The sequence below is a fragment of the Cohnella zeiphila genome (assembly GCF_014212055.1).
Lineage (GTDB): Bacteria > Bacillota > Bacilli > Paenibacillales > Paenibacillaceae > Cohnella > Cohnella zeiphila.
In genome coordinates this window covers 57,672-113,855 of the sequence record NZ_JACJVO010000046.1, presented here as the reverse complement: position 1 = coordinate 113,855, position 56,184 = coordinate 57,672, and the positions used below count along the sequence as shown (strand labels likewise).

The following is a 56,184-nucleotide window of genomic DNA, read 5'->3' as shown; positions in this document are numbered from 1 at the left end:
ACAAACATTAGCTGGTTTTTGTATGACTGCTTTTAAAAAATGGTTCGATGCATGGCATGGTTTGTCCAATCGAAATTCCATAACCGTAAATACAATATACCATTCCATAGAGAAAGGGGGGAACCAATATGGCAATCGTCACTTACAACGCAACGTCCGTAACCCCGATCACGGGCGGCGTGCAAATCCCGATACCCCAGACGCCTCAAGGCGTGGGGCTGGTGACGGTCATCGCGTCCGTTCCGTCGATCCCGAACACGGTCGAGCTGAAGGCATCGGTAGGCATCCAAGGCAATACGGGGACCGGCAGCGTACTATTCCGTTTGTTCCGAGATGGACAAGAAATCTACTATTCCCGGCAAGGTATCGAATCGGGCGAAGAGCAATTTGCTCTGGTCGGCATACAGGCGTTGGACAACGCCGCGCCCGGCCAACATGCGTACACGCTTTCCGTCGAGAAAGTGGATGCCGGCTTAACCGTTTCGGTAATCGGACCCGTCAACCTAAGCGCGACAGTATTCAGCTAAATCTAATCTTTTTTTAGCGGCTCTCGGACGAGCTGCTTTTTTTTATGCAACTTCCCATCGTGCTTAAAAATGAAATTAGTACAAAATGAATATAAAATCATTCCATTTTATTCAAAAAGGGCAGGACTATAATTAAGTACACGAGACACCTTCAGATGATGTTAAATCTTATGGCTAAAGGAATGATAGAAGTGAAAGCGGTTTTAAAAAGAGACTTTTTCTTATATTTTCTCCTGCTGCTGCCCATGGCGTATATCTTCATCTTTAAGTATGCGCCTATCTACGGCGTGCTGATGGCTTTTCAGGACTATAACATTTTTGAGGGGATCGGCGGAAGCGAGTGGGTCGGGTTTGACGTTTTCAACTTCATTTTTCACCAGGACAGTTTTTATCGCGCACTTCAAAATACGCTTGTCTTAAACCTTCTGGATCTGGCAGCGGGATTTCCGGCACCGATCATCCTGGCCATCTTATTGAACGAACTCCGGTATGCGAGATTCAAGAAAGTAACCCAAACCATTCTTTACTTACCTCACTTCTTATCATGGGTCATTATCGGAGGCATGGTCTACCTGATGTTCTCCTCGGGCGGCATGGCGAATAGCGTCTTGTCCAGATTTGGTCTGGGGAATATCGACTTCCTCTCTCAAAAAACAAACTGGCTGATCATGTATACGGCGGTCGGGGTATGGCAAAGCGTCGGATGGGGGACCATCATCTATTTGGCGTCCATTATCGGAATCAATAAGGATTTATATGAGGCTTCGGATATGGACGGCTGCAGCCGGCTTCGGAAAATCTGGCATATTACGTTGCCCGGTATTAAACCGACGATTATGATGCTGCTTATTTTGCAGATTGGCAGAATGGTCTCGATCGGATTCGATCGTCCGTTCGTAATGGGCAATTCCTTGGTAAGCGATTATTCCGATGTCATCAGTACCTATGTGTACAGGATCGGTATCGGATCCGGCGATTTCTCGCAGGCGACAGCAGTCGGACTGTTTCAATCTGTCGTAGGGTTGATCTTTTTGGCGGCGGCAAATTATGGCGCTAAAAAAATCGGCGAGCAGGGAATTTGGTAAGGAGCGTGACTTGGATGAGCGGCAGGAAACTGAATTGGACGGATCTGATTATTATCATCTTCATTAGCGCGGTGGCGATTTCTTGTCTTGTTCCTTTCTTATATATGATTGCGCTTTCTCTCAGTTCAAACAACGCCATTACTTCGCAGAAAGTTTCTCTTTGGCCGGTTGGCTTCACCATCGAAACCTATAAAACGATCTTAAGCGATGTTGAAATGATTTATACGCTCGGATATACGATCGTGCTTACGGCGATATACACCATTTTCTGTATGTTTCTAACCGTATGCGCAGCCTATCCGCTTACGAAGAAAAGATTAAAGGGAAGAAACTTTCTGCTGACCGTCCTGGTGATCACCATGTACTTTAGCGGAGGCTTGATCCCCAGCTATCTCCTGGTCAAAAACCTGGATATGATGAACACGGTGTGGAGCCTTATTTTACCGGGCGCGATGAGCGTTTTCAATGTGATCATCCTCAAAACGTTTTTTGGCTCGCTTCCGGAAAGCTTGGAAGAATCGGCATCCATTGACGGCTGTAACGATCTTGGAATTCTCGTGCGAATCGTACTGCCGTTATCTTTGCCCTCGATCGCAACGTTAAGCCTCTTCTACGCGGTCGACAGGTGGAACGGGTTTCAGGACGCCCTCTTTTATATCACGAACAAGAATTTGTATCCGATGCAATTAAAGCTGTATCAAATCATAACGGCGAATCAGCAGTTGGATACCCAGCAAGGCGAAGGCAGCGTCGGCGCCTATATTGTTCCGGAGTCGCTCAAAGCGGCGAGCGTTATGTTTACGACCGTTCCGATTTTGGTTGTCTATCCCAAGCTTCAAAAATATTTTGTCGAAGGTGTATTGACGGGAGCCATTAAGGGGTGACAAGTATGATCCATGGAGAGGGGGTGATGATTTCGCCGGTCGGGAAGAGGAAAGCGGGTTAAGGCTATATGGCTTTGAAATGACTAACGAAAAAGGCGAGGGGAACCATGAACAAGAAACGAATGACGGTTTTATTGCCGGTTTTGACGCTGCTCGCAGGCGCCTTGGCAGGATGCGGCGGCAACGACTCCGCGAATGAAGCCCAGTCCACATCACCCGCGGCGTCAACTTCCAATGCGGGAGCAGCGCCCTCGGGGGCGCCGGTTACGCTAACGGTTGAAGTATTCGACAGAGGCATTCAGGGGCAGCCGGACCTGAACAATAATACTTGGACAAGATATATCAACGATAATTTTGGGAAGCAGAATAATGCCATTGTCAAATTCGTTCCGGTGCCCCGGTCGCAGGAGATCGATAAGCTTAACGTTTTGATGGCGGCGAACGAAGCCCCCGATATCTCCTTTACTTATGATAGCGCAACCGTATCCCGATACGCTAAAATGAATGGCATAATGCCGCTGGATGATTTGTTGGACAAGTATGGAAAGGATCTAACGAATTATCTGGGGGAAAAGGTTCTGTCATATGGCGTTTTTGACGGGAAACAGGTGGCGATCCCGGCCAAACGAACTTCGCTGGCCTGGATCGGCATGTTTATTCGCAAGGATTGGCTGGATGAATTGGGAATGCCGATTCCGACGACAAGAGATGAACTCTATAACACTTTGGTGGCCTTCCGGGATAAAAATCCGGGTCACGTAGACGGCGTGATCCCTTGGGGGTTGGCGGCAACCGGCATGAATTACGGTACCGGAAATTTGGCGGAGTCCTTCTGGGGAGAACAGTCGGAGGAAGATTTCGTTACAACTCCAAACTGGTTGAAGCCCGGAAACAAGGATGCGCTCAAGTTCCTCAACAAGCTGTATAATGAAAAATTAATCAGCCCCGATTTCGCCTTGGACAAGACGGCCAAGCAAGCGGATGCCGACGTGACCAACGGAAAGGTCGGATTCTTCAGCGCCAACTGGGATTATCCGCTGCGCCAAAATATCAGCGAGCCCTTAAAGGAAAATGTGCCTGATGCAAACTTTGTTCCCATTGACACCTTTAAGAATTACGAAGGAAAATACAAGAAAATCGCGTACAATGAAAATGGCGTGAATGTCTTTATTCCGAAAAGCAGTAAAAATGCTGAGCTGGCCATCAAATACCTGAACTGGATGTCCAACCCCGACGTTTTGTTTTTCCTGCAATATGGTAAAGAAGGGGTTAATCACAAGATGGTGGACGGGATTCCGCAGGTGATCAATCAAACGGGGGATAACATGCAAACCAGTTATCTCAATCTCGATTATACCCTGGTCGTAAACGGCGTGGAGCTCGGCGACCCCGAGAAGAACATTAAGGCATTGGCCGCTACGGCTCCCGGACTCAAAGCTGTGGCTGAACAATCTTACAAAATCAATACGACGGATACGTACACAGGCTTCTTCTATGATACCCCGAATGAGTCCAATATCAAGTTCGGTAAAACGCTTGGGGATATGAGCAATCAAATGACGGATAAGCTTATCGTCTGCAAGCCTTCGGAGTTCGACAGCTTATACGATAAGCTGGTTGCAGAATATATGGCGGCAGGCGGGAAAGCGGTTATGGATGAGAATGTGAAAATCTACGAAGCGATGCAAGCAAACAAGTAACCATAAACTTCAATACAAAAGCCTATGGATCGTTCAGTCCATAGGCTTTTCAGGGGGTACCCATGTATAGTGTGATCATTATAGATGATGAACCTTGGGCGATTAAAGGCATACGGAACGCGTTTAACTGGCAAAAATACGGCTTCGAAATCACAGGCCAGTTTACAAGCGTTTATAAGGCAATCGAGTTTATGGACAAGGAACGTCCGGATCTTGTGTTTACGGATATCAGAATGCCGGAAATTTCAGGCCTTGACCTGATGAGGCTCACCAAAGAAAGGGGAATCGATTCTGAGTTCGTTATTGTAAGCGGTTTCTCCGAATTTGCCTATGCACAGGAGGCCTTAAGATACGGTGCCCTGGATTATTGCTTAAAGCCCATGGATATCGAGACGGCGGATCCGCTAATCGAGAAGCTGATCTTGCACTTTTCCAAAAAGAGAAGCATTCGGAACAACCTGATCCTGGAGGCGCTGACCTCGGCCGATAAAAGCGAATTAAATCGGTTAACGCCCTTTTTCGACCCCTCATCGGACGATTTCTTTCGGGTGCTTGTCATTTATTCATGCAGCGAGAACCAGAATTATAGAGACTTATCGTTTTTCGATCGCAACCGTATGTTGGAAGTAGAACTGGGATCGACCAAGACGCTATATATTCTCAAGAGCGTTAAAAGTTCGGATTTGTACGATCGGTTGGACGGCGCCGTCTTCGCGGGGGCGGATATCAAATCGGCAGGGATCAGCAGCGTTTCGGCGAGCTGCAGCCATATAGCCAAGCTGATCAAGGAAGCCGATCTCGCGGCATCCCAAATCTTTTTAAGCGATGATCAGGGAGTATTTGAATACGAGCCAAAGCTTCCGGCGGTAAAGCCCTTGATGGATGAGGTTTCATCGATCATTCGGGAGAACAAGTTCGAGGAAATGGACGACATCATGGAAAGGATCGTGAATTTCTTCAAGCACCGTCAATTAGGCATGGGAGAGGTGGTTTACTTATGGAATCAAGTGGTTAGCTTGCTGGTGGGTACCTATTACGAAGAGCTGAAAGATATGGAGCTTGATTTTCTTAATTATTCCGAATTGAAAGATCGCTTTGAAAATTTCGAGTCCTTATGCAGTTTCCTGCATGACATTTTTATATACATCAAGCAATTAAGCGACCCGTCCGTCCATGAAGGCGATATCAACTCTTATTTTACCCAGATGGTGAAGTACATTGACCATCATTACGAGCAAAAGCTTTACCTTAAAGATTTATCGGCCCGATTTTTTTTGAACCAAGTGTACTGCTGCCAGCTTTTCAAAAAAAATTTGGGCAAAACCTTTTCGGAATACGTTACGGAATTGAGGATTAAAAAAGCCTGCGAGCTGCTGAAGCATACGGAGTTGTCCATTGAAGAAGTGGCCTCGAAAGCAGGGTATGCGGATTACTACTATTTCAATAAAGTATTCAAGAAACAGTGCGGAATCACGCCCACGAAATTCAGAAAAAGTTGAGGGTCCGGGATCGGAGTGGGGAGTTTGCGGATTAGTAGACTGAAGCTCAAACATCAGATACTGCTTATTTTTTTATTCTCGATCATCATATTCACAGCGATGGAGCTTTACTTCTACTACAGCTTCTATAATTTGACCCAGAAAAGGGCCGTAAATTTCGGAAATAAAATCATGGAGCAAACACGCCAGAAAATAGATTCCGTTTTTAACGATATCGAGATCAGCACGAACATAGCCGTAAATAATCGGAAGGTCCAGGAGTTTACCATTGCGGACGACGATTATAAAAGGGCGTTCGATTTCGGCAACTATGTCACGGATCTCATGGAATATATGAGATCTTTTAATTCTTACGTGAATGGAATCATGGTAAATGACAATCAAGGCAGACGAATTTACAGCTTGGCTACCGAAAAGGGCGACATTATTTTTTCCAAACAATATGACGAATTTATCAAGTCCTATAAAAACGCTAGCCAATCCGGCAAAGGGACGTTTACAACGATTTTGAAAGACGAGAAGACGGGAAACGAATATTTCTTTTATACGGCCCCGATCATTGAATCGATCGGCGGGGTTCATTTTTCTCAGCAAACCGGCTATTGCTCCGTGATGGTGAATACGGAGAAGCTGCAGGAGCTTGTGGAAAATACGGATTTGACGCCCCACTCTACTTTGTATCTGTTAAACAGCCGCAATGAGATTATTTTATCCAATCAGGCAGATTCCCGCGGCGCTTTATTCAAGGAGATCCTCGCCATCGATCGGGATCGTTTGACCAACGGCGTCAAAACCAAAATCAACGGGGAAGACGTCATCGTTCAGGAAAAAGGTCTGGAGCAGGCGGCAGGCTGGCGGATCGTAAGCGTCATTCCGGTGCACGAATTGACAACCGACATGAACGACATTAAAAACGTGAGCATTATCGCCGGAATTGGCATCATCGTGAGCATGATGATTTTGGGCTCCTTCTTCTTGAATAATTTGACCCGGCCTGTCATGGGTCTGGTAGCCGACATGAAAAAAATCGGCAAAAGAAATAGAGGGTTTCGGATCAAAGTGCGCTCGACCAATGAAGTCGGCGTCTTGGCCTATAATATCAATAGCATGATCGACCAAATGGAAGAGATGTCAAGCAACATCTTACATACGCAGGCAAGATTGTATGAGTCGGAACTCAGCAAGAAGCAGGCTGAATTTTCGGCTCTGCAAAGTCAGATCAACCCGCACTTCCTGTATAATACTTTAAATTGCATAAGCAGTATCGGGCTTGAATACGGCAGCAAGGAGATCGCGCAGATCACGTCCTGCATGTCCAAGATCTTTCGATACAGCATTAAAAAGGACGACCTTGTGTTGATCAATGAGGAAATTCAATGTATTCAGGCCTATATGAAGATTATCTCCATTCGGTACGAAAACAAGTTTCTGATGGAAGTTGACGTGGAGGACAGGCTGCTCGGAATGAAAACGCCGAAAATGATTCTGCAGCCCATTGTTGAAAATTCCGTCTATCATGGACTTGAAAGCATGGACGCAGGAGGCCAGCTTCGCGTGAGCGGCCATATCGATGCGAATGGAGATGTATGTTTTCAAGTAACCGATACCGGGAAGGGGATCGGCAAAGACGAGCTGGAGAGCATGAAGACGAAGCTGAGCGCGGAGGATTCGGAGAGCGCGACCCATCTTCCGGAAGGGAGAAGTATCGGTCTTTCCAATATCCATAACCGAATCAAGCTGCTGTTCGGCGAGGGCTACGGGGTGGAGATCGAAAGCTGGATCGGTTGGGGGACGACCGTGACCGTAAAGATTCCTACCTTATCAGCCGGACGATCTCCATGCATCCCTTCAGTGCCATCAAGACGGTTATCGCCTTCAGCCAAAGGATGACGTCCGGCTGATAGACGGTCGCAATATGCCATATCGGCACCACTTGAGTCGTGCTCAAGATCAGAATAATAATCAGACCTGCAAAATTCAGAATCATTCTGGACACCGCTTTGACGGATATTTCGGAACGGCCGGAATGTCCGGGACGCAGCGGCCCAAGGCAGCGCATTGCCGTTCGAACGGCCGCATAGAGGAACCAGGCGCTGAGCAGCAGGATGAGCCCGTTGACCAGCAAGTATTTCTGCGAAATGCTTAAGGAAGAATCCCCTGCCGGTTTTCCATTCATCAAGTTGACGACTCCGGAAGCGATGTGGGTCGTCGTGATGATGTGCGATTTGAATAAAGTGGAGTCGATCGCGTCAAGCACGTTGGAGAACACGATCACTCCCAGCTGCCGATCCGGAACGAGATAAGCCTGGGCCTGGAAGCCGATCGAGCCGCCCGGCTGACCGATAACCGGCATACCGTTGATGCGGCCTGTCATCCAACCCATGGCGTACGTTCCCGGAGCGGGTTCGGTCTGCATCAGCCGAATCCCTTCCGAAGAGAGGACGGAACGATCTTCATATCGGCCGCCGCTAAGCTGGGCTATCAAATAATGGCTCATATCCTCCGCGCTTGTATACATGTACCCCGCCGGCACATCCCCCGGAATGTAAACATAAGGACCGTCGTAGGCAGCGTTGTATCCGAATAGCCGCCGGTAAGGCGCAGCCAGTCCGTGAGCAGCGGCGTCATCGAGGGTCATGAAGCTGTTGTTCATCGACAAGGGGCGGAAAATATGTTCCTTCACATAGTCGCTATAGGACTGGCCGGATACTTGCTGCACTATATAGCCGAGCAGTACATAATTCGCGTTCGAATATCTGTAAGGATGTTCGGCCGGTCTGGTTTGCTTCAAAAACCTTTCCGCATAGGACCATGCGTTTTTCTCCAGCGCATCCTCATTCTGATCTTGATCGATCGCGCTGGACACCGTATTGCGAAAAGTCGAGATTTGGGTAAACCCGCTGGTTTGGTTAAGCAATTGACGTGCCGTGATGAACTCCGCTCCGCTAATCTTGGCGGGGAGATAGCGCCGGATCGGCGCATCCAGGTCGATTTTTCCCGCCTCGGCAAGCTGCAGAACGGCCATGGCGGTAATCGACTTGCCGATCGAGCCTAATCCGAATGGAGTTTCCGGCGTGACGGGACGGCCCGATGAATCGGCTCGGCCATATCCCTTAAGGTACAAAATGCGATCTCCCTGAACAATCGCGAGCGAGAGCCCGGGAAGATGCTGCCGCTTCATTTCGTGAGCAATATATGCATCCACTTCGGAGAAGACGGAAGCTCCGGGTTGCGCCGCCTGCAGGCTTCCATTGCTTTGCGCCGATCCGAACAGAGGGAAAATGGCTAGACCGCACAAGAGGATCGCTATCGCTCCGAGTCTAAATTTCATTTCATCCCGCCCCATCGCCTCATTTTGGAGATTTGGTTAGACCCTGCATAATAAATTCCGCTAAATATTGGATCATCTGCGGAAAATAATGAAGGCCGATTTCCTCTTTATGCGTATCGAGGTAGACCAACGAATCCAGGAAACCTGGCAGAAGCTCCTCGTCGATATCTTCTCTGATTTTCCCCTCGGCCCTCCACTTTCTAAATAAATCCAGGTAAAAACCGCGAAAGGAATCGATGTTTGTGCCGTCTTCATTCCGATAGTACTGTTCGAGCTCTTTATAGAAATCCTTACGATACCACTCGCCCAGAATGGGGTTGGTATGAATCGCCTCGAGATTCCCCTCGATCAATTCGCGAATGACCTTCGCCGGCTCCCGATCCAGATCGATCGATTCCATAAGCCGTTTCTTGAGGTTCTCGTTCTCTTGGATATAGATCTCCAAGAACAGCCGCTCTTTCGAGGCATAGTAGTTGTAGAAAGTACCGACTCCGATGCCGGCCGATTGGGCGATTTCTTTAATATTCGTTTTCTTGAATCCCTTTGTGCCGAACAGATTCTTTCCGATTCTGAAAATTTCCTCTCGGATATCCATGGGTCCTCAACCTTATGAATGAATATTTTTAAATTCATTCACATTAAATCATGTGCTTGCCGTGCTGTCAAACAGACAAATGTGGCGTATGATTCAAGTAAAAGGTTGGAAAAGAAAAGAGAAGGGGACTCGGAGATGGAAAAAATCCGCGGATTCATCGAACAGTGGCTGAAAGCCGAATCCTTTCCCGGATGCGTGCTGGACATTGAAATAGACGGCGTGAAAGTTTTTCAGGAAGCTTTCGGACACTTCGGCCGGCCGGAAGATTCCAAGCCGATGAACGTGCGGACGGTGTTCGACGTCGCTTCGCTGACCAAAGTGGTCGTGACTCTGCCTTCGATTCTGCTGTTGGCGCAAGACCGCATGCTGTCGCTGACGGATCCCGTCAGGAAGTTCGTCCCCGAATTTCGGCACCCGGAGGTAACGATTCGGGATTGTCTGATGCACCTTTCGGGTCTGCCCTCCGGCGTTCCGGGATTCCGGGAACGAGATTCGGCAAAGGATATCTGGCCGGAGATTCTGGCGCTGGATTTGGTTCATCGCCCCGGGGAGCGGGTGCTTTACAGCGACTTGGGCATGATTCTGCTCGGCGTCGTCGTCTCCCGCGTGTCGGGCCGGACGCTGGATCAGTTCGCGAAGCGGCGAATCTTCGAACCGCTGGGCATGAAGGATTCCCTCTTCAATCCTCCCGCTTCGGAAAGGATCGCGCCCACGGAATGGGACGGGAGCCGCTGGCTGACGGGAATCGTTCACGACGAGACGGCCTACCGTCTTGGCGGCGTCTCGGGGAACGCGGGATTGTTCTCTACGGCGGACGATCTGTCCCGTTACGCAAGGCTTTGGTTGGATCCGGAACGAAGCCGACTGCTGGAGCGCAAATGGGTGGAGGCTTGCTTCCAAGCGCCGGTTCAGGGACGGGGATTAGGATGGCAAATGTGGCTGGGCCAAGAGGAAGCGCCTAGTTGCGGTGAAGGGTGGTCGATCGGTTCTTACGGACATACGGGTTACACGGGAACCAGTCTGTGGATGGATCCCGCCCGGAGGCTGTCGGTCGTCTGGCTGACCAATGCGGTCCATTACGGTAGAGACAATCCGATGCGGCAGCTGCGCCCTATTCTCCATAGCGCCGTGCTGCAAGATTTACATGGCCTATGTTGACCTCAAAGTCGGCGGTATGTTACCATTTTGAGCAATAAGGAAGGGTGCTGAACGTGCTGTATATCAAGTATGGGAAGCTCGTGCGAAAAGTCAGCTCCGTGCAATCGTACGCGATGAAGCGTTGTACGGAGCTTAATCGGGAGGCGTAACGCTTCCTCCATTCATCGGCCGAACCGTCTTTCAATAAAGCGTGGATCCCTACGCTTGTTTGAGCATGACGATTGGGCCGGTGAACCGGGATTAAGGGCCGCCGACAGCGTTTTGTCGGTGGCCCTTTGTGCGTGCGGCAGCGATTTCGACGGGTGATCGTCTATTCGAAATCGGATGATTGGCGCCAGGCAGAGGGCAGGTATCGCGATGCGATGCCGGACCTCTGCCTTTTTATTTTCAAGGAAATGGGGAATCGAGATGAGTTTGCTTAAAGTCGAGAACTTGTCCCACGCATTCGCGGACAAGAAGCTGTATGATAACGCCTCCTTCGAGCTGTACAAAGGCGAGCACATGGGAATTGTCGGACAGAACGGCTCCGGCAAGAGCACGCTGATCCGAATCTTGCTCGGAGCAACCGTGCCGGATCAAGGCGCGGTCAAATGGCAATCCGACGCGAAGATCGGCCACTTGGACCAATATGCCGAAGTAGACGGCGGGCTGACCGTTTCGGAATACCTCCATACGGCGTTTGCGCATTTGTACGCGATCGAGGAGAAGATGAACCGCCTGTACGAGGAGAGCGCCGCTTCCGGGGATGAAGCTTCCTTGCTGCGCGCGGCGGCGTATCAAGATCGGCTCGAAGCCGAAGATTTCTACACGGTCGACAGCCGAATCGGCAGGATTGCGGCCGGGCTGGGCCTCGACGCCATCGGAATGGATCGTCCCGTTCGCGAACTGAGCGGCGGGCAGCGGGCCAAGGCGATACTGGCCAAGCTGCTGGCCGAAAAACCGAACGTTTTGCTGCTCGACGAACCGACCAACTTTCTGGATCAAGATCATGCGGAGTGGCTGGCGGGCTTTCTGACCGCTTTCGACGGCGCCTACATTGTCGTGTCGCACGACTTTGACTTTCTGGAGAAGATCTCTTCCTGCATCTGCGATATCGAGTTCGGAACGATCCGCAAATATTACGGCAAATATTCGGATTTCCTCCGGCAAAAGGAGCACTTGAGGCAGGATTACGTTCGGCGTTATGAAGCGCAGCAAAAACAGATCGAGAAGACGGAGGAATACATCCGGAGAAATATCGCGGGCGTCAATACCAGAATCGCCCAAGGACGCCGAAAGCAGCTCGACAGGATGGAGAGGCTGACGCCGCCGGCTTTCGTCCATCCGCCATCGATCCGTTTCCGGGAAATGCCGATCTCGGCTACGGCCGTTCTAACCGTTCAGAAGCTGGAGGTCGGTTACCGCTCGTCGCTGCTGCCGGAACTGAATTTTAAGATCGCGGGCGGAGAGAAGCTTGTCATTGCCGGCTTCAACGGAATCGGCAAGTCCACGCTGCTGAATACGTTGGTCGGACGTCTTCCGGCCATGGCCGGTTCTTGCCGCTTCTCGGAACAAGCCGCGGTCGGGTACTACGAGCAGGAATTGACATGGGAAAACGATACGTTGACGCCGATGCAAGTCATCTCGGAGCGATATCCCGGCTTGAACGCGAAAGAAATCAGGCGCCAGTTGGCGCTGTGCGGAGTGAGGGGAGACCATGCCGCGCAGCCGGTCGGGACGCTAAGCGGCGGGGAGCAATCGAAGGTGAAGCTGTGCAGGCTGCTGCTGGCTCCCTGCAATTTTCTGATCCTGGACGAACCGACGAACCACCTGGACGCGGAGACGAAAAAAGCGCTGCAGAGCGCTTTGGCGCGGTTCTCGGGGAGCGTGCTGCTCGTCTCTCACGAAGAGGGCTTCTACAAGGGTTGGGTCGATCGCATTCTCCGATTGGAACGCGCCTAAAAAAAAGGACGGCGACAGGCTGCCCCGCGGCAGCCTGTCGCCGTCCCCTCAAGAAAGCTCAATCCCGATCGACATAGAAGTTTCGATCGCCGATCTGGATGTCCTCCACGTTGTCCTTGCCGGACGAGTCCGGATGGAGGAAGATCAGGTAGCGAGCCTTCGTTCCGTCGTCGAAACTCAGGACGATAGTGTTGCCGGAGATGGCATAGGTACCTTTCTTGCTGTCGCCAGCGCCCGAGTTCGTCTCGGACGAGCCGGTATCCAGCGTTCCGAGAGTCAGATTTTCGCTTTGGAACGTGCCGTCCCGGTTGAAGGTAATCCATTCCTCCCATGAGGACGAAGCGGAATTGACTCCGACCATCCCGGAGTAGCCCCGGTAAACGTATTCGCCGTCCAGCTTCAACGACCCGCTTATCGGCTTCACCTTGGTCAGCAGGATGTCGTCGATGATCAAATTCCCCTTTGGCGATACCTGTACGTCGTGCTTCTCCGAGCCGCCGACCGTCAGGACGCCGTCCCGGATCGTATAGGAGCTGCAGGCCGTTTTCCCGCAATCGATCGTCTCCGGACCTCCCGAAGCCGGCTCGCCGACGACGATTCGGTTGTTCGGGAGAAAGGTGTAGTAGTCCCAGCAGGCTCCGCCGCATTCGTATCCGGAGATATCCGCCCGGTATCCGTAGTACATGCCGCTCAGCTTTTGAAGATCGGCCTTGACGGCAGGGGTCGGTTCTTCGTCCTGTCCGTCGGAGCCCTGCTCCAAGGAAGCCAGATACTTGTCGATATATTCGGCAGCTTGCTCCTTCGTGATTCCCAATCGGGCGAGCATCTCCTCGGTGAAGACCGTAATCTCGCGGTGGACCGCATCCCACACGACGAGCGCTCCCGTCGCCTCCCCGACGAAACGCAGCGGAACGAGCGTGTTGCCGTCGATTGCCTTCGCCTCGACGTTTAACGAGACGGGCTGTCCGTCGACGACCGCCTTCTTGCTTCCGAGCGTCAGCGTGAAGGCTCGATCTCCCTTCTTCCCATTGATCTCGTTGCCGCCCGGCTTCCAATCCAGCGCGACGCCCATCGCTTCGAACAATGGCCGGATCTGCACGAGGGTCGTGCCATTTTCGGTATAAGGCTGTACTTGAAATGGAACGAGACTCATGTCGACGGCTACTTTGATCGGGGCCGACTCAGCCGCGTGGGCCCGCGATGCGCCGAGGACCGCGAAAGCGAACAAGAAGAAGGCGGCGACCGTCAGCATTCCCGTTCCCTTTCGGATGATGGTGCTCCGCATGGAACCTAATCCCTCCTGAACCAGGCGATTTTTCCAGACTGACCCATTATATTCAGGAAGAAGCGGAAAATGTAGCGTCTCCGGTCCCGACTTTGCCTTCGTGCCTGCGATGAGGGCTTGGGAGCTTTGGGACTGCCGGGTCTTTGGTCTCGCTTGATTGCAGTCGGCCTTTCTATCGCTTTGATCCTATTGGGCATCCGTTCGAAGAAAAAATCGGCCCGGAGGCCGGCAGCTGCTGCAAGAGTGTGTTCGATTGGAATTTTTCTCTGTGCAACCGGCCTTCCGTGCGATAAATTAAGATCGCAGGAGGTGCGTGCGGATGCCGCCGAAACGGCTGGACTGGATGGACGGCCCGTGGGAGATCAGGGTGCACAGCGCGAACAGCTCGTCCTACGATTCTCTCCACATGGAGCAGCGATTGTATCCGGACTGGATTATCAGCTATGTCAAAGAAGGCGACGTCACGACGGTGATGGGCGGCGAGAAGTATCGGGTCCGCGCCGGCGAAGTGATGCTGCATCCGCCGGATCTGCCGTTCGGCGAGTTCAACGACGGCGGCGGGGTCCACTTATGGATGCATGCGCGCATTCTGTGCGCCCATCAGCTGGATCTGCTTCAATTGGCGCGCGTGGCGCCTGTGGTCGCCGTGGGCGATCCGGCCCGCTTCGAAGCGGGCTTCTACAAGCTGATGTCCATCTGGGAGAGCCGCGAGACTCCCTTGCGCAAATTGAAGCTGTTCAGCGCGGCCATGCAGCTGATGGAGCAAGTGCTGTCGGGATGGGAACGCGCCGGATTCCCGGAGCGCTCCCCGGCGCTGGACGGCCAAAGCGACCGCTTCGCGCGGCTGATCGGCCAGATGGCGCTTCGGCTGTCGGAGAAGCTGAGCCGCGAGGAGCTGGCCGAGCTGGTCCGGCTGAACGCCAATTATATGGACCGGGCGTTCCTGAAGCAATACGGCCTGACGCCGATGCAGATGCTTCGGGGCATGCGGCTGAGCCGGTCGAAGCAGCTGCTGGAGCAGGGCGAGGATTCGCTCGAGGCGATCGCGCTTCAATGCGGGCTGACCGACGCCTCCTATTTATGCAAGCAGTTTCGCAAGCAGTTCGGGCTGCTGCCGGGCGAATATCGCGAGAAGATCGGACGCGCGAAGAACGAGGACGTCTACAAGGATGCGAAGGGAAGCGGACGGGAGAACGATCGCGGAAGCCCGTCGGCGGACCGGGTGTAAATAATACAATAAGATGTGGAATCGCTTTCGTGCAGGCCGGTTCCCGTCGGCGGATAATGAAGACAGTTTCCAAGCGAAACCGAAAACCGCCGAAGGAGTGGAAGAACCATGAACGCCGTGCACGAAGGCAGGAACGTCCGAATCACGGACGAACAGATGAAGCATTACGAGGAACAAGGCTATATCATCTTCGAGAATCTGTTCGGTCCGGAAGAGATTGACGAGGTACGAGGCCCGATCGACGAGATGGACGCCGAATCGGAACGCGCTCTGCAGGCGAAAGGCAAAGACGGGATCAGCCAAGCCGGTCAGATCAACTTTACGGCGGGACTAAACTTTCGCGATCCGAAGGTTCAGCGATTTATCGCCGATCGGCGCCTCGTCGACATCACGACCCGGATTCTCGGCCCGGACATCCGGCTGTACTGGGACCAATCGGTGTACAAACGGCCGGAGGCGCCGCGGGATTTCCCTTGGCATCAGGACAACAGCTACGTGCCGACCGAACCGATTCATTATGTAACCTGCTGGCTCGCGCTGGAAGACGCCACGCTGGAGAACGGCTGCATCTGGGTACAGCCGGGCACCCATCGCAAAGGATTTGTGCCTCATATCAAGACAGATATCGGTTTGGTATGTTACTATGGCGATATCGAAGGGACGCCGGTCGAATTGAAGAAAGGCAGCATGGTCGCGTTCCATTCGCTTCTGTTCCATCGCAGCACGCCGAATCGCAGCAAGACGGACACGCGCAAAGGCTACGTCATGCAGTATTCGGTCGAAGGCTCGTTCAATCCGAACACGGGAGCCATTTTCCGCAACGGACCGCTCATCGCCAAGAACGGACAGTCCTGCTACGGCGGATTCCTGTCGAAGGACCAGATCTGAGCGAAGAGGCCCGTGCGGAGCGTTGCCGGAACGGCGAGCCGGAGCCGGAATCCATCTCAAACAGGAAAGCCATTTCGGAAGGAGACGGAAGATGAGTATCGCTGCGGAAAGCATCGTCGGCAACGCCAAGCATCGTTATCAGGTAACGGAGAACTGGGCAAAGCTGCCGGAAGGCATTGAGCTCGGGTATACGCACGGGATCGTGACGGATAAGCGGAATTATGTATACGTTTTCCACACGGGCAGTCCGTCCGTGCTCAAATTCGACGCGGACGGCAATTGGCTCGCATCTTGGGGCGAGGAATTCGCGGGCGGCGCGCACGGATTCTATCTGCACGAGGAGAAGGACGGCAGCGAGCGGTTGTATATGACCGATACCGCGAGAGGACTGACCGTCAAGTCGAACCTGCATGGCGAGGCGCTGCTGACGATCGGCGCGCCGGAACGTCCCGATCTGTACGGCGAGGGGCGGCGGTTCATTCCGACGGATGTGGCCGTCGATCCGGAAGGCTTCATCTATATCGCGGACGGCTACGGCGAGTCCTGGATCCATAAATATACAGCCGAAGGCGAGTATTTATTCTCGTGGGGCGGCAAGGGATCGGAGCCCGGGCAGCTGAATTGCCCGCACGGGGTCTCCATCGACCTTCGCCGCGGCGAGCCGGAAGTCTATGTAGCGGACAGGGGCAATCATCGCATTCAAGTGTTTACGACGGAAGGCCGTTTGAAGCGGATGTTCGACGACGATCTGGATATGCCGTGCAGCTTCTTCTTCGCCGGAGATGAGGTGTACATCCCGGATCTGCACAGCCGCGTGACGATTCTGGACCGGAACGATCTCCTGATCACCCATCTGGGGGAGGACCAGCAGGCCTACAAGCAGGAAGGCTGGCCGAACTTGCCCAAGAGTTATTTCCGGGCCCGGAAGTTCAGCTCCCCGCACGGCGTCTGCGTCGATCGGGAGGGCAGCGTCTACGTGGCCGAGTGGACCGTGGACGGCCGGCTGACGAAGCTCGTTCGCATGCGGGACGAATAGAATCCGAATCGAAAAATCACGGCGAAAAAACGGCAGAGATGCCGTTTTTTTTGCTGCGAGTCAACTTCTTGCGGATATAGGGGTTCAATCGGGGGCTCCAAGCTGCGAAGCATCGCTTCACTTTTGGGGGATTCTTCTTGCACCATAATTTTCTCCACTCCGTCTGGCTAACATCGTCCAATTACATCCGTTTCCGGAATTCTTATAATAAACCCATAACAGCGCTTACAATAAGAGCTGAAAACTTTAGAGGGGGGAACGAGTTGAAAAAAAGAATGGCAGTTATGTCTTCCTTGGTTCTGGCAGCGGGACTGGTCTCGGCCTGCGGTGGAGGGACCTCAAACAACGATTCGTCGAATGCGGGCGGCAGCGCAAGCGCTTCCGGCGGAAGCGAGGCGGCCAAGCCTCAGAAAGTCGAGTTAAGTCTCATGTTGACGGGCCTCGGGCGGTTTAAGGAACAATTCGATCAATACCTGACCCAGTTCGCGGCAAAGGAGAAGGCGGAGAAAGGCATCGACGTCACCTACAATCTGGAGCTGCCTTCGGACGGCAACCTGCTGAAGACGCGTCTGGCCAGCGGGGACGCGCCGGACATCTTCTCCTTCCATGCCGCTTTCGACGGTCCGACATTCGAGAAGGGCGGGTACTTGCCGGATCTCTCGAACGAACCGTTCGTCGGCAAGCTGATCGATACGATCCGCAACGTAGTGACGATCAACGGCAAGGTTGTCGGGGTTCCCATGGAGAGCTTCTCCTGGAGCTACCTGTACAACAAAGACATTTTCGACAAATACGGATTGAAGGTGCCGACCACCCTTTCGGAAATGAAGCAGGTCGTCGAAACGTTGAAGAGCAACAAGGTAACGCCGTTCATGCTCGCCTACAAGGATGCCAATTTCCCGGGGTGGCTTACGCAATTGAGCTTTGAAGCCGTCGCGGCCAAGCAGGTTCCGGATTGGTGGGACCGCATGAACAAAGGCGAAGCGTCGTTCTCCGAGCTGAAGGATAAAGGCATGTTCGACATCATCGACCTGGTCAACGCCAACGGAACGAAGCGTCCTCTGGAAGTCGGGGCGGACGACGGTTTGGCGAAATTCGCCAACGGAGAAGCGGCGATGCTTGTGACCGGCACCTGGTACGCCGACAGTATTCTGAAGGCGAATCCGAATTTCAAGCTGGGTCTCGGGGCGCTTCCGGTCAACGACGATCCGAATTCCACGATGGTGAACCTGGCCGTCTCCACGACGCTGACCGTCTATCCGGAAAGCCCGAATAAGGCGGTGGCCACCGACTTCCTGAATTATCTTCTGGACGACCAGGACTCTTCCGCCTTCTTCGAAAGCCTGAAGTTTAACAAGGTCGCGAAGAACCAGCAGATCGAAGCGTTCCCTTGGACGGATGAAGGCAACAAGTACGTAGAAGCCGGCCACTCCTATCTGGACCAATCGATTCCGCAATCGGCCAACGAGGCGCTCGGCAAGATGTCGCAGTCCTACTTCGCCGGCGATACCACGCAGGATCAATTGGTCGCCGAGCTGGATAAGCAGTGGAAGAAGTCTATCGAGATTCAAAAATAATCGGTTGAGAAGGCGGCAGCCTCGGCGCTGCCGCTCTTCTTTTCCCAGGTGGTGAATCGCTTGTATCGAACGCTAAGGGCCAAACCGTGGCTATCCCTGCTGGCGTTTACGGCGCCGGCGCTGCTGTTCTATGCGGTCTTTCTGCTCATTCCGACGATCGGCGGCATCTTCTACAGCTTTACCGATTGGAACGGCCTGTTCCGAAATTATCACTTCGTCGGCTTCGGCAACTACGTCGAAGCTTTCACGTCGGATTCGCGATTTGTGTATTCCTTGTTCTATACCTTGAAATACGTGGTTGCGATCGTCATCCTGCAGAACGTGATCGGGCTGCTGCTGGCCGTGCTCGTCGAGAGCCGGATGCGGACCAAGTCCCTGTTCCGGACGTTGTTCTTCCTGCCGAACATGTTCAGCGTCTATATCAGCACGCTGATGTGGACCTTCATCTTCTCCACGGTATTGCCGCAGCTCGCCGAGAAGACGTTCCTGCATTTCCTGGATCAGCCTTGGCTCGGCTCCTCTTCCATGGCATTCGTCTCGATCCTTCTCGTCTCGGTATGGCAGGGAGCCGGTTACTTGATGGTCATTTATATCGCGGCCTTGCAGGGAGTGCCCCAGGATTTGCAGGAAGCCGCCACGATTGACGGAGCGACGCCCTTCCGCAGATTTATCCATATCGTATTGCCGATGATCATGCCGGCCATTACGGTGTGCTTGTTCCTGACCTTGAACGGCTCCTTCAAAATCTTCGAAGTGGTGTATGCGCTCACCGGAGGAGGTCCGGGCTACAGCACGGAGGTTATCGCCTTCAATATTTATCAGGAAGGCTTCGCGCGGGATTTGCGCTACGGATACGCGACCGCGAAGGCGATGATTCTGTTCGTCATCATTCTGATCATTACGGTGACCCAAGTCTCGGTCCTGAAGAAGCGCGAGGTAGAAGCATGAGAAAATCCCGTTTGTTTTTCTCGCTTGTCATCTTGCTGCTGCTGATCGCTATCACCGTCTTCTTCCTGTTTCCCATCCTGCTGGCGATTATGAACTCGTTCAAGACGCAGGGCGAAATGTTCAAGTCGGTCATCGAATGGCCGAAGACGCTGCACTGGGACAATTATAAGTACGTTCTGACCGAGGCTCATCTTCCGCGCAGCCTGTACAACACGTTCGTGATTACGTTCCTGTCCATCGTCGGGATCGTCGTATGCAGCGCCCTGGCGGGTTATAAATTATCGCGTACTCCGGGGAAACTAAGCTCCGCCATCTTCTTTTTGTTTCTGGCGTCCATGCTGATTCCGTTCTATTCGATCATGTTCTCGCTGATCCAAATCTCGACGAAACTGCATATCGATGGGTCGATCTATCGCCTCCCGCTCGTTTATATCGGGCTTGGCGTCAACTTCGCGGTGTTCTTGTATCACGGATTCGTCAAATCCGTTCCGAGAGAGCTCGAGGAATCCGCGCAGATGGACGGCTGCGGGCAGCTGCAGACGTTTGTCCGAATTATTTTCCCGTTATTAATTCCCATTACCATGACCATCGTGATTCTTGATATTCTATGGGTATGGAACGATTTCATGCTGCCGCTGATCATGATCACCAATTACAAGAGCTATACGCTTGTTCTGCTGGCCAGCACCTTCTTTAGCCAATATTCGAACGAATGGTCCTACATCTTAAGCATTCTGATTCTTGCGTCGCTTCCGGTTATTTTGATCTACCTGATCTTCCAGAGATATATTGTAAAAGGAATCGCCGATGGCGCCGTCAAAGGCTGAGAAAAGCCATTCGGCCAAAGGAGGGCCTTTCGTGTCCAATCTTTATCCGCCTGTCCCCGAGGATCGGCGGGTCCGTCGCTTGCAGCCGCCGGACGGCCCGATCCGCATGGTGCTCGATACCGACACGTTCAACGAGATCGACGATCAGTTCGCGCTGGCCTATACGTTGCTGTCGAAGGAAAGGATCCGCCTGGAGGCGATCTACGCCGCGCCTTTTCATAACGAGCTGTCGGACGGTCCGAAGGACGGCATGGAGAAAAGCTATGACGAGATCGTCCGCATCCTGGAGCGAATGGGAGAGTCCGCGGAAGGCTTCGTCTTCCGCGGCTCCGAACGTTACTTGCCGGGACCGCAGGAGCCCGTGGACAGCGAAGCGGCTCGCGACCTGGTCGCCAAGGCGATGGCGGCGCCCGATGACGAGCCTCTGTATGTCGTCGCGATCGGAGCGATCACCAATATCGCTTCGGCGATTCTGCTCGAACCGCGCATCATCGAGAAGATCGTCGTCGTCTGGCTCGGCGGCCATGCGCTCTGGTGGAACGATGCCACGGAATTCAATCTGAAGCAGGATGCGGCGGGCGCACAGGTGCTTTTGGACTGCGGCGTGCCGCTTGTCCTGATTCCCGTCCTCGGCGTCTCTTCGCACCTGGCGACGACGCTGCCGGAGATCGAGGCGCACGTCCGGGGGAAGGGAGCCATCGGCGACTTCCTGGCCGAGCGCTACGCAAGCGTTGTCAAGGACCACTTCGGCCGCTCCAGGGTGATCTGGGACATCTCGACGATCGCCTGGCTGCTGAATCCGGATGCGGTCCCGACAGAACTGGTTCACAGCCCCGTGCTGACCGAACGTTTGACCTGGAGCAGGGATACGAGCAGGCACTTGATCCGCTGCGCCACGTACGTTCATCGCGACGCCGTATTCCAGGACTTGTTCCGCAAGCTGGAGCGATCGGCCCCACAACCTAATTCCCGATAGGAGTGTCGGATATGGAACGCAGGATTTTAAACGTAGGCTTGATCGGTCTTGGGGAAGTCGCCCAGATCATTCACTTGCCGGTACTGCAATCGCTTCCCGAATATTATCGCATCACGGCCCTCTGCGACATCTCTTCCCGGCTGGTCGAACACCTCGGGCAGCAATACGGAGTCGAAGAGCGTTATACGAATGCGGCCGACCTGGTAAGGCAAGAGGATATCGACATCGTATTCGTCTTGAACAGCGACGAATATCACGCCGAATGCGCGATCGAGGCCATTCGCCGGCGCAAGCATGTGTTCATGGAAAAGCCGATGTGTCTCACCTTTGAGGAGGCGGATGCCATTATCGCGGAGCGGGACCGGTACGGCGTCACCGTGATGGTCGGCTATATGCGGCGCTATGCCGCCTCGTTCGTGGAAGCGGTCAAGGAGATCGGAGGCTTGGACCGGATCGCTTACGCCCGGGTCCGGGACATTATCGGGCCGAACCACTTCTTCATCCGTCCGACCAGCCGGACGGTATCGTTCGACGATATTCCGGAGGCGGCCAAAGCCGACCGGAAGGAGCGGGCGGAACGGTTGGGCTTCGCGGCGACGGGGCTTGCGCCGGATTCGCCGTTGTTCGGCGTCTACCGGTTCCTGACCGGCTTGGGCAGCCACGACCTGTCGGCGATGCGGGAAGCGCTCGGCATGCCTGCCGGAGTCTTGGGAGCGAAATTCTCGCAGCAGCAAGGAAGCGTATTCTTGACCGTTCTATTCGACTACGGGACGTTCACGGTTACGTACGAGACCGGGATGGATCAGCAGGGAAGATTCGATGCGCATATCGAGGTGTATGCCAGCCATAAATCCGTGAAAGTTCAGTACGATACGCCTTATATCCGCCATTTGCCGACCAAATGGTACGTAAACGAGACGTCCGGCGAGAATTACAAGGAATCCGTCATGAGGCCGACGCTGACGGACCCTTACACGCTGGAGCTCAAGACGCTGCATGAGATCATCGCGGAGAAGCGGACGCCGAAGACGACGCCGGAGGATTACAAGAACGATCTGATCGTGTTCAAGATGATTATGGATAAGCTGCAGTAAGCGATGCCGAACCGTCTGCGCCTGAAGCTGCTCTCCGCCTGCCAATCGCTCATCGAGTCGTTCTCGGGAAGCATCAAGAAGAAGATGTTCCTGATGATGGTGCTGCTGACCTGCTTGCCGCTGATCGTGCTCACCTTGGTCGCCATTCATAACGCCCAGAACCAGCTGGAGGCCGAGATTACCGAATCGAATCTGTCCAAGATCGAGTGGTCCGGGGAATATCTCGACGATCAGCTCCGGGTCGTGGACCAGATTCTGTTCGCTCTGATGAACGATCAAGTCGTCTCGCAATATATGGAATCGGAGCAGCGATCCGACGATCCCGTCGACTTCCCGACGCAGAACGCTCTGTTCGAGAAGTTGTCCGCGCAATACGTCGCCAATCTGAACAGCTTCGACGAACTGATGCTGTTCAAGAAGGATGCGGACAGGGTGTTCTCGGTTCGAAACGGCGAGGAGCGCATTCTTCAGGGGCAGGATACGAACGTTCCCTGGCCGTCGCTTGGCGGCCGCAAGGCCGCTTATGCCTTTAACGCGGATCCGGAGCACTTTACGATGTACCGCCCGATCTACCGGTTCATCGACCGCAAGCTGATGGGGGGGATCGCCGTTCAAGTCAAGTGGAGCTTGTTCGATCCGATCTTCGAATCGCTGGAAAGCGGCGACAACAATGCGATGCTGGTCATCGACAAGACCGGACAGCTCCGGTACGAACCGTTCGGAACGGAGGCCGAGACCGCGGCGATCCCTTCCGTATGGGAACACGTCAAAGCTCATCCGGACCGCCATTTTTACAAGAGCGATCATTATTACGTCTTCTATCAGTCTATCGCGGACGGCGCCATGACGCTGGTGAAGCTCATCCCGACCAGCGTCGTCTCGGACAGCAGCCGAAGTACGGTATCGTTCAGTATCGTTATCGTGTCCTGCTTGATCGGCGCCTCCGTCGCCGTGTCCATCCTGCTGGCGAATAAAGCGGCGGCTCCCATTCTGAAGCTGGTCCGGGCCATCTCCTGGACGGAAGAGACGAACAGCGACGTGTATATCGATCACAACCGGAGTGACGAGATCGGCTTGCTGGAGAAGAAGTACGCCCAGATCATTCAGTCGCGCTACCAGATCTACATCGAGAAAAGAACGGCTCAGTTGAAGGCGCTTCAGGCGCAGATCAATCCTCATTTCCTGCACAATACGCTCCAGTCGATCGGCGCGATGGCGGTCGTGAAGGATGTTCCGGATATCTATCACATCATTCAGGCGATCAGCGGCAACATTCGGTACACGATGCACCTCAGCAACAATCTGGTCGCGCTGCGGCAGGAGATCGACCATGTGCGCAACTACCTGCTGATCCAGAACTTCCGGTTCAAGGATAAAATCGCCATCGAGTGGGACCTGGACGCTTCCGCCGGCGAATGCCTGATTCCGCCGCTCACGCTGCAGCCGATCGTGGAAAATGCGTTCGAGCACGGCTTCCGGCGCAAAAAAGGCGATTGGATCGTCCGTATCCGGACGCGGCGCGATCTGGACGGACTGCGCATCGAGATCGAAGATAACGGCGTCGGGTTCTCGCAGCAAACGGAGCTGGAGCTGAAGCTGAGCTTGTCTCGCAACATCGAGGAGATCATCGAGAATCAGGAAAGCATGGCGCTCAGCAACATTCAGGCACGCATCAAGACGCAATTCGGACAGGAGTACGGCTTGGACATTCAGGGCGCGCCGGATGCCGGCGCTCTCGTGATCGTGACATTGCCCAATCTTTCGGCGCAAGGAGGCGAGTCTCATCGCGAATCTGATGATCGTGGAGGATGAGCCGTGGACGAGGGAATTGATCAAGCAATTGGTCCGCCAAACCGGCCTTGGCATCGAAGTGGAAGGGGAAGCGGACAACGGCGAAGACGGCTGCCGGATTCTTCAGGACCTGAAGCCGGACATCCTCATCCTGGATATGCAGATGCCGCTGCTGGACGGCGTGGAATTGCTTCGCTTCCTGAAGGAGGCGCAGCCGAATATTCAAGTGATCGTCCTGAGCGGTCATGACGATTTCAAGTACATGCATCAAGCGGTGCGGTCCGGCGTCGTCGAATATTTGCTGAAGCCGGTCGATCCCGAACAGCTGAAGCAGGCGCTGCAGCTGTGCCTGGCCGGTCTCGAGCATCATCGCCGCCAAATCTCGGCCGCCCTGGTGACGCTGCCGCCCGAGATGCTGGCCGCGGTGAACGACAGCAAGCGGAATGTCGCGACGCATTTGAACGAGCTTTCCGCTGCTGCGACAGAAGAAGCGTTGACCGACTGCATCCGATATTTGGACTCCCATTTTCCGTGCGATTCCGGTCAGTGGCTGCGGGTCTATCACGAGTTTCTGCTGACGCTCGAGCATTTTGCGGCGATGGAAGGCTTGGAGCTGAACGATCTGCTGCGGGAAAAGGATCTGCAGGCGCGAGCTCCGTCCCATCTGAATGCATCGAATGTGTCGGAAGTTCTGACGGCCATTTACCGGGAGGCGATGGACAGCATTCTGACGCGGCGAAGGGACCGGAAGAAGGTCAATCTGCAGCAGATCTTCGACTATATCCAGCATCACTATGCGGAAGGCATCTCCCTGGAATCCGTGGCGAACCGCTTCTATGTGAGCAAAGTCTATTTGAGCCAAACGTATAAGCGCCAGTTCGGAGAGAACGTCATGGAGCAAATCATTCGCCTGCGGATGGAAGCGGCCCGGTCGTGGGTCATGCAGGACGACGCTCAAATCAAACATATTGCGGGAAGGGTCGGCTATGAGGACGTCTCCTATTTTCATAAGCTTTTCAAAAAACACTACGGGATCTCGCCTGCGGAGATGAGACTGCAGGCCAAGGCCGCCGCCAAGGACCCGGACCCGGCTTGCAAAGGAGAGTGCCGAGTTGAATAGAGTCACGTTCGGCGACGTTTACACGGGGAGCCGCAATTCGCATGTCGCGTTTCCGCTCGGCGGGATCGGGGCGGGCATGTTCTGCCTGGAGGGGACGGGAGCCATGTCCCACTTCTCCTTGCAGGGCGCGCCGGATCTGACCCATGAACCGCTGATGTTCTCCGCGCTCTGCGTGAAGAGCGCGGACGGCAACGTCGCCAGAGTGCTGGAAGGTCCGGTTCCGGACTGGAAAGTGTTCAGTCACCGGTCGGACCGCTTCGTCGGACCAGGCAACGGGCTATTCGGCAAGCATTACGGACTTCCGCGATTTCAAGAGTGCGTCTTCCATACCCGATTCCCCTTCGGGACGGTCGAGCTGCGCGACCCTCGCTTGCCGGTGAACGCATCCGTCACCGGCTGGAGCCCGTTCGTTCCGTTGGACGCCGATTCGTCGAGCCTGCCGGTCGCCGCGCTGGAATTTACGTTCGAGAATCTGACGGATCGCACGCTAGAGCTCGTGTATTCGTTCCACTCGGCAGCGTTTCTGGCGGCCGGCGGCGACGCGCCTCATCGGGCGTTTTGTTCGGGCTCCGGCAAAGGTTTCGTGCTGGAGCAGCCGCCGCCAGCCGAAACGCCATGGAGGCAAGGGGCGTTCAGCGCCTTCACGGATCATCCGGACGCGACGGTCGATTGCGCCTGGTTCAGAGGCGGGTGGTTCGATCCGATTACGATGATCTGGAAGGAGATCGCTGAGGGGCTCTGTCAAGAGAAGCTGCCCGTCGCAGAAGGGAAGCCGAGCCCGGGCGCGAGCCTGTTCGTGCCGCTGAAGCTTCAACCGCGGGCAAGGGAGACGGCCCGCCTTCTGTTGTCCTGGTACTTTCCGGAGACGAATCTGACCGTTGGAGTGCCCGCGGATCGGCAAAGCCATAACGGGAACGATGCCGATCGCGCGCCGGATTTCCATCGGCCGTGGTACGCGGGAAGGTTCGCGGATGTTACGGAAGTTTCCGCTTATTGGCTTCGCAACTATGCGAAGCTGCGAGAGGAGAGCCTCCGGTTCAGCGACAGCTTCTACGGCACTTCCATGCCGCCCGAAATCGTGCAAGCGGCGGCGGCGAACCTGTCCATTCTGAAGTCGCCGACCGTTCTGCGGCAGACGGACGGCCGTTTATGGGGGTGGGAAGGCTGCGAAGATACGCGGGGCAGCTGTCACGGCACCTGCACGCACGTCTGGAACTATGCCCAGTCGATCCCGCACTTGTTCCCGGAACTGGAGCGCGGCATTCGCGCCGCCGAATTCACGGAAGGCCAGGATGAACGCGGACACCAGAATTTCCGCGTGCCGCTGCCCATTCAGCCGGCGGACCACGACTTTCATGCCGCCAGCGACGGACAGCTGGGCGGCATCATGAAGGCGTACCGCGATTGGCGGATCGCCGGGGATACGGAGTGGCTGCGGGCGCTTTGGCCGAAGGTAAAGATCAGCCTGAACTACTGTATCGAGACCTGGGATGCCGAAGAGAGGGGCGTGCTCTCCGAACCGCATCACAACACGTACGATATCGAGTTTTGGGGCCCCGACGGGATGTGCTCGTCGATCTACTTAGGAGCGCTGAAGGCGGCTTCGCATATGGCGCAAGCGCTCGGCGAACCCGCCGGCCGGTACGAGACTTTGTACCGCAAAGGCAGGGACTATCTGGACGGCGAACTGTTCAACGGCGAGTATTACGAGCAGCGGATCGTGTGGGAGGGGCTGCGAACGCCTTCGCCGACGAGCGGTCAACAAGCATGGAACGTCGAATATTCGGCCGAAGCCCTGGAACTGCTGAGGACGGAGGGACCCAAATACCAGTACGGGACAGGATGCTTGTCGGACGGCGTCATCGGGGCGTGGCTTGGCGAGATGTGCGGGCTGGGCGATATCCTGGACCGCGACAAGGTGCGGAGTCACCTGCTCAGCGTGTACAAATACAACTTCAAACGCGATTTGTCCGAGCATGTCAATCCTCAGCGCCCCGGATTCGCGCTCGGCCGCGAAGGGGGTCTGCTGCTGTGCACGTGGCCGAAGGGCGGACAGCCGTCTTTGCCATTCGTATACAGCAACGAAGTTTGGACGGGAATCGAATACCAGGTCGCTTCCCATTTGCTGGCGCTTGGATGCGTGGAAGAAGGCTTGGAGATCGTCAGAACCTGCCGCAGCCGATATGACGGGCGGACGCGCAATCCGTTCAACGAGTACGAATGCGGTCATTGGTATGCGCGGGCGATGGCGTCCTACGGCCTTATCCAAGGGTGGAGCGGCATTCGTTACGATGCTTGCGAACGGACGCTGTGTCTCTCGCCGAACGTCCCCGGGGATTTCAGCAGCTTCCTGTGCACGGCGAGCGGTTACGGAATCGCCGGCGTGCGCGGCGGATTACCGTTCGTGGACGTCGTATCGGGGAAAATCGAGATCGAACATCTTGACGTCCGGAAGATGTTGGGTTAGAATCGGAATGTAAGTGAGCACTTGCATTCTGGGGAGAGAGCAATGGGAAGCCATCCAAGCACCAGCGACAAGCTGCTGAACGCGGCCATCGAACTCATGGCGGCCAAAGGCTACGACGGCACGACCACCAAGGAGATCGCCGTTGCCGCCGGAGTGAACGAAGTGACGCTTTTCCGGCATTTCGGAACGAAGCAGAAGCTGCTGGAGGCCGCCTTCCAACAATATCACTACGCCGAAGAGATGACGAAGCTGTTCCGGGAATCGCTGAGCGGGGAGCTGCATTCCGATCTTCTTCTGATCAGCCGGACCTACCACCGGATCATGAACCGGAACCGCAAGCTGTTCTTTATCGCGCACAAGGGCAGCAGCGTGCTTCCGGACGAAGTGTATCAAGAAGCGGCGCGTCATCCCCGTCATCTGAGGGACCTGTTGACCGGCTATTTCCGTACCATGGCGGAGCAGAAGAAGGTCGTTACGCCGAATCCCGAAATGACGGCCATGTCCTTCATGTGGATGAATTACGGCTCGTTCATGAGCGGCTTGAAGGCAGACGAGACGACTCCGGAACGAATGTTGAACGATTTTATCGAGGAAAGCGTCCGGTTGTTCGCTAGGGCCTTAACCCCCTAGCTTTTTTATAAAACAAATTGCAAGTAAGCACTTGCAAACATTTTAAGAGGAAAGGTGAGATCAAACATGTTTGAAAAAGGATTCGCTCACGAAAAGAAGCGTCAACGGGTGTTCGATGTGGAGATGGCATATGTGGAGGCGGGCAGCGGCGATCCGATCGTTTTCCTGCACGGGAATCCTTCCTCGTCCTATCTGTGGCGTCATCTTCTTCCTTATGCGCTGGATTACGGCCGCTGCATCGCTCCCGACCTGATCGGGATGGGAGATTCCGGCAAGCTACCGAACAGCGGTCCGGATTCGTACCGGTTCGTTGAGCACAGACGCTATCTGGATGCTCTGCTCGAGCAGCTTGGGGTTCGTCGGAATGTCATCCTGGTGGTTCACGATTGGGGGTCGGCCCTCGGCTTCGATTGGGCGATGCGCCATCCGGACGCGTTGAAAGGCATCGTCCACATGGAGGCGATTATCCGGGCCCGCGATTGGAGCGAGATGCCCGAGACGGGGCGCGCGATCTTCCAGAAGCTTCGGTCTCCGGCCGGCGAGCAGATGGTGCTGGAACAGAACTCTTTTATCGAAGTCAACCTGCCGCTGACCGTCTTGCGCAAGCGGACGGAGGAAGAGATGGCCGAATACCGCCGGCCGTTCCTGGAGCCGGGCGAGAATCGCCGGCCGATGCTCTCCTGGGCGCGGCAGCTTCCGATCGGCGGGGAACCGGCCGACGTGTGCGAGATCGTCGACGCTTACGGGAAGTGGCTCGCGCAAAGTCCCGTCCCGAAGCTGTTCGTCCGAAGCGACCCCGGCTTGCTGCCGCCATCGCATCTCGATTTTGTCCGTACCTGGCCGGCGCAGACCGAAGCGGTCGCCAAAGGACTTCACTATCCGCAGGAGGACTCCCCGGAAGAGGTTGGCCGAGCGCTCGCCGCTTGGCTGAGAGATTTGAGCTGAGATCAAGAGAGGAATTCCCCGAAAACGCCCCTGCAGGCCCGGAAACGGCCTGAGGGGCGCTTTTGTTCCGACGAAGCGGAAAGATGGCCGATGCCCCGCCAAATGTCCCTGCAGAATCGGGGAAGGTGTACGCCGGCCGGCGCAATTGTACCTACCGGAATTGGCGGTAAATGGCTATTATTTTGCCTGTGGCAAGCGCTTTCATAAACAGTGGAGGGGGTGCGGCGGAAGTTTCGATGGTCTCAAAAAAAAGATAAGGGAGATGACTGCAGTGAACCGGATGTTTCGCCGAACGGGAACGGGCTTGCTGCTCTCCGCTCTTCTGGCCGCCCAGTTCGTCTGGGTCGGCACGAGCGGCCAGGAAGCGAAGGCGGCCGATAACGGGCTCGCCCAGAAACCGTATATGGGGTGGAGCAGCTACAGCCTTCAAGTGTATAACCCGAACGGAATCGATTGGGTGACCGCCGACCGGGTGAAGGCTCAATCGGATGCGATGCACGAGAAGCTTCAATCGCACGGCTACGATTATATCAACATCGACGCGGGCTGGAGCGGAGGCTCCGACGAGTACGGACGGCCGGTGCCGAAGGCGACTCTGTACCCGAACGGGTTCCAGGAAGTGGTCGATTATGTTCATCATAACGGACAGAAGATCGGCCTCTACATGATTCCCGGAATGTCCAAGGACGTCTATGAGAAGAACCTGCCGATCAAAGGCACTCCTTATCACGCGCAGGATATCGTGGTCAAGCCGCTGACGACGGCGGATTACTGGAACATCGATTACAAGATCGACTTCTCCAAGCCCGGCGCCCAGGAATATGTCGATTCGATCGCGGAGCAATTGGGCGAATGGGGCGTCGACTTTATCAAGTTCGACAGCGTGACGCCGGGCTCCGGCCATAACGATGAGACCATCGACGCCCGCGACGATGTGAAGGCCTGGTCGACGGCGCTCGGCAAGTACCGCATCTGGTTCGAGCTGAGCTGGGCGCTCGACCACAATTACGTCGACTACTGGAAAAAGTACGCCAACGGCTGGCGCGTCGACTGGGACGTGGAAGCCTACAACCCGGATGTCGGGATGACGCAATGGGGCAACATCGCCCGGCTGTTCCCGGATGCTGCGTTCTGGTGGCGCGACGCCGGGCCCGGAGGATGGAACGACTTCGATTCGCTGGATATCGGCAACGGAGCGACGTCCGGTCTGACGAAGGACGAGCGGCAGACGGCGATGACGCTGTGGGCGGCTTCGTCGGCGCAGTTGTATACCGGCGACGATATCGCCAATCTGGACGATTACGGGCTCAGCCTGCTGACCAACGACGAAGTGATCGCCGTCAATCAGGCCGGACACCCGATTCACCCGGTATCGACGGCCTCGGATCAGCAGGTATGGTACGCCAACAACGGCGATGGCACCTATACGGTAGCCTTGTTCAACCTCGGCAGCAAGGGCGCGTCGTTCGGCGTCAATTGGAACGACATCGGCTTAAGCGGCGCCGCCTCCGTCCGCGACTTGTGGAGCCATCAAGAGCTGGGCAGCTTCGACGCCGGCTACGGTCCGGTAACCTTGGAGCCGCACGCGTCCCGCCTGTTCAAGGTCACCGCGCTCAGCGGCGCCTCTACCGTAAACGATGACGATAATTACATGAAGTACTCGGGAGATTGGACGCGCAACGGCGGCAATGAACTCGAGAGCGACGCCCAGGATCTGTCGGTCATCGTGACGGATTCGTCGGCTTCGGGAGCCGGCCGACAGAACGGCGATGCAGGCAGCGACGGCCATGCTTCCGACGCGAGCGGCGATACGCCGCCGGATCCGGGCGAAGGGGCTGATTCCGCCCCCGTGTCTCATACGGTTCTCCTGAACGATACCGATCCGGCGATTCAGTACGCCAACCGATGGGGCTACAGCGGCGACCGGTCCTTCGGAGATTACGGAGGCGACGTCCATTATGGGGAGCCGGACGACGCCAGCGGAACGCAGCCGGAGATGACGTACGCCTTCGACGGGACCGGCATCGAAGTGCGGGCCGAGACGAGCGACAGCAGCGGCAAGCTGGACGTCTATGTGGACGGCGAGTTCAAGGAGACGGTCGATACCTACAGCGTGTCCCAGACGGGCCAAATCCCCGTTTACGGCATAGCGGGGTTGGAGCAGGGGCCCCATACGCTGCGGATCGTAAGGAATCCGGACGGCGGACATTATTTCCTGCTCGACGCCCTAAAGGTGACGGCGGATTCGCTGCTCGGCACTCCTTCGGCCGGCAGCTTCAACCAGGACCAGCCGGCCGACATCACGGTGGCGCTGCCGTTCGGCGCAAGCTCGCTCGCCGGTATCCGGAACGGCGATTCGTCGCTGCAGAGCGGCACCGATTATACGGTGGACGCGAATGTCGCGACGATCAAGTCGGCCTACTTGCAGCAGCAGCCTTCCGGCGATTCGGTCGCGCTCGCCTTTGAATTCGCCGGCGGCGATACGCAGCTTCTGCCCATCGCCATGGAAGGCACGTCGATCAGCCCGACGTCGGCGAGCTTCGACAAGCGGCCGACCGCGCAAGCGGACGTCGCGGTGTCGCTGACGCTGCCGGATGGCAATAGCTTGACCGGCATCCGGAACGGCGACGCGTCCCTGACGGAAGGGGAGGACTACGCGGCGGACGGGAATACCGTCCGCATTCTGAAGTCGTATCTGTCTTCGCTGCCGGTTGGAAACGCGAGCTTGACGTTCGAGTTCTCCCGGAGCGGACCGCGGACGCTGGCCGTCGCGGTGAGCAATTCGGCTTCGCCGGGCCGGTACGAGTTCGTGAACAACAACGACCCGAAGATCAAGTACTCCGGCGGCTGGAACGGCAGCGGCGGCCGAGGCCTGGGCGATTACGGGGACGACGTCGATTGGACGGAGACGAACGACGCGTTCTTCGAGTACACGTTCCAGGGAACGGGCATCGACTACATCACGGAGGTGGACCAAGGCCAGGGCGACGTGGAAATTTTCCTCGACGGCGTCAGCCAAGGGACGTTCAGCACCTACGAAGCGAACGCCCATAACAAGCCGCAGATGACCATCTATTCCGTCAGCGGGCTGGCAAGCGGCTTGCATACGCTGAAGGCGGTCAAGAAGACGGGGCAGTTCATGCTGCTCGACGCGCTGCGCGTGCAGCTCCCGGATCTGATCGACGTCTCGTTAACGGACTTCGATAAGGCGCCGGCCGCGCAGGCGGATGTGATCGTCAACGTGCTTGCGGGAACCGACGGCCTTACGGCCATCAAGAACGGGGCGCAGACGCTCGTTCAAGGCGCCGACTACACCGTCTCGGGCAATCAAGTGACGATCAAGAAGGAATATCTCGCTTCGCAGCCGGCCGGAACGACGAAGCTGACGTTCGCGTTCCGCGGCGATTACGGCGACGACGTGCATGCCGCGGCGGCCGACGGTTCCTCGTTCGAGTACACGTTCAAGGGAACCGGCGTCGAGCTGCTGTCGCCCGTCGGGCCGAAGCAAGGCGACATGGACATCTACATCGACGGCGAGCAAAAGGCAACGGTCAGCGCGAATGCCGCGAAACGCGGCGCGCAGGTAAATCTGTACCGCAGCGATTCGCTGCCGAGCGGCACGCATACGATCAAGGTCGTCAAATCTTCGGGCGATCTGATGCTGGTCGACGCGCTGCGATTCGACGTCTCTCCTTGGATCGCAACTCCGCCGGTGTCGCCTTCGGGCGAAGGAGGCGTCGCGACCGGAGCGGATTCGATCCCGGTCGTGCGCACGACGCTGCCGGACGGAACGAGCAAGGATGAAGCGAAGCTGACTGCCGATCAAGCAAAAACGTGGATCGACCGGCAAAAAGCGGCCGGAGCAAGCGCATTGACAATCTCTTTCCCGACCGCGAACGGCGGGGCGTCGCTGACGAACGCGACGCTGGACCCGGAATCGGTCGCTCTGCTCGCGGATAGCGGACTGGACCTGGAGATCGACGCGGGGAGCGCGAAGATCCGCGTTCCGAACGCTTCCTTGCGGGGTTGGGATGACGAAGTGCATTTCAACTTGACGCCGGTCGGATCTGCGGACGAAAGCTCGCAGATCGAGACGCGCGCCAATGAGGAGACGGCCGTCATTGCCGCTTCCGGCGGCAAGGCGACGCTCGCCGGTCGTCCGGTCAAGATCGAGACGAACCTGGAGAACCGCGAGGTTATGCTCGTTCTTCCGCTGGACGATACGGATGCGCAAGCTTCCGGGTCCGGGCGGATCGGCGTTTATATCGAGCACGAGGACGGTACGAAGGAATTCAAGCCGGGCACCGAGGCGGCGTTCGATGAAGGCAAAGGGGTTCAGTTTACGACCTCCAAGTTCAGCACGTTCGCTCCGCTTCAGTTGGATGATGCGGCGTCTGCCTCCCGTTCCGCGTATATTCGCGGCTTCGCGGGAGATCTGTTCAAGCCGGATCAGGTCATCACCCGCGCCGAGATGGCGGCGATTCTGACCCGCGTCGCCGGCCGCCAAGCCGATGATGCCGGCAACAACCCTTCGTTCCGCGACGTCAAGCCGGGCTACTGGGGGGCGAATGCGATCGCTCAAGCGGCGGCGCTCGGACTGATGAACGGTTACGGGGACGGGACCTTCAAGCCGGAGCAGCCCGTGACCCGCGCCGAGATGGCGGCTCTCGCCTCGCGTCTCGCTCCAAGCGCGGCCGAAGCGGGAACCGGCTTTGCCGACACGATCGGCCACTGGGCGGAGCAGGCGATCAAGTCCGCGCAGGGAGCCGGCTACCTTCAGGGCTATGCCGACGGCACGTTCCGGCCGGAACGGGCACTGACTCGCGCCGAAGCGGTCGTCATCCTGAACCGGGCGCTCGGCCGGGTACCGCGAAGCGATGAGGCGCAATCGCCGTGGAAGGACGTGCCGAACGGCTACTGGGCGGCCCGCGACATCGCGGAAGCTTCGACCGATCGCGCCGCCGGTTCGGGCGCAGGCAGCGCAGGACAGCCGGCCGATTGAGACGAACGTCAAGAGGATTAGGAAGCAACCGGTCCTGCCGAATTCGGCGGACCGGTTGCTTTATGCTGTCCCTTTGTCATCGGTATCGCCGTTCAGTAAAATAAAGATAATGACGATAAATGGAAGGAACAAGGAGGAAGCAACGGATGAAATCATTTCGCAATCCGATCGTTGCAAGAGCGGCGGACCCTTGGGTGCTTCGGCATTCGGACGGCAATTATTACTTCATGTACACCCAAGGCGGGCGCCTCGAACTGACACAATCCGCGAGCCTGACCGGCATTGCGAGCGGCCGCAAGAAAACGGTGTGGGCTCCTCCGCCGGAAGGCCCCTACAGCTATCATTTATGGGCTCCGGAAATTCACCGGCTAAACGGCAAGTGGTATATCTACTATACCGCCAATGACGGCAGCGGCGGCGACGCGTCGCGGCGAATCTGCGTGCTGGAGAACGGAGAGTCGGATCCGCTCGAGGGAGACTGGGAATGGAAGGGAGCGCTTGCCACGCCTGTTCCCGGACTGGACGGAACGGTGATGCCGCTCGGGGACGATCTGTATTTCCTGTATGCGGGCTACGGCCATTTTCCCGATTACGGTTCGGCCTTGTATATCTCGCGAATGGATAATCCTTGGACGTTGAGAGGGGAGCATGTTCTTCTGTCGGCACCGGCGATGGAATGGGAAAAGCAGGGCGGTATGGCCATTAACGAAGGGCCGGTCGTGCTTCGGCGCAACGGCTTCGTGTTCCTCGTTTATTCGGCCAGCACGACCTGGTCGGAAGATTACGCTCTCGGCATGCTGACGATGAAGGAGAACGCCGATCCGATGGATCCGTCCGCGTGGACCAAATCGGCCGAACCCGTATTTCGCAAAAGCGCGGAGAACGGCGTCTACGCAACGGGACATAACAGCTTCACCCTGTCTCCGGACGGGAAGGAAGACTGGATCGTCTATCATGCGTTGCCGGCTCCGGGAACGGATACGGCCCATCGGTCGACGCGCATTCAGAGATTCGGATGGAAGGCGGACGGAACGCCTGATTTCGGCATTCCTCTGGGCGAAACTTGCGATATTCCCGTTCCGTCGGGGGAATAAGACAGGAAGATCCCCCCCGTCGCGGACGGCCGAGATCGGTCCGTGCCGGCTGCCTAGGTCGGGAGGCGGGGGGACTTCCGGATCGTGTCGATAAAATGCTGCGCCGCGGCGGACAAAGGTTCGTTTTTGCGCGTCCAGATCGCAATCGTATTTTCCAGATGAACGTCCTTTACATTCACCCGGCACAACTCTCCGCGTTCCACATGCTCTCTGACCGCCAGCGACGACACGAAGTTCGCGCCATACCCGGCGATGACGGCCCGGATCGCTTCGTGCAAGCCGTTGAACTGCAAGGCGATGCGAGGGGAGGGAGCGTTGTAGGTTCTGCACAGGGACAACAGCCGCGCTCTCGTCGAGCTTCCTTCCTCCCGCATGACGAAAGGCTCCCGCATCATATCCTCCAACTTAACCGTTCGGTTCGCATATCGATGGCCCGGCGCGACGACGAACCATAATTCGTCCCGGAACAGGTGCTCCGTGCCGATCGTGTCCGGATTGTCCTCCGGGAGGCCCCCGTAGATCGCTAGATCCGCCTCGCCCTGCTGCAGCTTGCCGAGCGCTTCGCTCGAGTTCGTCGTGATGATGTTCATCTCCACTTGCTCATATTGCCGCTTGAACATCGCGATCCATGCCGGCATCAGGAAATGCGCGGGCAAATAAGTCGCGGCGACGCGGATGCGCCCGTTCAAGCCCGAGGCGTAATCCCGGGCGTACTGTTCGATCTGCTGCTCGACGGCGAACAGCCGCTTGGCCAGCAGGGCCGCCGTCTCTCCCGCGTCCGTCAGCGCGACGCCTCTTCCTTGCGGTTTGAGCAGAACGAGGCCGAGCTCTTTTTCGAGTTTTTTGACCTGCGCCGTGATCGCGGGCTGGCTGATCTTCAGCGTCTCCGAAGCGCGCGTAACGCTTCCGGTCAGGGCGATCTCATGGAACAGCCGCAAGGCGTGAAGATTCATGGGGCATCTCCCGTCCCGTCTCAAATGATAAGTTTAGTGTATGAGTAATTGATAATTATATATTATACTTATGATTTTCATTGATTTAAACTGGGGTTGCAAACAAATGAATGCAAAGGAGACGGGATGGCATGAAGGATGCGAATACTTGGAAAAAGGTCGACGACTACATTGCGGAACGTCTTTTGCCGTACGATCCTGATCTGGAGAAGGTGTTGTCCGCGAACCGGGAGGCAGGGCTGCCCGAGATCGACGTGACGCCGACTCAAGGAAAGCTTCTTCACATCTGGGCGCGGATGCAGGGAGCCAAACGGATCCTGGAGATCGGCACGCTGGGCGGGTACAGCACGATTTGGCTGGCCAGAGCGCTTCCTGCGGACGGCAGCATCGTGACGCTGGAACTGGACCCGCTTCACGCCCGCGTCGCCCGCTCCAACTTCGCGCTGGCCGGCGTCGAGCGGCAGGTCGAGCTTCGAACCGGAGAAGCGTTGGCTCAATTGGCGCAGATGGATAAAGAAGGGACGGAACCGTTCGACCTGATCTTCATCGATGCGGATAAGCCGAACAATCCTTTCTATCTGCAATGGGCCCTTCGGTTCTCGCGGCCGGGAACGGTCATTGTCGGCGATAACGTCGTGCGGGACGGGGAGATTATTCGAGCGGACAGCGAGGATCCGCGAGTCATCGGAGTCCGGTCCTTCTTCGATCTCCTCTCCCGGGAACCCCAAGTGACGGCTACGGCAATCCAGACGGTCGGCAGCAAAGGATACGACGGCTTTGCCATCGGAATCGTGCATGATTAGAATCATGAGATCCAGGAAATATCGAGGGAAAATTCGTATCGCCGGGGGATGGCGGCCGTTCCTTTCGCAGAGCGGAAACACGCCGATCCGGCGTGTTTTTTTTGCGCTGCCGAGATCGTGAACATTCTCTCATTTAAGGTTCCTTTAAGGTTCCCTTAAGCAAACGTTCAGAATCGCTGAGTAAGTTATGAACCTAAGAAGGGAGGGGGATGAACCGTCATTTCGGACGGTCGATTTATCACAAAGATTGAAGGAGGATTCAAACAAATGAAAAAAACTTATTCTTTGTTGCTTGTATTGGTGCTTGGTGCTGTGATGCTGGTAGCCGCCGGATGCTCTTCTTCCAGCAATAATGGGAATACACCTGCAAATTCGAGCACGGATAGCATAGAATCGCCTGCCTCGAGCGCAGACGCCTCGGTCGACTCCGGCGCGTCCGACGATACCGGAGCAGGCGCCGCTTCGGACGGAGCCGCATCCTCGGATGCAGGCGGCGCGGAAGCCAGCCCTTCGGCTGACGCGAGCGCCAGCGCGGTGAGCCCGTAAGCAGGCAAGCGCATGAAAGAACAAGGGGGCGCGCGTCCCCTTGTTCGGCAAGACCTCGCTCTAGAACCGTTCCCGTGCAACGGATCGCTCCAGATGATCCTTTATTTCCATCCTCTCGATTCCGGATTTTTCGCAAGATCCCCTGTTTCAAATTTGCCCGAACGGTTTAATTTATTGGTAAGCGCGTCAATTCTGCACCCCCTGACGGGGAAAACCAAAGGAGGACATTCGTATGCCCAAAGCGGTGGATGTCAACTTGGATGCGACGGAAATGGTGCTGCAGTTGGAGAAGGAGAAAGAACCCGTGACGATCCAGTACTCGAAGCTCGACCGGCTGGAGAAGGTCAAGGAACCGGTGAGAAAGCTGCTTCGGACGATTGAGGTGAAAGGCATCCGAGTCTCGGTCAAAGGAATGGATGAGCCGATCGTCATCACCGCCGACAAGCTGGGGGATTACGACAATATCGAAGATTACCTCATTAAAGTCGCCGAGAAGTACGACGTCGCAGTGGAAGCATAACCGCTAAGAAGCAGCGGAATAGAGAGTCCCTTCCTTGCTCCAGCGATCAAGGAAGGGGCTTTTTGCGTCCGAACGGTTCGTTCGTTGCTTTCGGGTACAGGGTCGGATATGCTAAGGCGGGAGGGATGATAGGATGGATTGCCGAATCGGTTGCGCCGCTTGCTGCATTGCCGTTTCCATATCTTCTCCGATCCCCGGCATGCCCGAAGGCAAGCCTGCCGGGATCCGCTGCATACAGTTAACCGAAGACAACCGGTGCCGCCTGTTCGGACAAGCCGAGCGGCCCGCCATTTGCGTCAGCCTGCGCCCGTCCGAGGAGATGTGCGGACCGACCGACGCGGACGCTTACCGATACCTGGAAGCGCTCGAACGGCTGACGAAGCCGGGGGAATAGCCGCCGGCCGAAGATCCCTCCGGGTGAATTCGCGCGAGGATCGGGTCGGGACCTATCCCTTATGTTTTCCTGCCGGTCTCATAGCTCCGATCTTTTTTCCATCTGCCGACGATCCACAGCAAGAGCGGGAAAAGGAAACCGAGCGTCAGGATATAAGGAGGAAACACGGTGGAGTCCCATCTCTGCCAATAGACGACGTCGGGATAGACGACGAGCGAGAACACGACCATGATCATTCCGCAGGGCAGCGTGATCGTCCGATAATTTTTCAATCTCAGGATCTCCGATAAGCTCGTTACCCAACTATAGTAATAAAACGTAGTCTTGATGTACGTCGTGACAAACCACAAGCCGGCCATGATCGCTTCGATCCGTTGAACGAAGTTGCCGATATTGATCTTTTTGACCAAGGCATAGCTCGGAAACATGCTCCTCGACGTAATATTCGGACCTAGAACCAAGACGCATAACAAGGTAATCAGAACCACGCACATCCCCCCGATCAGAGCGGCGGCGATCATGCCGGGCCAAGCCTTGTCAGGGCTCTTCACCCTGGGAAATACCGAGAACAAAAACACGATGGGCATATAAGCCGTCCCGGCGAACGAAATCCCTGCCCAAACGACAGGCTTCCAGCCGGACTCGAATACGGGAAGCATTCGGTCGACATGAATTTCCGGAGCCAGCGTCAGTACCAATACGCCAAACAGAATAACGAACCATGGAAGCATCAACTCCGAAGCCCGGGCGATCGTCTCCAGCCCCATTCGTACCCCCATGACGACCACGAGGGCGAACAGGGAGCAGGTGATCGCAAAAGGGGTGCGCGGCAGGAAGTGAAGTTGGAAGAAGTCCCCGACATAGAATAGAACGGTTGCCGTGCCGATAAAGGCACCGAACATATGAATGACGGCCAGCAGCGTTCCGAACCATTTGCCGAAAACGGCCTTGCAGATGCCGACAAAGGTTTTATCGGGAAACAGCCGCCATAACAAAGCGTACAATCCGACGACGATCACGCCGATCGCGACGCCCGCGATCGCCCCGATCCAGGCATCCTGGTTGGCGATCGCCGCCAGTCCCGCCGGAATGATCAAGACCGTGGTTCCGACCGTGTACAAGAACGCGAGCACCATCAATTGCCGGCTGTGTATTTTCCCGTTATCGTTCACCTTCCCGCCCCCTCATTCCCCAAGCTACTCGAACAGATTCTTCATCCAATTGCCGATCGGCCGATAAACGGCCGCAATCCAATCCAGCGGATTCGGAATCGGCGCTTTCAAGGCCGCGGCTATGCTTAACGGCGTTCCGAGAAGCAGCAAGAGGGTGAAGATCCACAAATCTTTCTTGTGCCCGGCGAGCGAAGGCAATTCGATGGCGGCGCAGATGCCCGCGGCGGCAAGAAGTCCGGCAATCGCCCACATTCCGGTCATTCCCTTCCTTTTTCCTTGAACGAATTGCCGAGCGTGCCGGTTCGCTTGATTTTCACGTTAACTTTTACGTCTACGACGGCAGTCTCGAAATGCTTATCCCAATCCGATCTTAGCGATTTCCATGCGCCGGGATCGCGACGGTGAACGGCTTCGCCGAAGCCGAGGAAGTCCGTTTTATACTTGCGCTGCGCTGCTTCTATCGTGCCTCGAACAATTTCCTCCAGCGTTTGTTCGGATCTCCGCTCCAAATCTTGAACGGTTTTCGTTTGAGTCAGATCCATTCGGCATTGGACTTCCCCCACGTTCTGCTCGACGTTCAGTTCGACGGCCAGGCGAGGACGCCCTCCCTTGACGGAACCCCTTATGCTGGCCTTCGAACGGGTCACTTCGACCGCGACATGCCCGCCGCCCGGACAAGGAACATGGCCGACCGTATCCCTTACGTTATTTACCGCGTAGTTATAGCCCTTGCTCTCCCGTTCGTCTAACCAACCGATCAATCGATCCTTGCGAAACACCGCCAGACCGGAATTTTGCAATTGAGCGGCGGGACGAACGGACTCGACGTTTTCTTTGGTTTCTCCCGCCTGGCCGTCTCCGATGACGCTGATGCCGCTGAGTACCGGGTTATTGCCTTCATTCTCGTAATCGCCTATGAATTCGTCCAACGTAACCGCCCTGACGGGCGCCCACGCTTTTTCGGCCGTTTGAATGGATTCGAATATTTTGTTGGCCGGAATTTTTTCCAAGGGGGTTAAGACGCCTAGCGCGCGAGCCGCGGTCGTCCCTTTGGCTACCAGAAGGTAAAAGTCCGTCCGGGGCTCGTAATCTCTGGACAGCAGGTCCAACGCGTCGCCGATGCCTTCCCGCGCCAATGGTTCCCCGAACACGACGGCGCGGAGATGGGCCGCGTAAATTTTCCTGGGGCTGACCGTCGTCATTTTGCGAATGGCTTCGAATATCGTGACTCCCTTGGCTTGATATATCGTAACGGGAACTTGACCGCTGGTGCCTCTCTTATCCGTGACTTCTCCGGGCTGCACGACCTGAACCGTGACCTCGTAAAGGTTGTCCGATTTGTCGATTCCCATCGCGACGGAAATAGCCAACTCGTTCAGCTCCCGCCGGTCCCAGCAGCCCGTAAGCGGCAAGAGAAGAGCAAGCGCCGCCAGCAGCGAAAGCCGTTTGCGGGTCATGGTCGGCCTCTGTTCCTTGTCCGTCTTTGACGGACCGGATCTCGCTTGCCGAACATCGTGGGCCGGGTCTTCATATTCCTGCGGTTCGCGCGCAGGATGACATCCTTTTGGTCTTTCAGGCTAAACGGTCCAACCGGAGCCATGTAGGGCACGCCGAAAGAGCGAAGGCTGCTCAAATGCAGGATCAGCGCGATCAGCCCGATGAAGATGCCGTACAGGCCGAAAGCCGCGGCGAGGCCCATGAAGATAAACCGGGTAATTCTCACGGCGATCGACATGTCGAATTCCGGGATCACATAGCTGGAAATGGCCGTAATCGATACGACGATGATCATGCTCGCGGAGATGATCCCCGCATCCACGGCGGCCTGCCCGATGACGAGCGTTCCTACGATCGAGACGGCCTGGCCGACGGCCCTTGGCATTCGAACCCCGGCTTCCCGCAAAATTTCGTAGGTCGCTTCCATGATCAACGCTTCGACAAAAGCGGGAAACGGCACCCCTTCGCGCTGAGCCGACAAGCTGATCAGCAGCTGGGTGGGCAGCATTTCCTGATGATACGTCGTAATCGCGACATATAGCGCGGGAACGAGCGTCGCGATGAAGAGGGCGAAGTACCGGAGCACCCGGATCAGCGTGCTGATATCGGCGCGGTGATAGTAGTCTTCGGCGGCTTGAAAATATTGCACGAACAGGGCGGGCGCGAGAAGCACATGCGGGGTTCCGTCGATCAAGATGGCGATCCGGCCTTCCAGCAGAGAAGCGGCGACGACGTCCGGCCTTTCCGTATTCTGAAGCGTAGGGAAAATGGTGTACGTTTCGTCTTGAATGAACTCTTCGATATAACCGCTTTCCAGAATGGCGTCGGTATCGATCGACCCGAGCCGCCGATTGACCTCATCCAGCGCTTTTTCTTCGACGATTCCGACAATGTACATGACGGAAACGTTCGTTTTCGTCACTTGGCCGATTTTTCGGCTTTTGAGCACGAGCCGCGGATCTTTGATGATCCGCCGAATCAAGGCGGTATTGACCCGGATATTTTCGGTGAACGCTTCCTTCGGCCCCCGGATGACCGTCTGGCTGGTCGGCTCGGTGACCGCTCTCTGTTCCCAACCGGCCAAGGAGATATGGAAGCCTTCGGCATACCCGTCCGGGATCACGACGACGCTTCCGCCCATCAGCGACTCCGAAGCGGTCGCGAGACTGTCCACTTTATGGATCTGGCCGACCGTCAGAACGGAATTTTTCAATCGGTCAAGCAGCGAAGCCTCATCGGACTCGTTGCCGCCGCCCTGCGGTTCGGCATGATGCATCAGCGGTTCCATGACGAACTGATGGATCGATTTTTCTTCGGTCAGCCCGTCGAAATAAAGAATGGCGATCTTCCTCGGAATGCCCTTATCCCCGATTCGAAACTCGCGAACGACAAGGTCGTCGCTTCCGTTCAGATGAGATCGGAGGTTGTCTATATTGGCTTGCAGGCTGGATTGAAAACAAAGATGGGTATCCATGTCGGTTCGACCTTTCCCGTCATCCGGATGATGTAGAACATTATTGCCTTGCCGGGATTCATTTAGACGAAGATTCGGTCGCGCGGGGGCCGGGCGTCGCAATTGACTTGGAACGGCCGCGAGTTTAGTATAAACTCATCGCGCAGACTGCGTTTCCAATCGGTTAAGATTCGGAATCCGACATAAACGGAGGCTGGAATGGGGAAGAAGCTGCCGGAAATCGACGAAGCGATCGCCTATATTCACCGGCATATGGACGAGCCGATTCAGCTTGCGAGCTGGTCCCGCCATGTCGGATACAGTCCCTACCATTTCATCCGTCTTTTCAAGACCCAGACGGGACTCTCGCCGCATTATTACCTCTCTTCCATTCGATTGCAAAGAGCCAAAGATTTGTTGATCCGCACGTCGCTGCCCGTGCGCGATATCGCGATGCAGGTCGGGCAGCAAAGTCTCGGCTCCTTCACCACTCGTTTCGCGGAGAAAATCGGCGTGACGCCGGCGATTTTTCGCGAACAGCAAAATCATGTCGGGTCGCATTTGGAGTCGTTGATGGATTTGTCCGAGCGAGGCGTCGCCGAGAGAATGGGGACGGGCGGCGCCGAAGTCGGCGGGACCGTGCGGTCCGAAATTCCGTTCCAAGGCGCGGTGTTCATCGGCTTGTTCGAGAAGCCGATTCCGGAGAACGTTCCTCTGCACGGAACCATCCTGCTGTCTCTCGGCGGATTTCAATTTTCGAACGTGAAGCCGGGGACTTACTACTTGATGGCGACCTCGGTCTCATGGGGGATGAGCTCGCATGATATCCTGCTTCCGCATGCCACGCTCCGGACGCGGAACCACGAGCCGATTATCGTCGAGTCCGACGAAGATTCGCACCGCAAGCAGGTAACGCTTCATCCGCCTCATCCCGACGATCCGCCGATACTGGTCTCCTTGCCGCTCTTGATGAGCCGTTTTTTGGCCAGAACGTCGTCCTTTTTGCTCTAGAATCCGCCCGCAGACCGAACGGCAATCCGTTCCGCGGGCGGTTTTTTCTTTCTCCGGAAATTTTTACAATGCAATTGCCGTTCAAATTCAGTTCATAATCGGGGGATATGATCCCTGTAACAACCGATATGAGGAGGAATTGCCATGGATTCTCCAATCAGGAACGACGTTCCGGGCCAAGGAGGCTGGGCCGTCGAGGCGCGCGGGCTTAGGAAAGCGTTCGGCGACAATCAGGCGGTGGACGGAGTCGACTTGAACGTCCGCGCCGGCACGATCTACGGGGTGCTCGGTCCGAACGGAGCCGGCAAGACGACGACTATTCGGATGCTGGCCACTTTGCTGAGACCGGATGCGGGCTCGGCGCGCATCTTCGGGTACGACGTGATGAAGGAATCGCAGATCGTGCGCCAATTGATCGGAGTCACCGGCCAGTACGCGTCGGTGGACGAATCGCTGAGCGCGACCGAGAATCTGGTGATCTTTTCCCGGCTGCTGGGCTTGGGACGCGGGGAGGCGAGGCGCAAGGCCGCGGAGCTGCTGGAGGAATTCGGACTTACGGAAGCGGCGAAGCGTCCGCTCAAGAATTTCTCCGGCGGCATGCGGAGAAGGCTCGATCTGGCGGCCAGCCTGATTGCCCAGCCGCCGCTGATCTTCCTGGACGAGCCGACAACCGGACTGGATCCGCGAACTCGCTCGCAGATGTGGGACACGATCCGCCGCTTGGTCAAGACGGGCTCTACCGTGCTGCTTACGACGCAGTACCTGGATGAGGCGGATCAGCTGGCCGACCGGATCGCGGTCATCGATCGCGGACGGGTCGTCGCGGAAGGGACGGTGGATGAGCTCAAGGCATCGATCGGCAATTCGTCGCTGCAGCTTCGGATTCAGGATTCGCGGGACATTCAGAGCGCCCGCCGGATCGTGGAGCAGGTGCTGAACGTTCGCTCCAGCGTCTCGGCGGAAGCCGGCAAAATCACGGCGCCGATGGCGGACGCCGACCGGGTAACCGATTTGCTCGTCTCTCTTCGGAACGAAGGCGTTCGCCTGGCCGAGATCAGCGTGCAGAAGCCGACCCTTGACGAAGTGTTCCTGACGATCACCGGACACGGCGTCGAACGGAATCAAGCGTCCGATTCCGATGACGAATCGAAGAGACTGGAGGAGGTTGCGAGATGAGAACGACGGCCCTGGAACGGAATGCCGCCAGACCGCTGAAAAATCATACGAGCTTCGGCCAATCGGTCCGCCATTCGCTGACGATGGCCTATCGGGGACTGCTGAAAATCCGGCGAACGCCCGAGCAGCTGTTCGACGTTACGCTGCAGCCGATTCTTTTTACGCTCATGTTCACGTACATCTTCGGCGGAGCCATCTCCGGCGACGTGCACAGCTACTTGCCGGTGATCATTCCCGGCATCCTCGTGCAGACGGTCATTACCACCTCCATCGTCACCGGGGTGCAATTGCGGGAAGACATGGACAAGGGCGTATTCGACCGGTTCAAATCGCTGCCGATCGCGCGTATGGCGCCTCTGGCCGGTGCCCTGCTGGCGGACACGATCCGGTATGCGATTGCGACGGTGCTGACGTTCGCCATGGGGTACATCATGGGCTATAACCCGGACGGGGGCCTGGGGCATGTCGCCATTGCCGCGCTTCTCGTCATCGTCTGCTCTTGGGCGATCAGCTGGATCTTCGCCTTCTTCGGCGTCATCGCCCGTACCGCCTCAAGCGTGCAGGGCATCTCCATGATCGTGCTGTTCCCGCTTACCTTCCTGTCCAACGCCTTCGTGCCGGTCGACACGATGCCGAATTGGCTGCAATGGTTCGTGAAGGCCAACCCGATCTCGCATCTCGTGACCGCCGTAAGGGATTTGACCAATTCGGGAACGGTAGGCAGCGACCTGGCGATTTCTCTCATCGGAGCAGCGATCATCGTGGCGATATTCGCGCCGCTTACGGTACGCGCCTATATGCGAAGGACCTGATCCGTCCGGGCGCCGGCCTCCGCCCGCGAGCGCCGGCGCTTCTTTAGGGTTTCATCTTAAGCAGGCCTTCGTCCTCGATGACCGTATGGAACGTAAGGTTCAGCTTCATCCGAGGATAATAATCCGTCCTCCAGTTTGCCAGGCGATCGCGGGGAATCCGGTTTCGGAAAAATTGCCCCACTCCCAAAATATCGGCCCCTTCCGCTTGAAGCCTGGCGAACATCCGTTCGAAGTTTTGAGTCAACAATTGCTCCAGTTCTTGTTTGACCATGGCCGTAGTCGGAGAACCTTTCGTTTCCAGAACGGTCACCTTGAGGTTGATACGGCTGTTCAAAACCGCCCTGCCTCCTTTGACAGAACTGTGGTGAGACAGACGGTCGGTATCGATCACGACTGCCGCATGATTCATGACCTCGATTTTCCCCTGCGCGCTCAATCCGTTAAAGGCGTTGAACAGCAGCGTTTCCTCCGGGGTAATTCGGCCGACCATCTTGCCGTTCTTGATGACGGCCGAGCCGGTACTTGTCATGGTCGTCGATTCGCCGGACTTGATGATGGGGACGGCCACGTCTTTCGTAAACGAGTGAAGGCTTTGGAAGATCTGCCAGATTCGCGTTTGCGCCAATTGAGGCGACCAGCCGGCGTTTTTCTCGAAAAAGTTATAGATCTCCAGGCCGCCTGTCGTCGAAGTCGATTTCAACGTTTGGAACAAACTCCCGATGCTTTCGTCGCTGATCGCCGCGATGGTCTTGGAGGCGATGTCGCGGGAACGCATAAAGCTCGAGACGCTGTCTCCCAGGCCTCGTTCCGCAAACGTCCGGTCGAACACGATGACTTTCAGATGCATGAGATCGACCTCGAGCTCCAGATCTTTGCTGATCCGATCGATAATTTCGTTGATCGTCGACCCTTTATCCGAGACGATTCTCACGCTACTACTGCTCTGAGTGTTTTGCGGAATGAGAAGATGGATACGGTAAATGCCCTCCTTGTTCTCCAAGCCCATCGCAATCGGCAGCGCCCGGTGATTGATGTCCCGGATATCCCAGCATCCGCACAAGACGATCAGCATTCCCGCCATCGTCATCGATTTCAGGGCGATGCGAACCGGCAACTTCGCATTCATATGCCAGCCGCTCCTTTGCGGCGGCGACGAATTCCGAGAACGAGGGTAGTCAAGGGAATGACCGCCACGACATACAGCCGGAGATAGGTATTCCACCAGAACAATCGTTCAACCATTTTCCAATTCGGAATTTGCAGGCAAATGACGAATACGACGGCGGCCAGAAGCAAACTCGCGAGGTCGGGCCGGACAAACGGCAGCACTCGCCGAATCATAAGCGTCGTCTTCCACATGACCAACGAAATAAAGAGCAGCGCAAAACAAATGACGGTGATCATGAAGAACATCGTGACCCGATCGAACATAAGCCAGCTGATATCCGCCGTATCGACCGCCATGATGAAGGGAAATTGGAACTGGACGGCCGTGTTGCGCCCGAATGTCAGAAGCGGAACGTAAACGGAGACGAAGAAAAAGGGAAGAAGCACAGGGGTGGTCCAAAGGACGGCCCGGCGCTTATAAGGAACATAGGGAGGAATAAAGCCCAGGAACAGGAACCCGCCCGCGAACGCAAAAAAACTGAGCAAATACGGCCGTTCCAGAACGAAAGAGAACGAAGCCGACCGCTTGTCCATAATCGGATAGAGGTAATGCCAGTCCGCATTCTGGAAAGAGACGCTGAGGACAAACAAGAGCAAAGGAAAAAACAGGATGGCGGCCAGAAGCCCCGTACGGAACATCGCTTCGACGCCCATAAACGAAATCAGCCCGGCAACGGCCAAAAAAAGGGCCATCACCGCCCATAGCGGCGTGCTGTCCAGGAAGATAATCGTCACGATCTCCGCATAAGCGCGAACCGTAAGAATGAGCATCATCAGGAAGTATAGCGAGACGGGAAGCAGCAGGATCCAAGCCAGCGCTTTGCCCGCGCCGGCAAAGATATCGATGATGCTTTGCGACTTGAAATAGCTTAATCCCTTCGTATAGATGGCGATCACGGCGACGTGACAGGCGAATCCAAGCAGAATGGCGCACCAGTGGCCAACGGAAAGACTCTCGATAATATCGGTCGGATACATGAAAAATATAAGCCCGATATGCGACAGGAGATATACGGCGATCACTTGCATGCTCTTATCCATTCGGGCTCCTCTTATTCTTCCAGCGTGATGCATACGGCACTCCGAAAGATTTTACACTGGCCAGGTAAGCGCTGACGATCAGAATCCCCACGAACAGCCCCAAAACGCCGAAGATCGCCGACAGGAGGAGCAGCAGGTACTTGGGGACGCGAATGGTGATCGCATTGTGAAAGCCGACTGCGGTAAAGCTGGCGATCGTCGTGGCGGCCAGAATGATGATGAGAACGTTGCTGACGAGCCTGGCTTGAACGACCGCCTGCCCGAGGATGATGCCGCCGACCATCGTGATCGTAGGGCCGATCGATTTGGGCAGTCGGATGCTGGCCTCGAGCGTCAATTCGAGGACGAACAGCAGCAATAACGTTTCGACAAGCGACGGATAAGGAACGCCTTCGCGGCTCCCGGCAATCGACATGGCCAACTCGATGCGGAGAACGTCGGGATTCACGGATACGAGCGCGACATACAAACCGGGCATCAGCATATTGGCCAACACGCCGATGATTCGCAGCAGCCGTACGGCGTTCGCAAGCAGGAGCGGATAATTCCGATCGTTTACCGACGAGAAGACGTCCGTGATCATGCTCGGAAGAATGATGGCGAAAGGATAGCGGTCGAGCAGCAGAACGACTTTGCCCTGCCCGAGCGCCGCGGAAGCGTTGTGGGGCAGTTCGGTCGTATTGAAACGGGTCACCAACGACCACTTGGGAAACTCGAACACATCTTCGGATAATGCGATCAAGTCCGGAATTTCTTTGTCCAGATGAGCTTCGATTTTCCGGCAAACGGCCTTCAAAAGCGAGGAGTCCGTATGTTTCTCCATATAGATCAGGGTCAGCTTTCTGTTCTGATCTTTGCCCATTCGATACGAACGCGTTCGCAAAAGGTCCGAAAGCATGTGCTTCTTGAGCATACCCAGGTTGGTGTCGAGATCCTCGTTGAAAGAGCTGGCCGACCCGCGCAGCACGCTCTCGGTCGTCGGGGCTTCGATGGAGCGGGACAGCGTGCGGGAGACCGGAACGATCCGGAGGTACCCTTCGAAACATTCGGCTTCGGGCACAACGAGCAGACAGCCGTCGGAAATCGCCGTGAATACGGCTTGTTCGTCCGCCCGGTCGATCCTCTCGCCCAGTCCGCTTGCCAGGGCGGACAGCGGGCGCTCCGAGTCGGCGGCATGGCGCGCTTGCTGCTGAAGCAGCATCATCGTTTGGGGCAGATCGATCAGCGAGAAGTACCCTGCGAGCATAACCGGCTGGCCGGCGATCCACATGCGGTGAAGAAAGAGATCGGGATCCTGTTTTTGCTTGGCCTGCAAAAATTCCAATACGTCTATCGCGAGTCACCTCCCGCAGGTTGATCAAATTCGGTTCCAGTATTTACCGAGCGGTCCCGCATTATGCAAGCAGGCCGCGCTCCTTCGTAGGAACGCGGCCTGCTTGATAGAATGTTGGATTCGCGGCGGCATTCAGCCGGCCGGAACGTTTGCCTTTTGCCTGGTTGCGACATTCAACCGGTTATAGAGATTGCCGACGGCGATACCCGCGATAAGCGTGGCGAGCGCTTGCTCGCCGTAGTGGCGGGCCGCTTCGCGGTAGACGTCGTCCGGCACCGGATCGGGACGGTCGCTCAGCCGGGTCATCGCCTCGCAGAGCGCCAAGGCCGCCCGCTCCGCCTCGGTGAAGTCCGGCGATTCTCGCCAGGCCGGCACGGTTCGAACCCGTTCGGCCGTGTCGCCGGCCGACAAGGCGTTGCGCGAATGAAGGTCGACGCAGACGCCGTCGCCGTTGATCTGGCTGGCCCGGAGATAGGCCAGGAAGAGCGTCCGCTTCGGCAAGCCGCACTGGTCGGCAGAAGCGAATAACGATACGCCCAAATCTTGCAATGCATGAGCCAGATTGGGTACGATCGTGACCGGGCTGTTCATTCTGGATTCCATGGATAACGCTCCTTCGTCGGTGGTTTGGAGCCGGTGTTACGGCCCTGCAATACGATGACGATTCGAAGAGCCGGAAGCGTGACAGGCTCGGAAGCTTGATCTTCTGTCACAGAAGCGGCGGTCCCGAGCGTCAATTCAATAGAAGCGTTCGAATAGGAGAAGGATGAGCCGATGAATGAACAGGAACGGTTGGCCGAGCGGTTCGAGGCGCATCGCCCGCACCTTCAGGCGGTAGCGTACCGGATGCTCGGATCGTTTGGCGAGGCGGAGGACGCGGTGCAGGATGCCTGGTTCCGGCTGTGCCGCGCGGATGCGGGCGGCATCGGGAACCTGGGCGGCTGGCTGACGACCGTTGTCTCGCGGATATGCCTCGACCTGCTCCGGTCGCGAAAAGCAAGGCGCGAAGAGCCGCTTGACGCGCTGCCGCCCGAGGCGTTCGAAGGCGGAGGCGAGGATCGCGGCGATCCCGAGCGGGAGGCGCTGCTGGCGGATTCCGTCGGCCTCGCGCTGCTGGTCGTGCTCGGCAGCCTGAACCCGGCGGAGCGGGTCACGTTCGTGCTGCACGATATATTCTCCTTGACGTTCGCGGAGATTGCTCCGATCGTCGGAAAGTCCGAAGCCGCGGTCCGGCAGCTGGCGAGCCGGGCGCGCCGCCGTGTGCGGGGAACGGAGCGGCCCCGCGCCGATCAGGCAAGCGATCGCCACGCGATCGAAGCGTTTCTGGCCGCCGCGCGTGCGGGCGATCTCGATGCGCTGGTCGCGGCGCTCGATCCGGACGTCGTACTGCGGGACGACCGCGGCGCCGGCAAGCCCGGAATCGTCCGGGGCGCCGAGACGCTGGCCGCGCAAGTGGCCGGACGCATTCAGGCGGCACAGACCGCCCTCGTCAACGGGGCGGTCGGGGTCGTCGCGGCTCCCCGCGGCCGGCTGCTCTACGTTCTGCAATATACGATCCGGAACGGGAGGATCGCGGAGGTCGATTTGATCTCCGATCCCGAACGCATCCGCCGCTTGGACTTGAAGGTGCTTGCCGAATAAAGGCCGAGCCGCTCGCGGATTGTTGGAATTCGCAGAACCGCCCCTAATTGTTGTACAATAAAGAATATTCGAGCAATGGGGAGGAGCTGTGTTCATGAACAAGGAGCAGTTGGAACGAATTCGCACGGGCAAAGGATTTATCGCCGCGTTGGACCAGAGCGGAGGAAGCACGCCCAAGGCGCTGCAGCAGTACGGCGTCGAGCCGAGCCGCTATTCGGGCGAAGAAGAGATGTACGCGCTCGTGCACGAGATGAGGACGCGCATCATCAAGAGCCCGGCGTTCGACGCGGAGTTTATTCTCGGCGCGATCCTGTTCGAGAACACGATGGATCGGAAGATCGACGGACAGTTCACCGCCGATTATTTGTGGGAGAAGAAAGGCGTCGTTCCTTTTCTGAAGGTGGACAAAGGACTGGCCGAACCGGCGGACGGCGTACAGCTGCTGAAGCCGATGCCCGATTTGGACACCCTCCTGGCGCGGGCGGTCGTTCGGCATATTTTCGGTACGAAGATGCGCTCCGTCATCAAAGAAGCGAATCCGACCGGCATCCGGAACGTCGTGGAGCAGCAGTTCGAGATCGGCAAACAAATCCTGGCGGCGGGCCTTGTCCCGATTATCGAGCCGGAGGTCGACATCCATAGCTCGGACAAGAAGGAATCCGAGCGGATCCTGAAGGAGGAAATCCTGAAGCAGCTGTCCGCTCTGGACGAAGGCGCGACCGTCATGCTGAAGCTGTCGATTCCGACGGAAGACGACTTCTATCGCGACCTGATCGAGCATCCGCGAGTGGCGCGCGTGGTCGCGCTGTCGGGCGGCTACGACCGGCAGGAAGCCAATGAACGGCTGACCCGCAACCACGGCTTGATCGCCAGCTTCTCCCGCGCTTTGGCCGAGGGGCTGTCGGATCAGCAGACGGACGAGCAGTTCAACGGGACGCTGTCCCAATCCGTCCGCTCGATCTACGAGGCTTCGATCACCTGATCCGCACGCCATGCAGCTCCGCATCGCCAAGCAAAGAAACACGCCGATTGCCGGCGTGTTTCTTTGCGTTCTCGGCGCGTTCCTGCGCTGGCTGGAATTCGGACTCCGAACGGTTCCTGCCTAAAGTACTTCCCCCGGGATCGGAGCCCCCTTGAACGGAGCATTCTCGAACGGGGCCTCTTTCGGGAGCCCTCTCGAACGGAATTCCCCCGAACGGGGCACCTTTACGGAGCCTTCTCGAACGGAATTCCCCCGAACGGATTCTCGAACAGATACTCGAACAGGTACTCGAACGGATACTCGAACAGGTACTCGAACGGATACTCGAACAGGTACTCGAACGGATTCTCGAATGAATTCTCGAACGGATTCTCGAGCGTAGCCCTCTCGACCGGAGCTTCTGGCTCGCTGTCCCAACTCCCCGAGCTAACGAAACGTACAAACCTTATTGTCCCGAAATCGGCGCCTCTGCAACGCTAACGAATCGTAGCGACGCTATTGGGCTCATTTGCGGGCTTGGGTCGACCAAATTCAGCGATAGCGTCGCTGAGTTTCGTTACATTTTCCAACCTGCCGATTTTAGACAAATAAGCGCTGTTGGTTTCGTTAGCCGTCCGTAACGACAGCTTTGTTTGTCGTCAGTCATGAATGCCTGCTTGCCATCGGCACGGACAGAAGCTGGAACCCGACAAGTTTGTGTAAGCTTCCTCAAACCCTAACGAAACGTACAAACCTTATCGTCCCGAAATCGGCACCTCTGCAACGCTAACGAATCGTAGCGACGCTATTGGGCTCATTTGCGGGCTGGGGTCGACCAAATTCAGCGAATAGCGTCGCTGAGTTTCGTTACATTTTCCGACCTGCCGATTTTAGACAAATAAGCGCTGTTGGTTTCGTTAGCCGCAGGTAGAGTAGTATTGCTGCTAAGCGCTACTGGTTTCATTAGCCGCAGGTAGAGTAGTATTGCTGCTAAGCGCTACTGGTTTCGTTAGTCGCAGGCAGAGTATTGCTGCGAAACGCTATTGGTTTCGTAAGCCGTACGTGCGGTAGCGCTGGTTGCCGCCAATGACGGACAGAAGCTGGAGTTCGACGAGGCTGTGCAAAATTTTTCTCGCATACGTCGGAGTCACGCGAAGATGGCTTGCCAGCTCAGCCGGCGTGAATGGCCGGAGCAGCCGTCTAGCGTATCTCATCGTCTCTGCTTCCAGCCAATTCAACCTTTCTTGGGGTGCCCCCGTCGAAACGAACTTCCCGATGAAGGAGAGGACCAATTGTTGGCAGCGCTTCGGTTCGTCCGTTATGGAGAGGTAGGCGACCGGAAGAAAGAGCCAATCGTCCAGCGCCAGCAGGCAATGCCGCCAGCATAAGTCTTTGAACCGTCTCACGTCCAGGTCTCTCGCGTGGGGGCCGAAGCCTTGAATCTCGATCCCCCCTTTGGCGTCGCCTCCAGGCATATACGCAAGATCCAGATAACGGTAGCCGTTGTGGAAATCCCGCACCTCCCATTCGGGATGCAAGTGGTTGAAGTTCCTTACGGCGGGGTACCAGACTATCCGCAGAAATTCGCGAGTGCCGTGGCCGAGCCCCTTCTCCAGCATTTCGCGTCTCCGAGGGTTGTCTTCCCCGACAATCTCCGAATGCAGCCATTCCTCATATGCCTCTTCGAATCTGGACATCTGATCTTGTCCTTTCTATGCAAGATGGGCAAGAAACCGAAAAAGCCGCCCCGGCACATCCACCCCCGGAAAAAGGGCGGAATGTTGCCGGAGCGGCGCGTGCTTCGCGACTGATGGACTCTTTTTTCAGTATAGCGGACCAGGGGCAAATATCAAGCGCCGCCTTCGGAAGAAGCCGCAGAAGAATGCGAGCGGCAGCTTGGGAAGGAACGGCTTTAAAGCGGAATGCTGCCGGAGTCAGCAATCTCGCGAACGCAGCGGCAAAACGGCAAGTCGAGGAATCGAGCGGCCCGGCATCATGAAACGTCGGCTTGATGAGCATGAAGCGGAACGACGTCATGAAACGTCGGCTTGATGAGCATGAAGCGGAACGACGTCATGAAACGTCGGCTTGATGAGCACGAAGCGGAATGACGTCATGAAGCGTCAGCTTGATGAGTACGAACGAAAGGCCGATGACGGCTGCGTTAAGGACGGCGAGAATAGAGGCGGCTTTTAGTGTAAATGAGGAAAAAACACTTCGCCGCCCGATGCTAGCCTTCCGGCCATTGATAAGGGTGCGAAGTGTTCGAGTCGCGTACTTCCGTCATGACGTCTGTCAGAGAGAGGCCGCGTTCCCTCATGTCGTCCACATAAAAGTCGGCCCGGACGAGCCCTTTGTGCAAAACGACCGCCCGGTCGATCACGTTCTCGATCTCGTCGATCAGGTGCGTGGACAGGAGCACCGTCTCGCTGCCGGTCAGTCCCTGGACCATTCGTTTCAATGAATCGCGCCGCGAGAAGATGTCCTTGCCGACGAACGGCTCATCCATCAGCAGGTAGTCGGCCCGTTTGGCCAGTCCGGCGGACAGCTCCAGCTTCATCTTCTGCCCTTTGGAGAACGTGCGGATCTTGCGGTCGGCCGGCAGCTCGTAATCTTTCAGCAGCTTGGCATAATAGTTCCGATCGAACCGGGGGAAGAAGTCGGCCAGAAACTGCCCGTACCGGTCCGGCGTCAAATCGGGCAGGAAGCTGCCCTCTTCCGTGACGAACGCGATGCGGTCGTACGCCTCCGTCGGCGGCTTCCCGTCGTACGAGATTTCGCCGCTCCACATTTCGCCGATGCCCATCATGCTTTTGAGCAGGGTCGTCTTGCCGCTGCCGTTCTCCCCGAGAATGCCGACGATCTCGCCGGTGGGAATCGTCAGGCTGTGGACGTACAGCAGGGCGCTGCTCGCGGGATACCGCTTGTCGACGTACTTCAGCTCAATCATTCGCGTTCCCTCCTTCGGCCGACAGGGGCTCGACCGTCAAGTTCGTCCAGCGCCTGAAGTTCATCTGATCATAGTTGTAAGAGCCGGCAGAAGAAGTGCGTCGATGGATCGCTTCGATGTTGTCGTCGTTCAGATCGCTCACGATCTCTCCCTTATAGAGCAGCTTCGATTGCTTGAAAACGTAGACGTACAGATGCTGCGGAAGCAAGTTGTCGTAAGAAAGCGCCGCTCCGTCTCCCGGCGGCTCGCGAAACGATTTCAGCACGTAAAGCTTGTCGTTCCGGTAGCTCAAGTACGTGAACTCGTCAAAGCCTTCCTTACCGTCGGCGGAAAAGTCGGCGTTCATTTGATGAACGATCCGGACGCCGTTCGAGAAGTCGAGACTGAGCAGAAGCGGCCGTTCGGATGTACGGCTGCGGAACACCAAGCTCAGAACGTCGGAATCGGGATCGCTAAAGGCTTCGTACGGTTCGCTGTAAGAATCCTCGGCAGCGGATCCGGCTTCCGCGCGGTTCGGCAGACGGAAATTCGGAACGAACGCTTCCCCGAGCAGCTCGCCGCTGCCGCTGTCATAGCCGCGAACGACGAGCCCGCCGCCCTCGACCGACAGCAGAGCCAGCTTATCGCCGACCGCCTCCAGGCCGAGCACCTCGATATTCGGCGGCTCGGGCGATTCGTTCGCTTCCAGGCTGATGTCCGCGATTTTGCGGGAGTCCGGCCATTCTCTACTCACCCACGCCGCGGTTCCCCACTCGGCGAACGAAAGCTCGTAAATGCCGCTCGTGCCCGTATAATCGGACGACACCGGCACCGTAAAAAACACCTTGTCGCCGACCTTCGCCAGGCCGTATTCCACAACATTGGCGTAGGTAGCGGTATTGTCGCCCGGATTGCGGTCGGAGATCGACGGCGAGACGCCCGCGACGCCGACGGGTTCAAAGTACGAGCCGCCGTCTTTTCGCTTATAGGAAGTAATATCGTAAGGGCCGATTCCCCCGACCTGATATTGCCAGTCGCCGATCCGTTTGTCCATGCCCGCCGCATAGCGATATGAATCCACCTGTTGCGGCTGCCGGAAAAGGTCCGTGCTCGCGGAGATTTGCCCTTGCGCCAAGCGGAACGACGT

47 protein-coding genes (1 of these 47 cut by a window edge) are annotated in these 56,184 nt (G+C 56.4%); 32 read left to right on the top strand and 15 right to left on the bottom strand.

What is annotated here, in order from left to right; translation table 11 throughout:
- Positions 1-128: 128 nt before the first annotated feature.
- From H7C18_RS30940 to H7C18_RS30915, 6 genes are all read left to right on the top strand, one after another.
- On the top strand, positions 129-527 hold the full coding sequence (locus tag H7C18_RS30940; protein ID WP_185132992.1) for an exosporium protein C: 399 nt from the start codon (positions 129-131) through the stop codon (positions 525-527).
- A 170-nt stretch (positions 528-697) separates the two neighbouring features.
- The gene (locus H7C18_RS30935) at positions 698-1,612 is read left to right on the top strand and encodes an ABC transporter permease (protein ID WP_238358083.1); all 915 of its coding nucleotides are present in this window, start codon (positions 698-700) and stop codon (positions 1,610-1,612) included.
- Positions 1,613-1,626: 14 nt separating this feature from the next.
- Positions 1,627-2,496 carry a carbohydrate ABC transporter permease gene (locus tag H7C18_RS30930; RefSeq protein WP_185132990.1) on the top strand — a complete coding sequence of 290 codons (870 nt, stop codon included), beginning with the start codon at positions 1,627-1,629 and terminating at the stop codon, positions 2,494-2,496.
- A 107-nt stretch (positions 2,497-2,603) separates the two neighbouring features.
- Positions 2,604-4,196 carry an extracellular solute-binding protein gene (locus H7C18_RS30925; protein WP_185132989.1) on the top strand — a complete coding sequence of 531 codons (1,593 nt, stop codon included), beginning with the start codon at positions 2,604-2,606 and terminating at the stop codon, positions 4,194-4,196.
- Positions 4,197-4,258: 62 nt separating this feature from the next.
- Entirely contained in the window at positions 4,259-5,695 is a 1,437-nt protein-coding gene (locus H7C18_RS30920) for a response regulator transcription factor (protein ID WP_185132988.1), read from the top strand.
- Positions 5,696-5,866: 171 nt separating this feature from the next.
- On the top strand, positions 5,867-7,585 hold the full coding sequence (locus H7C18_RS30915; protein ID WP_238358082.1) for a cache domain-containing sensor histidine kinase: 1,719 nt from the start codon (positions 5,867-5,869) through the stop codon (positions 7,583-7,585).
- On the opposite strand, the gene H7C18_RS30910 is transcribed toward H7C18_RS30915, so the two are convergent.
- Together H7C18_RS30910 and H7C18_RS30905 are read right to left on the bottom strand one after the other, a co-directional pair.
- Positions 7,509-9,026, bottom strand: coding sequence for a serine hydrolase domain-containing protein (locus H7C18_RS30910; protein WP_185132986.1), 1,518 nt, complete (start codon positions 9,024-9,026; stop codon positions 7,509-7,511). The two genes, H7C18_RS30915 and H7C18_RS30910, sit on opposite strands and share 77 nt — an antisense overlap.
- Before the next feature lie 19 nt (positions 9,027-9,045).
- Positions 9,046-9,621, bottom strand: coding sequence for a TetR/AcrR family transcriptional regulator (locus tag H7C18_RS30905; protein WP_185132985.1), 576 nt, complete (start codon positions 9,619-9,621; stop codon positions 9,046-9,048).
- A gap of 135 nt (positions 9,622-9,756) precedes the next feature.
- Here H7C18_RS30905 and H7C18_RS30900 point away from each other — a divergent pair, with 135 nt between their 5' ends.
- Positions 9,757-10,779 (top strand): serine hydrolase domain-containing protein, encoded by a 1,023-nt coding sequence (locus tag H7C18_RS30900; RefSeq protein WP_185132984.1) that lies wholly within the window; start codon positions 9,757-9,759, stop codon positions 10,777-10,779.
- 408 nt (positions 10,780-11,187) lie between these two features.
- On the top strand, positions 11,188-12,720 hold the full coding sequence (locus H7C18_RS30895) for an ABC-F family ATP-binding cassette domain-containing protein (RefSeq protein ID WP_185132983.1): 1,533 nt from the start codon (positions 11,188-11,190) through the stop codon (positions 12,718-12,720).
- A gap of 58 nt (positions 12,721-12,778) precedes the next feature.
- Here H7C18_RS30895 and H7C18_RS30890 read toward each other — a convergent pair whose 3' ends face one another.
- Positions 12,779-14,005: a stalk domain-containing protein gene (locus H7C18_RS30890; RefSeq protein ID WP_185132982.1), complete on the bottom strand. Its 1,227-nt coding sequence runs from the start codon at positions 14,003-14,005 to the stop codon at positions 12,779-12,781.
- Positions 14,006-14,324: 319 nt separating this feature from the next.
- On the opposite strand from H7C18_RS30890, the gene H7C18_RS30885 reads away from it, so the two are divergent.
- The 15 genes from H7C18_RS30885 (at position 14,325) to H7C18_RS30815 (ending at position 35,628) form a co-directional block, all read left to right on the top strand.
- On the top strand, positions 14,325-15,233 hold the full coding sequence (locus H7C18_RS30885; protein ID WP_185132981.1) for an AraC family transcriptional regulator: 909 nt from the start codon (positions 14,325-14,327) through the stop codon (positions 15,231-15,233).
- Between the two features lie 108 nt (positions 15,234-15,341).
- Entirely contained in the window at positions 15,342-16,121 is a 780-nt protein-coding gene (locus H7C18_RS30880) for a phytanoyl-CoA dioxygenase family protein (RefSeq protein WP_185132980.1), read from the top strand.
- Positions 16,122-16,212: 91 nt separating this feature from the next.
- Entirely contained in the window at positions 16,213-17,157 is a 945-nt protein-coding gene (locus H7C18_RS30875; protein ID WP_185132979.1) for an NHL repeat-containing protein, read from the top strand.
- Between the two features lie 263 nt (positions 17,158-17,420).
- Complete coding sequence (locus tag H7C18_RS30870) at positions 17,421-18,734, top strand: ABC transporter substrate-binding protein (protein ID WP_337913955.1); 1,314 nt, start codon at positions 17,421-17,423, stop codon at positions 18,732-18,734.
- A gap of 60 nt (positions 18,735-18,794) precedes the next feature.
- Positions 18,795-19,682, top strand: coding sequence for a carbohydrate ABC transporter permease (locus H7C18_RS30865; RefSeq protein WP_185132978.1), 888 nt, complete (start codon positions 18,795-18,797; stop codon positions 19,680-19,682).
- Positions 19,679-20,509, top strand: a complete 831-nt coding sequence (locus tag H7C18_RS30860; RefSeq protein WP_185132977.1) for a carbohydrate ABC transporter permease — start codon at positions 19,679-19,681, stop codon at positions 20,507-20,509. Before H7C18_RS30865 ends, H7C18_RS30860 begins: the two co-directional genes overlap by 4 nt.
- A gap of 31 nt (positions 20,510-20,540) precedes the next feature.
- The gene (locus H7C18_RS30855) at positions 20,541-21,485 is read left to right on the top strand and encodes a nucleoside hydrolase (RefSeq protein WP_337913953.1); all 945 of its coding nucleotides are present in this window, start codon (positions 20,541-20,543) and stop codon (positions 21,483-21,485) included.
- Positions 21,486-21,496: 11 nt separating this feature from the next.
- Positions 21,497-22,579: a Gfo/Idh/MocA family protein gene (locus H7C18_RS30850; RefSeq protein WP_185132975.1), complete on the top strand. Its 1,083-nt coding sequence runs from the start codon at positions 21,497-21,499 to the stop codon at positions 22,577-22,579.
- Positions 22,580-22,582: 3 nt separating this feature from the next.
- A complete protein-coding gene (locus tag H7C18_RS30845) occupies positions 22,583-24,391 on the top strand; it encodes a cache domain-containing sensor histidine kinase (RefSeq protein WP_185132974.1) in 1,809 nt (602 codons plus the stop codon).
- A 16-nt stretch (positions 24,392-24,407) separates the two neighbouring features.
- Complete coding sequence (locus H7C18_RS30840; RefSeq protein ID WP_185132973.1) at positions 24,408-25,490, top strand: response regulator; 1,083 nt, start codon at positions 24,408-24,410, stop codon at positions 25,488-25,490.
- Entirely contained in the window at positions 25,483-27,957 is a 2,475-nt protein-coding gene (locus H7C18_RS30835) for a GH116 family glycosyl hydrolase (RefSeq protein ID WP_185132972.1), read from the top strand. The genes H7C18_RS30840 and H7C18_RS30835 overlap by 8 nt, the downstream gene beginning before the upstream one ends.
- A 42-nt stretch (positions 27,958-27,999) precedes the next feature.
- Entirely contained in the window at positions 28,000-28,587 is a 588-nt protein-coding gene (locus H7C18_RS30830; RefSeq protein ID WP_185132971.1) for a TetR/AcrR family transcriptional regulator, read from the top strand.
- Between the two features lie 66 nt (positions 28,588-28,653).
- A complete protein-coding gene (locus tag H7C18_RS30825) occupies positions 28,654-29,532 on the top strand; it encodes a haloalkane dehalogenase (protein WP_185132970.1) in 879 nt (292 codons plus the stop codon).
- 280 nt (positions 29,533-29,812) lie between these two features.
- Positions 29,813-34,534 carry a X2-like carbohydrate binding domain-containing protein gene (locus H7C18_RS30820; protein ID WP_238358088.1) on the top strand — a complete coding sequence of 1,574 codons (4,722 nt, stop codon included), beginning with the start codon at positions 29,813-29,815 and terminating at the stop codon, positions 34,532-34,534.
- A gap of 146 nt (positions 34,535-34,680) precedes the next feature.
- Positions 34,681-35,628: a glycoside hydrolase family 43 protein gene (locus tag H7C18_RS30815; protein ID WP_185132968.1), complete on the top strand. Its 948-nt coding sequence runs from the start codon at positions 34,681-34,683 to the stop codon at positions 35,626-35,628.
- Positions 35,629-35,681: 53 nt separating this feature from the next.
- Here the strand turns inward: H7C18_RS30815 and H7C18_RS30810 are convergent, their stop codons facing one another.
- The gene (locus tag H7C18_RS30810) at positions 35,682-36,581 is read right to left on the bottom strand and encodes a LysR family transcriptional regulator (RefSeq protein WP_185132967.1); all 900 of its coding nucleotides are present in this window, start codon (positions 36,579-36,581) and stop codon (positions 35,682-35,684) included.
- A 131-nt stretch (positions 36,582-36,712) separates the two neighbouring features.
- On the opposite strand from H7C18_RS30810, the gene H7C18_RS30805 reads away from it, so the two are divergent.
- From H7C18_RS30805 to H7C18_RS30790, 4 genes are all read left to right on the top strand, one after another.
- Complete coding sequence (locus H7C18_RS30805) at positions 36,713-37,384, top strand: O-methyltransferase (RefSeq protein ID WP_185132966.1); 672 nt, start codon at positions 36,713-36,715, stop codon at positions 37,382-37,384.
- A gap of 267 nt (positions 37,385-37,651) precedes the next feature.
- Positions 37,652-37,930: a hypothetical protein gene (locus H7C18_RS30800; protein WP_185132965.1), complete on the top strand. Its 279-nt coding sequence runs from the start codon at positions 37,652-37,654 to the stop codon at positions 37,928-37,930.
- 232 nt (positions 37,931-38,162) lie between these two features.
- Entirely contained in the window at positions 38,163-38,450 is a 288-nt protein-coding gene (locus H7C18_RS30795; protein ID WP_185132964.1) for a hypothetical protein, read from the top strand.
- Between the two features lie 133 nt (positions 38,451-38,583).
- The gene (locus tag H7C18_RS30790) at positions 38,584-38,844 is read left to right on the top strand and encodes a YkgJ family cysteine cluster protein (RefSeq protein ID WP_185132963.1); all 261 of its coding nucleotides are present in this window, start codon (positions 38,584-38,586) and stop codon (positions 38,842-38,844) included.
- A 59-nt stretch (positions 38,845-38,903) separates the two neighbouring features.
- Here H7C18_RS30790 and H7C18_RS30785 read toward each other — a convergent pair whose 3' ends face one another.
- From H7C18_RS30785 to H7C18_RS30770, 4 genes are read right to left on the bottom strand one after another with little or no spacing between them, the layout of a single operon-like run.
- Positions 38,904-40,016 carry an endospore germination permease gene (locus tag H7C18_RS30785; protein WP_185132962.1) on the bottom strand — a complete coding sequence of 371 codons (1,113 nt, stop codon included), beginning with the start codon at positions 40,014-40,016 and terminating at the stop codon, positions 38,904-38,906.
- 24 nt (positions 40,017-40,040) lie between these two features.
- Positions 40,041-40,277 (bottom strand): hypothetical protein, encoded by a 237-nt coding sequence (locus H7C18_RS30780; RefSeq protein WP_337913948.1) that lies wholly within the window; start codon positions 40,275-40,277, stop codon positions 40,041-40,043.
- Positions 40,274-41,473, bottom strand: a complete 1,200-nt coding sequence (locus H7C18_RS30775) for a Ger(x)C family spore germination protein (protein WP_185132961.1) — start codon at positions 41,471-41,473, stop codon at positions 40,274-40,276. Before H7C18_RS30775 ends, H7C18_RS30780 begins: the two co-directional genes overlap by 4 nt.
- Complete coding sequence (locus H7C18_RS30770) at positions 41,470-42,987, bottom strand: spore germination protein (RefSeq protein ID WP_185132960.1); 1,518 nt, start codon at positions 42,985-42,987, stop codon at positions 41,470-41,472. Before H7C18_RS30770 ends, H7C18_RS30775 begins: the two co-directional genes overlap by 4 nt.
- Positions 42,988-43,185: 198 nt before the next feature.
- Here H7C18_RS30770 and H7C18_RS30765 point away from each other — a divergent pair, with 198 nt between their 5' ends.
- From H7C18_RS30765 to H7C18_RS30755, 3 genes are all read left to right on the top strand, one after another.
- Positions 43,186-43,977, top strand: coding sequence for a helix-turn-helix domain-containing protein (locus H7C18_RS30765; RefSeq protein ID WP_185132959.1), 792 nt, complete (start codon positions 43,186-43,188; stop codon positions 43,975-43,977).
- A 144-nt stretch (positions 43,978-44,121) separates the two neighbouring features.
- Positions 44,122-45,153: an ATP-binding cassette domain-containing protein gene (locus tag H7C18_RS30760; protein WP_185132958.1), complete on the top strand. Its 1,032-nt coding sequence runs from the start codon at positions 44,122-44,124 to the stop codon at positions 45,151-45,153.
- On the top strand, positions 45,150-45,965 hold the full coding sequence (locus H7C18_RS30755; protein WP_185132957.1) for an ABC transporter permease: 816 nt from the start codon (positions 45,150-45,152) through the stop codon (positions 45,963-45,965). The genes H7C18_RS30760 and H7C18_RS30755 overlap by 4 nt, the downstream gene beginning before the upstream one ends.
- Positions 45,966-46,008: 43 nt before the next feature.
- On the opposite strand, the gene H7C18_RS30750 is transcribed toward H7C18_RS30755, so the two are convergent.
- The 4 genes from H7C18_RS30750 to H7C18_RS30735 form a co-directional block, all read right to left on the bottom strand.
- Positions 46,009-47,091 carry a Ger(x)C family spore germination protein gene (locus tag H7C18_RS30750; protein ID WP_185132956.1) on the bottom strand — a complete coding sequence of 361 codons (1,083 nt, stop codon included), beginning with the start codon at positions 47,089-47,091 and terminating at the stop codon, positions 46,009-46,011.
- Complete coding sequence (locus H7C18_RS30745; RefSeq protein WP_185132955.1) at positions 47,088-48,173, bottom strand: GerAB/ArcD/ProY family transporter; 1,086 nt, start codon at positions 48,171-48,173, stop codon at positions 47,088-47,090. The genes H7C18_RS30750 and H7C18_RS30745 overlap by 4 nt, the downstream gene beginning before the upstream one ends.
- Complete coding sequence (locus tag H7C18_RS30740; RefSeq protein WP_185132954.1) at positions 48,166-49,497, bottom strand: spore germination protein; 1,332 nt, start codon at positions 49,495-49,497, stop codon at positions 48,166-48,168. Before H7C18_RS30740 ends, H7C18_RS30745 begins: the two co-directional genes overlap by 8 nt.
- A 141-nt stretch (positions 49,498-49,638) precedes the next feature.
- On the bottom strand, positions 49,639-50,109 hold the full coding sequence (locus H7C18_RS30735; RefSeq protein WP_185132953.1) for a carboxymuconolactone decarboxylase family protein: 471 nt from the start codon (positions 50,107-50,109) through the stop codon (positions 49,639-49,641).
- Positions 50,110-50,280: 171 nt separating this feature from the next.
- Between H7C18_RS30735 and H7C18_RS30730 the strand changes: the two genes are divergently transcribed.
- Together H7C18_RS30730 and H7C18_RS30725 are read left to right on the top strand one after the other, a co-directional pair.
- Positions 50,281-51,147 carry a sigma-70 family RNA polymerase sigma factor gene (locus H7C18_RS30730; protein WP_185132952.1) on the top strand — a complete coding sequence of 289 codons (867 nt, stop codon included), beginning with the start codon at positions 50,281-50,283 and terminating at the stop codon, positions 51,145-51,147.
- Positions 51,148-51,241: 94 nt separating this feature from the next.
- Complete coding sequence (locus tag H7C18_RS30725) at positions 51,242-52,129, top strand: fructose bisphosphate aldolase (RefSeq protein ID WP_185132951.1); 888 nt, start codon at positions 51,242-51,244, stop codon at positions 52,127-52,129.
- Between the two features lie 1,019 nt (positions 52,130-53,148).
- Here H7C18_RS30725 and H7C18_RS30720 read toward each other — a convergent pair.
- From H7C18_RS30720 to H7C18_RS30710, 3 genes are all read right to left on the bottom strand, one after another.
- On the bottom strand, positions 53,149-53,805 hold the full coding sequence (locus H7C18_RS30720; protein WP_185132950.1) for a transcriptional regulator: 657 nt from the start codon (positions 53,803-53,805) through the stop codon (positions 53,149-53,151).
- Positions 53,806-54,338: 533 nt separating this feature from the next.
- Positions 54,339-55,058 carry an ABC transporter ATP-binding protein gene (locus tag H7C18_RS30715; protein ID WP_185132949.1) on the bottom strand — a complete coding sequence of 240 codons (720 nt, stop codon included), beginning with the start codon at positions 55,056-55,058 and terminating at the stop codon, positions 54,339-54,341.
- Positions 55,051-56,184, bottom strand: the 3' portion of a protein-coding gene (locus H7C18_RS30710; RefSeq protein WP_185132948.1) for a hypothetical protein. It continues 192 nt past the right edge of the window; the window shows 1,134 of its 1,326 coding nt (coding positions 193-1,326); the start codon falls outside the window, past its right edge; it ends in the stop codon at positions 55,051-55,053. Before H7C18_RS30710 ends, H7C18_RS30715 begins: the two co-directional genes overlap by 8 nt.

Excerpts from the sequence above, each read along its gene's own strand:
- H7C18_RS30940 (WP_185132992.1), top strand. The coding sequence starts at position 129 with ATGGCAATCGTCACTTACAACGCAACGTCCGTAACCCCGATCACGGGC.
- H7C18_RS30935 (WP_238358083.1), top strand. The coding sequence starts at position 698 with ATGGCTAAAGGAATGATAGAAGTGAAAGCGGTTTTAAAAAGAGACTTT.
- H7C18_RS30930 (WP_185132990.1), top strand. The coding sequence starts at position 1,627 with ATGAGCGGCAGGAAACTGAATTGGACGGATCTGATTATTATCATCTTC.
- H7C18_RS30925 (WP_185132989.1), top strand. The coding sequence starts at position 2,604 with ATGAACAAGAAACGAATGACGGTTTTATTGCCGGTTTTGACGCTGCTC.
- H7C18_RS30920 (WP_185132988.1), top strand. The coding sequence starts at position 4,259 with ATGTATAGTGTGATCATTATAGATGATGAACCTTGGGCGATTAAAGGC.
- H7C18_RS30915 (WP_238358082.1), top strand. The coding sequence starts at position 5,867 with ATGGAGCAAACACGCCAGAAAATAGATTCCGTTTTTAACGATATCGAG.
- H7C18_RS30910 (WP_185132986.1), bottom strand. The coding sequence starts at position 9,026 with ATGAAATTTAGACTCGGAGCGATAGCGATCCTCTTGTGCGGTCTAGCC.
- H7C18_RS30905 (WP_185132985.1), bottom strand. The coding sequence starts at position 9,621 with ATGGATATCCGAGAGGAAATTTTCAGAATCGGAAAGAATCTGTTCGGC.
- H7C18_RS30900 (WP_185132984.1), top strand. The coding sequence starts at position 9,757 with ATGGAAAAAATCCGCGGATTCATCGAACAGTGGCTGAAAGCCGAATCC.
- H7C18_RS30895 (WP_185132983.1), top strand. The coding sequence starts at position 11,188 with ATGAGTTTGCTTAAAGTCGAGAACTTGTCCCACGCATTCGCGGACAAG.
- H7C18_RS30890 (WP_185132982.1), bottom strand. The coding sequence starts at position 14,005 with ATGCGGAGCACCATCATCCGAAAGGGAACGGGAATGCTGACGGTCGCC.
- H7C18_RS30885 (WP_185132981.1), top strand. The coding sequence starts at position 14,325 with ATGCCGCCGAAACGGCTGGACTGGATGGACGGCCCGTGGGAGATCAGG.
- H7C18_RS30880 (WP_185132980.1), top strand. The coding sequence starts at position 15,342 with ATGAACGCCGTGCACGAAGGCAGGAACGTCCGAATCACGGACGAACAG.
- H7C18_RS30875 (WP_185132979.1), top strand. The coding sequence starts at position 16,213 with ATGAGTATCGCTGCGGAAAGCATCGTCGGCAACGCCAAGCATCGTTAT.
- H7C18_RS30860 (WP_185132977.1), top strand. The coding sequence starts at position 19,679 with ATGAGAAAATCCCGTTTGTTTTTCTCGCTTGTCATCTTGCTGCTGCTG.
- H7C18_RS30850 (WP_185132975.1), top strand. The coding sequence starts at position 21,497 with ATGGAACGCAGGATTTTAAACGTAGGCTTGATCGGTCTTGGGGAAGTC.
- H7C18_RS30845 (WP_185132974.1), top strand. The coding sequence starts at position 22,583 with ATGCCGAACCGTCTGCGCCTGAAGCTGCTCTCCGCCTGCCAATCGCTC.
- H7C18_RS30830 (WP_185132971.1), top strand. The coding sequence starts at position 28,000 with ATGGGAAGCCATCCAAGCACCAGCGACAAGCTGCTGAACGCGGCCATC.
- H7C18_RS30825 (WP_185132970.1), top strand. The coding sequence starts at position 28,654 with ATGTTTGAAAAAGGATTCGCTCACGAAAAGAAGCGTCAACGGGTGTTC.
- H7C18_RS30820 (WP_238358088.1), top strand. The coding sequence starts at position 29,813 with ATGTTTCGCCGAACGGGAACGGGCTTGCTGCTCTCCGCTCTTCTGGCC.
- H7C18_RS30815 (WP_185132968.1), top strand. The coding sequence starts at position 34,681 with ATGAAATCATTTCGCAATCCGATCGTTGCAAGAGCGGCGGACCCTTGG.
- H7C18_RS30810 (WP_185132967.1), bottom strand. The coding sequence starts at position 36,581 with ATGAATCTTCACGCCTTGCGGCTGTTCCATGAGATCGCCCTGACCGGA.
- H7C18_RS30805 (WP_185132966.1), top strand. The coding sequence starts at position 36,713 with ATGAAGGATGCGAATACTTGGAAAAAGGTCGACGACTACATTGCGGAA.
- H7C18_RS30800 (WP_185132965.1), top strand. The coding sequence starts at position 37,652 with ATGAAAAAAACTTATTCTTTGTTGCTTGTATTGGTGCTTGGTGCTGTG.
- H7C18_RS30795 (WP_185132964.1), top strand. The coding sequence starts at position 38,163 with ATGCCCAAAGCGGTGGATGTCAACTTGGATGCGACGGAAATGGTGCTG.
- H7C18_RS30790 (WP_185132963.1), top strand. The coding sequence starts at position 38,584 with ATGGATTGCCGAATCGGTTGCGCCGCTTGCTGCATTGCCGTTTCCATA.
- H7C18_RS30780 (WP_337913948.1), bottom strand. The coding sequence starts at position 40,277 with ATGACCGGAATGTGGGCGATTGCCGGACTTCTTGCCGCCGCGGGCATC.
- H7C18_RS30775 (WP_185132961.1), bottom strand. The coding sequence starts at position 41,473 with ATGACCCGCAAACGGCTTTCGCTGCTGGCGGCGCTTGCTCTTCTCTTG.
- H7C18_RS30770 (WP_185132960.1), bottom strand. The coding sequence starts at position 42,987 with ATGGATACCCATCTTTGTTTTCAATCCAGCCTGCAAGCCAATATAGAC.
- H7C18_RS30765 (WP_185132959.1), top strand. The coding sequence starts at position 43,186 with ATGGGGAAGAAGCTGCCGGAAATCGACGAAGCGATCGCCTATATTCAC.
- H7C18_RS30760 (WP_185132958.1), top strand. The coding sequence starts at position 44,122 with ATGGATTCTCCAATCAGGAACGACGTTCCGGGCCAAGGAGGCTGGGCC.
- H7C18_RS30755 (WP_185132957.1), top strand. The coding sequence starts at position 45,150 with ATGAGAACGACGGCCCTGGAACGGAATGCCGCCAGACCGCTGAAAAAT.
- H7C18_RS30750 (WP_185132956.1), bottom strand. The coding sequence starts at position 47,091 with ATGAATGCGAAGTTGCCGGTTCGCATCGCCCTGAAATCGATGACGATG.
- H7C18_RS30745 (WP_185132955.1), bottom strand. The coding sequence starts at position 48,173 with ATGGATAAGAGCATGCAAGTGATCGCCGTATATCTCCTGTCGCATATC.
- H7C18_RS30735 (WP_185132953.1), bottom strand. The coding sequence starts at position 50,109 with ATGGAATCCAGAATGAACAGCCCGGTCACGATCGTACCCAATCTGGCT.
- H7C18_RS30730 (WP_185132952.1), top strand. The coding sequence starts at position 50,281 with ATGAATGAACAGGAACGGTTGGCCGAGCGGTTCGAGGCGCATCGCCCG.
- H7C18_RS30725 (WP_185132951.1), top strand. The coding sequence starts at position 51,242 with ATGAACAAGGAGCAGTTGGAACGAATTCGCACGGGCAAAGGATTTATC.
- H7C18_RS30720 (WP_185132950.1), bottom strand. The coding sequence starts at position 53,805 with ATGTCCAGATTCGAAGAGGCATATGAGGAATGGCTGCATTCGGAGATT.
- H7C18_RS30715 (WP_185132949.1), bottom strand. The coding sequence starts at position 55,058 with ATGATTGAGCTGAAGTACGTCGACAAGCGGTATCCCGCGAGCAGCGCC.